Source organism: Hallerella porci, assembly GCF_003148885.1.
In the GTDB taxonomy this organism is placed as follows: Bacteria; Fibrobacterota; Fibrobacteria; order Fibrobacterales; family Fibrobacteraceae; genus Hallerella; species Hallerella porci.
The window spans coordinates 57672-115342 of record NZ_QGHD01000005.1 but is presented as its reverse complement, the minus strand read 5'-3'; the positions used below and the strand labels follow the sequence as shown (position 1 = coordinate 115342).

General features: G+C 45.3%; 48 protein-coding genes and 1 tRNA gene (2 of these 49 cut by a window edge). 16 read left to right on the top strand and 33 right to left on the bottom strand.

Annotated features, from left to right (window positions below; all coding sequences use genetic code 11):
• Both B0H50_RS04290 and argH read left to right on the top strand, forming a co-directional pair.
• Positions 1–849, top strand: the 3' portion of a protein-coding gene (locus tag B0H50_RS04290) for a glycoside hydrolase family 16 protein (protein ID WP_106197965.1). 126 nt of this gene lie to the left of the window's left edge; 849 of the gene's 975 nt are visible here — the last part of the coding sequence; the start codon falls outside the window, past its left edge; it ends in the stop codon at positions 847–849.
• 81 nt (positions 850–930) lie between these two features.
• The gene (gene argH / locus B0H50_RS04285) at positions 931–2328 is read left to right on the top strand and encodes an argininosuccinate lyase (RefSeq protein WP_106197966.1); all 1398 of its coding nucleotides are present in this window, start codon (positions 931–933) and stop codon (positions 2326–2328) included.
• On the opposite strand, the gene B0H50_RS04280 is transcribed toward argH, so the two are convergent.
• From B0H50_RS04280 to B0H50_RS04270, 3 genes are read right to left on the bottom strand one after another with little or no spacing between them, the layout of a single operon-like run.
• The gene (locus B0H50_RS04280) at positions 2325–4475 is read right to left on the bottom strand and encodes a heavy metal translocating P-type ATPase (protein ID WP_106197967.1); all 2151 of its coding nucleotides are present in this window, start codon (positions 4473–4475) and stop codon (positions 2325–2327) included. The genes argH and B0H50_RS04280 overlap by 4 nt on opposite strands.
• A 41-nt stretch (positions 4476–4516) precedes the next feature.
• A complete protein-coding gene (locus B0H50_RS04275; RefSeq protein WP_106197968.1) occupies positions 4517–4861 on the bottom strand; it encodes a heavy-metal-associated domain-containing protein in 345 nt (114 codons plus the stop codon).
• Positions 4862–4872: 11 nt separating this feature from the next.
• On the bottom strand, positions 4873–5181 hold the full coding sequence (locus tag B0H50_RS04270) for a metal-sensing transcriptional repressor (protein ID WP_106197969.1): 309 nt from the start codon (positions 5179–5181) through the stop codon (positions 4873–4875).
• Positions 5182–5501: 320 nt separating this feature from the next.
• On the opposite strand from B0H50_RS04270, the gene B0H50_RS04260 reads away from it, so the two are divergent.
• Both B0H50_RS04260 and B0H50_RS04255 read left to right on the top strand, forming a co-directional pair.
• Positions 5502–6710 carry an ATP-binding protein gene (locus B0H50_RS04260; protein WP_109587297.1) on the top strand — a complete coding sequence of 403 codons (1209 nt, stop codon included), beginning with the start codon at positions 5502–5504 and terminating at the stop codon, positions 6708–6710.
• Positions 6711–6751: 41 nt separating this feature from the next.
• A complete protein-coding gene (locus tag B0H50_RS04255) occupies positions 6752–7621 on the top strand; it encodes a LamG domain-containing protein (protein ID WP_109587296.1) in 870 nt (289 codons plus the stop codon).
• A 26-nt stretch (positions 7622–7647) separates the two neighbouring features.
• On the opposite strand, the gene ribF is transcribed toward B0H50_RS04255, so the two are convergent.
• Genes ribF through B0H50_RS04225 form a run of 6 tightly spaced genes read right to left on the bottom strand, consistent with a single transcriptional unit; the run spans position 7648 to position 14720 of the window.
• Entirely contained in the window at positions 7648–8529 is an 882-nt protein-coding gene (gene ribF / locus B0H50_RS04250; protein WP_106197972.1) for a riboflavin biosynthesis protein RibF, read from the bottom strand.
• The gene (truB, locus tag B0H50_RS04245; protein ID WP_106197973.1) at positions 8522–9448 is read right to left on the bottom strand and encodes a tRNA pseudouridine(55) synthase TruB; all 927 of its coding nucleotides are present in this window, start codon (positions 9446–9448) and stop codon (positions 8522–8524) included. Before truB ends, ribF begins: the two co-directional genes overlap by 8 nt.
• Complete coding sequence (rbfA, locus tag B0H50_RS04240) at positions 9438–9821, bottom strand: 30S ribosome-binding factor RbfA (RefSeq protein WP_106197974.1); 384 nt, start codon at positions 9819–9821, stop codon at positions 9438–9440. The genes truB and rbfA overlap by 11 nt, the downstream gene beginning before the upstream one ends.
• Positions 9821–12946 (bottom strand): translation initiation factor IF-2, encoded by a 3126-nt coding sequence (infB, locus tag B0H50_RS04235; RefSeq protein WP_106197975.1) that lies wholly within the window; start codon positions 12944–12946, stop codon positions 9821–9823. Before infB ends, rbfA begins: the two co-directional genes overlap by 1 nt.
• A 30-nt stretch (positions 12947–12976) precedes the next feature.
• Positions 12977–14257 (bottom strand): transcription termination factor NusA, encoded by a 1281-nt coding sequence (nusA, locus tag B0H50_RS04230; RefSeq protein ID WP_109587295.1) that lies wholly within the window; start codon positions 14255–14257, stop codon positions 12977–12979.
• A gap of 13 nt (positions 14258–14270) precedes the next feature.
• Entirely contained in the window at positions 14271–14720 is a 450-nt protein-coding gene (locus B0H50_RS04225) for a ribosome maturation factor RimP (RefSeq protein WP_106197977.1), read from the bottom strand.
• A gap of 124 nt (positions 14721–14844) precedes the next feature.
• On the opposite strand from B0H50_RS04225, the gene B0H50_RS04220 reads away from it, so the two are divergent.
• Positions 14845–15060 carry a hypothetical protein gene (locus B0H50_RS04220; RefSeq protein WP_106197978.1) on the top strand — a complete coding sequence of 72 codons (216 nt, stop codon included), beginning with the start codon at positions 14845–14847 and terminating at the stop codon, positions 15058–15060.
• Here the strand turns inward: B0H50_RS04220 and mazG are convergent.
• Positions 15047–15859: a nucleoside triphosphate pyrophosphohydrolase gene (gene mazG, locus B0H50_RS04215; RefSeq protein WP_106197979.1), complete on the bottom strand. Its 813-nt coding sequence runs from the start codon at positions 15857–15859 to the stop codon at positions 15047–15049. The two genes, B0H50_RS04220 and mazG, sit on opposite strands and share 14 nt — an antisense overlap.
• On the opposite strand from mazG, the gene dprA reads away from it, so the two are divergent.
• Positions 15858–16757, top strand: coding sequence for a DNA-processing protein DprA (gene dprA, locus B0H50_RS04210; protein WP_106197980.1), 900 nt, complete (start codon positions 15858–15860; stop codon positions 16755–16757). The two genes, mazG and dprA, sit on opposite strands and share 2 nt — an antisense overlap.
• Before the next feature lie 3 nt (positions 16758–16760).
• Positions 16761–17051 carry an FtsB family cell division protein gene (locus B0H50_RS04205; RefSeq protein ID WP_106197981.1) on the top strand — a complete coding sequence of 97 codons (291 nt, stop codon included), beginning with the start codon at positions 16761–16763 and terminating at the stop codon, positions 17049–17051.
• 28 nt (positions 17052–17079) lie between these two features.
• Here the strand turns inward: B0H50_RS04205 and B0H50_RS04200 are convergent, their stop codons facing one another.
• Entirely contained in the window at positions 17080–18603 is a 1524-nt protein-coding gene (locus B0H50_RS04200) for a hypothetical protein (RefSeq protein ID WP_146193673.1), read from the bottom strand.
• Positions 18604–18854: 251 nt separating this feature from the next.
• Positions 18855–20171 (bottom strand): hypothetical protein, encoded by a 1317-nt coding sequence (locus B0H50_RS04195; RefSeq protein WP_106197983.1) that lies wholly within the window; start codon positions 20169–20171, stop codon positions 18855–18857.
• A gap of 96 nt (positions 20172–20267) precedes the next feature.
• On the opposite strand from B0H50_RS04195, the gene mutL reads away from it, so the two are divergent.
• Positions 20268–22226 carry a DNA mismatch repair endonuclease MutL gene (mutL, locus tag B0H50_RS04190; RefSeq protein WP_109587306.1) on the top strand — a complete coding sequence of 653 codons (1959 nt, stop codon included), beginning with the start codon at positions 20268–20270 and terminating at the stop codon, positions 22224–22226.
• A 393-nt stretch (positions 22227–22619) separates the two neighbouring features.
• Positions 22620–26192 (top strand): PD40 domain-containing protein, encoded by a 3573-nt coding sequence (locus B0H50_RS04180; RefSeq protein WP_106197986.1) that lies wholly within the window; start codon positions 22620–22622, stop codon positions 26190–26192.
• A 75-nt stretch (positions 26193–26267) separates the two neighbouring features.
• Here the strand turns inward: B0H50_RS04180 and B0H50_RS04175 are convergent, their stop codons facing one another.
• The 13 genes from B0H50_RS04175 to B0H50_RS04115 form a co-directional block, all read right to left on the bottom strand.
• Positions 26268–27434 carry an FprA family A-type flavoprotein gene (locus B0H50_RS04175; RefSeq protein WP_109587292.1) on the bottom strand — a complete coding sequence of 389 codons (1167 nt, stop codon included), beginning with the start codon at positions 27432–27434 and terminating at the stop codon, positions 26268–26270.
• Between the two features lie 127 nt (positions 27435–27561).
• On the bottom strand, positions 27562–29253 hold the full coding sequence (locus B0H50_RS04170) for an HD domain-containing phosphohydrolase (protein WP_109587291.1): 1692 nt from the start codon (positions 29251–29253) through the stop codon (positions 27562–27564).
• Between the two features lie 105 nt (positions 29254–29358).
• A complete protein-coding gene (locus B0H50_RS04165; protein WP_106197989.1) occupies positions 29359–30039 on the bottom strand; it encodes a hypothetical protein in 681 nt (226 codons plus the stop codon).
• On the bottom strand, positions 30036–30677 hold the full coding sequence (locus tag B0H50_RS04160) for an OmpA family protein (RefSeq protein WP_106197990.1): 642 nt from the start codon (positions 30675–30677) through the stop codon (positions 30036–30038). Before B0H50_RS04160 ends, B0H50_RS04165 begins: the two co-directional genes overlap by 4 nt.
• Positions 30678–30680: 3 nt before the next feature.
• Positions 30681–32522 (bottom strand): hypothetical protein, encoded by a 1842-nt coding sequence (locus B0H50_RS04155; protein WP_146129133.1) that lies wholly within the window; start codon positions 32520–32522, stop codon positions 30681–30683.
• Positions 32523–32524: 2 nt separating this feature from the next.
• Entirely contained in the window at positions 32525–33418 is an 894-nt protein-coding gene (locus tag B0H50_RS04150; RefSeq protein WP_109587290.1) for a hypothetical protein, read from the bottom strand.
• A gap of 8 nt (positions 33419–33426) precedes the next feature.
• On the bottom strand, positions 33427–34128 hold the full coding sequence (locus tag B0H50_RS04145; RefSeq protein ID WP_106197993.1) for a right-handed parallel beta-helix repeat-containing protein: 702 nt from the start codon (positions 34126–34128) through the stop codon (positions 33427–33429).
• A complete protein-coding gene (locus tag B0H50_RS04140; RefSeq protein ID WP_109587289.1) occupies positions 34125–34961 on the bottom strand; it encodes a hypothetical protein in 837 nt (278 codons plus the stop codon). The genes B0H50_RS04145 and B0H50_RS04140 overlap by 4 nt, the downstream gene beginning before the upstream one ends.
• Before the next feature lie 14 nt (positions 34962–34975).
• A complete protein-coding gene (tadA, locus tag B0H50_RS04135; protein WP_233244499.1) occupies positions 34976–35479 on the bottom strand; it encodes a tRNA adenosine(34) deaminase TadA in 504 nt (167 codons plus the stop codon).
• 12 nt (positions 35480–35491) lie between these two features.
• Positions 35492–36964, bottom strand: coding sequence for a sodium:solute symporter family transporter (locus tag B0H50_RS04130; RefSeq protein ID WP_106197995.1), 1473 nt, complete (start codon positions 36962–36964; stop codon positions 35492–35494).
• Positions 36948–38843 carry a sensor domain-containing diguanylate cyclase gene (locus tag B0H50_RS04125; protein ID WP_109587288.1) on the bottom strand — a complete coding sequence of 632 codons (1896 nt, stop codon included), beginning with the start codon at positions 38841–38843 and terminating at the stop codon, positions 36948–36950. The genes B0H50_RS04130 and B0H50_RS04125 overlap by 17 nt, the downstream gene beginning before the upstream one ends.
• Before the next feature lie 16 nt (positions 38844–38859).
• A complete protein-coding gene (locus B0H50_RS04120) occupies positions 38860–40188 on the bottom strand; it encodes an LptF/LptG family permease (RefSeq protein WP_106197997.1) in 1329 nt (442 codons plus the stop codon).
• Positions 40185–41600: an LptF/LptG family permease gene (locus B0H50_RS04115; protein WP_106198064.1), complete on the bottom strand. Its 1416-nt coding sequence runs from the start codon at positions 41598–41600 to the stop codon at positions 40185–40187. The genes B0H50_RS04120 and B0H50_RS04115 overlap by 4 nt, the downstream gene beginning before the upstream one ends.
• A gap of 69 nt (positions 41601–41669) precedes the next feature.
• On the opposite strand from B0H50_RS04115, the gene B0H50_RS04110 reads away from it, so the two are divergent.
• The 3 genes from B0H50_RS04110 to B0H50_RS04100 are packed head-to-tail and all read left to right on the top strand — an operon-like array spanning position 41670 to position 44878.
• Entirely contained in the window at positions 41670–42569 is a 900-nt protein-coding gene (locus B0H50_RS04110) for an outer membrane protein assembly factor BamD (RefSeq protein WP_106197998.1), read from the top strand.
• Positions 42566–43369, top strand: coding sequence for a hypothetical protein (locus B0H50_RS04105; RefSeq protein ID WP_109587287.1), 804 nt, complete (start codon positions 42566–42568; stop codon positions 43367–43369). The genes B0H50_RS04110 and B0H50_RS04105 overlap by 4 nt, the downstream gene beginning before the upstream one ends.
• Positions 43370–43375: 6 nt before the next feature.
• Positions 43376–44878: a PHP domain-containing protein gene (locus B0H50_RS04100; protein WP_106198000.1), complete on the top strand. Its 1503-nt coding sequence runs from the start codon at positions 43376–43378 to the stop codon at positions 44876–44878.
• Here the strand turns inward: B0H50_RS04100 and B0H50_RS04095 are convergent.
• The 5 genes from B0H50_RS04095 to B0H50_RS04075 are packed head-to-tail and all read right to left on the bottom strand — an operon-like array spanning position 44835 to position 49438.
• Positions 44835–45569, bottom strand: coding sequence for an NUDIX domain-containing protein (locus B0H50_RS04095; RefSeq protein ID WP_106198001.1), 735 nt, complete (start codon positions 45567–45569; stop codon positions 44835–44837). The genes B0H50_RS04100 and B0H50_RS04095 overlap by 44 nt on opposite strands.
• Positions 45550–46701: a hypothetical protein gene (locus tag B0H50_RS04090; protein WP_106198002.1), complete on the bottom strand. Its 1152-nt coding sequence runs from the start codon at positions 46699–46701 to the stop codon at positions 45550–45552. The genes B0H50_RS04095 and B0H50_RS04090 overlap by 20 nt, the downstream gene beginning before the upstream one ends.
• Entirely contained in the window at positions 46702–47640 is a 939-nt protein-coding gene (locus B0H50_RS04085; protein ID WP_106198003.1) for a hypothetical protein, read from the bottom strand.
• Complete coding sequence (locus B0H50_RS04080; protein ID WP_106198004.1) at positions 47640–48254, bottom strand: STAS domain-containing protein; 615 nt, start codon at positions 48252–48254, stop codon at positions 47640–47642. The genes B0H50_RS04085 and B0H50_RS04080 overlap by 1 nt, the downstream gene beginning before the upstream one ends.
• A gap of 14 nt (positions 48255–48268) precedes the next feature.
• On the bottom strand, positions 48269–49438 hold the full coding sequence (locus tag B0H50_RS04075; protein WP_106198005.1) for a PorV/PorQ family protein: 1170 nt from the start codon (positions 49436–49438) through the stop codon (positions 48269–48271).
• A gap of 61 nt (positions 49439–49499) precedes the next feature.
• Between B0H50_RS04075 and B0H50_RS04070 the strand changes: the two genes are divergently transcribed.
• Positions 49500–50396: a tyrosine-type recombinase/integrase gene (locus B0H50_RS04070; protein WP_106198006.1), complete on the top strand. Its 897-nt coding sequence runs from the start codon at positions 49500–49502 to the stop codon at positions 50394–50396.
• Between the two features lie 81 nt (positions 50397–50477).
• On the opposite strand, the gene guaB is transcribed toward B0H50_RS04070, so the two are convergent.
• Positions 50478–51929, bottom strand: coding sequence for an IMP dehydrogenase (guaB, locus tag B0H50_RS04065; protein ID WP_106198007.1), 1452 nt, complete (start codon positions 51927–51929; stop codon positions 50478–50480).
• Positions 51930–52295: 366 nt separating this feature from the next.
• Positions 52296–55073, bottom strand: a complete 2778-nt coding sequence (locus B0H50_RS04060) for a glycoside hydrolase family 43 protein (protein ID WP_109587285.1) — start codon at positions 55071–55073, stop codon at positions 52296–52298.
• Positions 55074–55214: 141 nt separating this feature from the next.
• Here B0H50_RS04060 and hemG point away from each other — a divergent pair, with 141 nt between their 5' ends.
• The 3 genes from hemG to B0H50_RS04045 all read left to right on the top strand — a co-directional run bounded on the left by hemG (position 55215) and on the right by B0H50_RS04045 (position 57184).
• Positions 55215–56552 carry a protoporphyrinogen oxidase gene (gene hemG, locus B0H50_RS04055; RefSeq protein WP_106198010.1) on the top strand — a complete coding sequence of 446 codons (1338 nt, stop codon included), beginning with the start codon at positions 55215–55217 and terminating at the stop codon, positions 56550–56552.
• A gap of 93 nt (positions 56553–56645) precedes the next feature.
• Positions 56646–56728 (top strand) — tRNA-Leu (locus tag B0H50_RS04050).
• 114 nt (positions 56729–56842) lie between these two features.
• Positions 56843–57184 (top strand): hypothetical protein, encoded by a 342-nt coding sequence (locus tag B0H50_RS04045; RefSeq protein WP_233244498.1) that lies wholly within the window; start codon positions 56843–56845, stop codon positions 57182–57184.
• A 55-nt stretch (positions 57185–57239) separates the two neighbouring features.
• On the opposite strand, the gene recJ is transcribed toward B0H50_RS04045, so the two are convergent.
• A protein-coding gene (gene recJ / locus B0H50_RS04040) for a single-stranded-DNA-specific exonuclease RecJ (RefSeq protein WP_109587284.1) crosses the window boundary here: on the bottom strand, positions 57240–57671 show its final stretch. It continues 1260 nt past the right edge of the window; the window shows 432 of its 1692 coding nt (coding positions 1261–1692); the start codon falls outside the window, past its right edge; the stop codon is at positions 57240–57242.

Genomic DNA, 57671 nt, shown 5'->3' with positions numbered 1-57671 from the left:
CCAACTCAGCCGATTGAATCATCTTCTTCGACAATTCCCGATCAACCGATTGTGGAATCGTCTTCATCGGTTTCCATCGTAGATCCGAACGAAACTTATGATCAAAAAAAATATTCGTATTATGGCGCAGAACTTTCTGGCGTTGATCAATTCAAATACGGACGTTTCGAAGCCCGCATGAAAATGGTTTCCATTCCGGGTTCTGTCAGTTCGATGTTCCTTTACTACGATGATTCTTACAAGAAAGAAGATGTTCCTTGGAACGAAATCGACATCGAAGTTCTCGGAAAATCTAAAACTTCTTGGCAGTCGAATATCATTACCCGCGAAGGCTTGCCGGAAATTAAAAAGAATACATCGTCCGAAAAAATTCACCAAACCGAATACGATGCGACCGAAGATTTTCATTTGTACGCAATGATTTGGACGCCGGAATATGTCGCTTGGGAAATCGATAGCGTTGAAGTGCGCAGAGATACTCTCGGCATCTCTCGCGGCACTCACGCTGACTCCGACCAAGTTGCATTCCTCACCGAAACGGAAACTCTTCGCTTTAATCTGTGGGCATCGCAGAGCGCAGGCTGGGTCGGCAAATTTACCGGCGCAGAACTTGCCGCCGGTCCGCAAGAACAGCTCATCGATTATGTCCGCGTTTACACATACGATGAAGCGACGAAGACTTTTGCGCTCGATTGGCAAGATGATTTCGAAGGCACAACTCTTTCGGAACATTGGGCTACAGGCAACTGGCAAATGGAACGCGTCAATTTGAATCCGGATAATGTAATCGTTCGCGATGGCATGTGCGTGCTGCAACTTTCCCGCGAAGCAAATCCAGAAGCTCTTTAAACTTCCAATACTCCTGAAAAGTGATGGGCTGCAGCTCGTCACTTTTTTTATTTTTGGAAAAAATTAAAACGAGGATTTTTCATGGCCACGAAAGGCAAAAAAATGATGTGGGATGGTCGCTTTGATTGCGGCATGGCTCAAAGTATGATCGATCTCAGCTTTAGTCTGGATTTTGACAAAGAACTTTTGGAAGAAGATATTCAAGGTTCTCTCGGACACGGAAAAGGCCTCGTCGAATCCGGCGTTTTAAGCAAATCGGATTACGCAAAAATCAGTAAAGGTCTGCAAAGTATTCTTGCCGATGTTCACGCAGGAAAAAATCTTTGGCTTCCGACCGATGAAGATGTGCACATGGCTGTGGAACGCGTTCTCACCGATCGCATCGGTGATCTCGGCAAAAAAATTCACACCGGACGCAGTCGTAACGACCAAGTTTCTACCGACTTCAAACTTTATATGCGCCACCGCGCGGCAGAAATTCGCACATTAACCGTCGAATTAGAAAAAGCAGTTCTCGCCGTCGCCAAAGAAAATTTTGGAAAAATTATGCCCGGCTACACGCACTTGCAACAAGCGCAGCCGATTCTTTTCAGCCATTATTTGATGAGCCTTTTCTTTGCGCTGACCCGCGATGTGAAACGCTTGGAAAATTTCTTGGAATTGCATGTTGAGCTTCCTCTCGGCAGCGGCGCCATCGCCGGTTCTGCATTCCCGTATCACAGAAGTCTCGTCGCCAAAGAACTCGGCTTTGAACGTCCGAGCGCAAATAGCATTGACGCAGTCAGCCATCGCGATATGGCTCTCGAATTTTTGAGCGATCTCGCGATTATCGCGAATACACTCAGCCGTTACGCCGAAGATTTCGTCATTTGGAGTTCGAGCGAATTCGGTTACTTAACTCTTTCCGATGCATTCTCTAGCGGTTCTTCGATGATGCCGCAGAAAAAAAATCCCGATTCGATGGAACTCATCCGCGGAAAATCCGGTCGGATGCTCGGAAACTTTACAGCGATGTTTACTCTCGTCAAAGGCGCTCCGCTTTCATACAGCCGCGATTTGCAAGAAGATAAGCAGCCCGTTTTCGATAGCGTTCACACGATCAAAGTGATTTTGCGCGTGATGAAAGAAGCGATTGAATCCGCCAAGTGGAATTTTGATAAAATGGAAAATCGAATGCTTCCGGCGCTTCTTGCAACCGACCTCGCGGACATTCTCGTCGAAGACGGCGTTCCTTTCCGCGATGCGCACCGAATCGTCGGAAGTCTCGTCGGCGAAGCAGCAAGAATTGGCGAACAATTTACGGATCTTTCGGACGAAGAATGGGCGAACAAAGGCGTTCCCAATCCGCAGAGCGTGAAGAAGCGTTTGACTTTCGCTTATTCCGTAAGCCGTCGCAATATCGAAGGCGGAACCGGATTAAATTCCGTCAAAGAAGAATTCAAAAAAGCTGCGGCAATTTTGAAAAAGCAAAAAGCTTAACGCAGACGTAACGCATTCATCACCACACAAAAACTCGAGAGGCTCATCGCAGCCGCTCCGAGAATTGGGTGCATGGACCAACCGCCAAAAGCATAATAAGCTCCCGCCGCAAGCGGCATCAAGGCGACGTTGTAAAAGAATGCCCAAAATAAATTTTGATGAATGATTCGAAGAGTTCTGCGACTTAAGCAAATCGCTTCGACGATTCCTTTTAAACTGCCTTGCACAAGGACAACATCTGCAGCATCAATAGCGACATCTGCGCCTGCACCGATTGCAATTCCCACATTCGCCCGCGTTAACGCGGGCGAATCGTTTATTCCGTCGCCAACCATGGCGACGCTTCCCCAATTTTGTAATCGACGAATTTCTGCGTCTTTTTCGCTAGGCAAAATTTCGGCGACAAATTGATCCACATTTACTTTTTTCGCAATCGCTTCGGCGGTTTTCGTATGATCGCCCGTTAACATTACCGTTTGAACACCGAGCTTTTTCAATTCAGCAATCGCTTCGGCACTGTCCGATTTGAGAGAATCGGCAAGCGCAATCATTCCGAGAAATTTTTCTCCTGTCGCAAAAAATGTCGGCGATTTTCCTTCGCAAGCAAGTGCCTGCGCCCGCTGAGTCCATTCCTTCGAAATCGCTATTTTCGATTCTACAAATTTTTCTTTTCCCGCAAAAATTTTCTGCCCCGCAATTTTTCCCGCAAGACCATTTCCGGGAAACGCTTCAAATTCCGTCACCGACAAAAGCGAAATATTTTCTTCTTTTGCTTTGGCGAGAATCGCTTGCGAAAGCGGATGTTCACTTTTCGATTCTAACGATGCCGCTAGTTGTAAAAATTCTGCCGTTGAAATTTCCGCCGGAAAAATTTCGGTAACCGCAGGACGCCCTTCTGTAATCGTTCCGGTTTTATCTAAAGCGACAATTTTAATGCGTCCCATTTCTTCGATGCTCGCGCTCGTTTTAAAAAGAATTCCTTTCTTCGCAGCCTTTCCATTCGAAACCATCATCGCTACCGGTGTCGCAAGCCCTAACGCACAAGGGCAACTCATAACCAAAACCGCAATCGCATGAGAAAGCGCAATCGAAATTTCCTTTCCAAGAATAATCCAAACCGCTGCCGTTACCATTGCAATTAAAATCACAGCCGGCACAAAAACGCCCGAAACTTTATCCGCAATTTTTGCAATCGGAGCTTTCGTCGCCGACGCATCGCTAACAAGTTGAATGATTTGCGAAAGAGTCGTATTCTCGCCCACTCGCGTTGCGCGACATTTTAAAAATCCACTTTGATTTAGAGTCGCTGCGCTGACCGATGCATTTTTCATTTTATCCACGGGAATACTTTCGCCCGTTAATGCAGCTTCATTCACCGCCGAATTTCCTTCTAACACAATTCCATCGACCGGAATTTTTTCACCCGGTTTGACCACAAAAATATCGCCGACTTTTACTTCTTCCACGCGAACAGAAATTTCTTTTTCATCTTTCCAAAGCGTCGCTTTCTTCGGCGCTAAATCCAATAAACTTTTTAACGCTGTCGTCGTGCGCCCTTTTGAAATCGATTCCAAAAGTTTCCCAACGGTAATGAGAGTCACAATCATCGCGGCGGTTTCAAAATAAAGATTTCCTGCGCCCGCAGAATTAAAAAGCACTAGAACGCTGTAAAGAAAAGAAACTCCCGAGCCCATGGCGACAAGCGTATCCATATTCGGTCCACCGTGCAATAAACTCGTAAAACCGCTAATGAAAAATTTGCGATTGATAAACATCACGATGAACGCGAGAAGCATTTGCAAAATGCCTGCGACAAAAGGAGAAAGCGGCAACGGAAATCCGAAAATCGGATGCGCCATACTTCCGTATAACAGAACGATTAAAAAGAAAAGCGAAAAGATTAAACGTTTTTTTAAAACAGGAGTTTCTGTATCTTGCAAAGTCGGCGTTTCCCAAAGGCGCGCGCCGTAGCCCGCTTTTTCCACCGCAGAAATAATTGCATTTGCCGAAGCATTTCCTTCTACGCGAAGTGAATTTGTAAGTAAACTCACCGCACACGAAGAAACTCCCGGAATTTGCTTCACCGTTTTTTCAACGCGGGCGCTGCACGCAGCACAACTCATTCCCGATACAGAAAATTTTTGCATAAACTCTCCGCAAAAAAGGCGGAAAAATCCCGCCGATTTTTTTAGACAACTGTATAATTTCCCGCACTTTCCACTGCACTTTTAATTTCGGCATCGCTGACTTCTCGCGACGCTTCAATCACCGCTTCCGCTTTTTTCAAATTGACTTTAGCCGAAACGCCTTCGAGTGCATTCAACGCTTCGGTAACATGAGCAGCGCAATGTTCGCACATCATTCCTTGAATTTTCACCGTTTTCTGAAATGTCACCGCATCTAATTTTTTCTTTTTGCAACTACAGCTCCCGCCGCCGCAACACGAGCCTTCGCCTTTTAAATGTTTCAGCGCGCCGGCAAAAGCAAAAATAACGGCAACCGCTAACACGAAAATGATAATTCCATTCACCATTTTTGACTCCTTTATTTCATCAATTTTTGAAGGGTTAAAACCAATTCATCGACGACAGATTCATCGCCCGCGCGTAAATGTTTCACCACACAAGTTTGAATATGCGAAGCGAGCAGTTCTTTGTTAAAAGAATTGAGCGCAGCATTTACCGCCGAAACTTGAATCAAAATATTCGGGCAATACGCATCCTTTTCAAGCATTCCTTTGATGCCTTTAATTTGTCCTTCAATGCGATTCAGCCGACTCATCAGCTTTTTCTTTTCTGCCGCATCGCGATGCTTCACTTTGCATTTCATGCATTCTAAAACATTTTTAGTCATCTCTAACTTCCTTTGTCAAGAATATAGTAAAATATACCCCTATGGGGTATATAATTCAAAAAAAAATTCAATTTTTCTTTTTTAGACTTTTTCCCAAAACATCTCGATTTTCTGCGGAATCTGCCTATTTTCACCCACTTTCCGCTGAATATCGCAATATTTTCATAAGATTTCCCGCGGAATCTCATTTTTAATCATTTTCGTAAAATATAAAAGTTTCCATTATACTAGAAACTTTTATAAAAAATCATAAAGTTTTCTATTATAACCGAAAGTTTTGATTATATTTAATATTGTTTCGACTATAGTGGAATCTTTTTATGAAAAAAAATCCTGTTTTTAGAGATTATGCAAAAAAAATCCTTGAATCTTACAAGGATACTCCTGTCATCAAAGTGATTACAGGAATTCGTCGTGCAGGCAAGTCATTTGTGCTAGAGCTTTTGCAAGAGTCGCTTTTGAAAACAGCAAATGCAGATTGCGTGATAAAAATTGATTTTGAAGACTTTGACAATCAAGAATTTTTGGATTTGCAATTTTTATATTCCTTTATTAAGAAGCGTGCTGAAAAGACACAAAAAAAATTGTACTTGCTTTTTGACGAAATTCAGGAACTAGAGGGTTGGGAAAAATGCATCAACAGCTTGTATTCTTCGCAGGTGATTGATTGCGATATTTATATTACGGGTAGTAACGCCAAACTTTTATCGTCAGAACTTGCGACTTACATTTCAGGGCGTTATGTCAATATTCAAATTCAGCCGCTTTCGTATCAAGAATTTTTGCGATTCCATAAAACTAAAGATTCGAAAAATGTTTTTAACAAATTTCTGTCCATCGGAGGCTTCCCTGGCTTAAAGGATATGAAGTCAAAAGATTCCATAGAGTCGTATCTTGAAGGAATTTATTCGACGGTTTTATTGAAAGATATTATTCAGAGAAATAATATTCGCGATACTAATTTTTTAGAAAAAGTGATTCTCTATGTCTGTGATAACATTGGCAATATTTTTTCGGCAAATACGATAGCAAAATTTATGAAATCACAGCGACGCTCCATGAGTGTTGAAACGATTTATAACAACTTAAAATTTTTAGAAGAAGCCTTTGTCATTTACAAAGTACCGCGCTTTGACTTAAAAGGAAAAAAAATTTTAGAGACTCTTGAAAAGTATTATTTGGCTGATCAAGGCATCAAATATTTTTTGCAAGGTTTTAAAGATTCACACATCAATGGAATTTTAGAAAATATTGTGTTTGTTGAACTCTTTCGTCGAGGCTATAAAGTCTATGTAGGAAAATTTGGTGAATTAGAAATTGATTTTATTGCACAAAAAAATGAGGAGCGAATTTACATTCAAGTTTGTTATTTGATGGCTGATGAAAATACAAAGGCAAGAGAATACTTACCCTTAACTCAAATCAAAGACAATTACCCTAAACTCATTTTATCACTGGATGATTTGCCGAAGTCAAATGAAGGCGGAATTATTCGCATGAATTTGCGTGAATGGTTATTGAAAAATTAAATTTTGAATTGAGACGAGTGTTTTTCAGCAAGAGGTAATTGATGCGTAAAAAATTTTTCTCCGTCATAGCTGTATTTGCTGCCATTGCCACTGCAGCCGAAATTCCTTCGGATGGACTCGTCGCCGATTTTACCTTTAACAAAAATTTTGAAAATGCTGCCGACGATGGCAACGTTTCTGCAGAAAATCACGGTGCAACTTTTGCAAGCGATCGATTTGGAAACGAAAATTCCGCAGCGTATTTTGATGGCGACAGCGCTTACCTTGAAATTCCCGATAACGATGCGCTTAGCATTTCGACGACGGGAGCGCTCACCATTTCGGTGTGGATGAGTCCCGAAGTTTTGGATTTTAAAAATGCAGAAAGCGGTGGCTACGTTCATTGGATGGGAAAAGGCGAGCCGCATCAACACGAATGGGTTTTTCGTATGTACAACAAAAATATTGCGCAGGGCGAAAATCGACCGAACCGAATTTCAGCATACGCATTCAATTTAGACGGCGGACTTGGCGCTGGAAGTTATGTGCAAGAAACCGTTACCGAAAACGAGTGGATTCATCTCGTCGCCCGATTTGATACGCTCACAAATAAAATTTCGCTTTACAAAAACGGCGTCAAAAAAGACGAAGACGAGTTGAATGATGCGACTTACAATGTTCATGTTCAAAATGGAAGCGCTCCGTTACGACTTGGCACGCGCTCAAAGTGGAGCTTTTTTCAAGGTCGCATCGATGATTTAAGAATTTATTCGCGCGCATTAAACGATGACGAAATCCTTGCGCTCTACAATGAACCCGACAACAAAATTCCGCTTTCAATTCGCAAAATAAAGAAAAATCATTCTGCAAAAACGCAGAAAAAATCGGGAAAATTTTATGATTTAAACGGTCGCGAAGTGCGTGTGCCGTAATGGAAAAGCGATTCCCAATTTTTTAGTTAGCAATTGCGCGCAAAATCGGCGTCCATTCCGATTTGACGTTTTAAATCTTCGACGCTTGCAAATTTTTGTTCGGGGCGAATAAAAGTGAGCAAATCCACATCGATTGATTGCCCATAAATGTCGTCATGAAAATCTAAAATATGCGCTTCAATCGCAAGCGGTAAATCGCCGATGGACGGCTGCAGCCCAATATTTACAACGGCTTTGTGCGCCGACGCATCTTGCAAGCGCACGACCGCAGCATAAGAACCGTATTTGGGAATCAATTTAAATTTTCCGGTTTGCACATTTGCCGTAGGAAATCCAATCGTTCTGCCGAGATGTTTTCCGTTGACGACGATGCCGTGCATACGATACGGCCTGCCGAGAAAAGTCGTCGCTCTTTCGACCGCACCATTTTCTAGCGCATTGCGAATCCGCGAAGAACTTAAAATTTCGCCGTCTTTATATTTTGCAGAAACTTGAATCGCAGAAAGTTCGGGAAACGCTGAAATAATCGCGTCGAAATTTCCTTTGCCCGCTGCGCCAAAACGATGATCGTGTCCGAGAACTAAAAATTTGGCATTCAATTCGTCCAATAATTTTTCTTGGATGAATTTTTGAAAAGGCTGCTCCGCCACTTCCCGCGAAAAAGGTAACGCAACAAAATCAAGCCCGAGAGATTTGACAAAAAATTCTTTTTCTTCGGTCGTCGTTAAAAGCGCCGGATGCCCGGGAACTCCTAAAACATGACGCGTATGCGGTTCAAAAGAAACGACCGTCGGAATCAAGCCGTGCGCTTTCGCTTCGTTGCGGAGGATTTGAAAAACTTCTTGATGCCCCAAATGACAACCATCAAAATTGCCAACGGTAATTGCGCGCGCTTTCGAATTATTCATCGTCAATTCCCAAGAAAAATTTGGGGGAAATTTTTCCGTCTTCAAAAGAACAACCCGCTTTGAGTTCACCGTCTTTGCCGACCGCTAAAATGAGATTCGGCGCATCTTCTTCAATTTGAATTGCTTCGCCATTCCACGAAATAGAGCGACCATTCCGCACCGCTTCCACTTGGCGGTCTGTAAATTCGACGACAGGAAAATGCATACATTCCTGCGGTTTTAAAAGCGAATTTTCATTTAATTCTTCGGGACGCACGGCGTCAGTAACCAACATGTGTCCGATGCGCGTTCTGCGAATTCCCGAGACAGCGCCGATTGTGCCGAGCGCTTTCGCCATATCGCGGACAAGGGAACGGATATAAGTGCCTTTAGAACAGTCGCAACGAAATTGATACGAAGAACGAATTCGCCCCGAAATTTCTGCGGGCGCATCCGCTTTGCCCAGGCATTCCAACTGGCGAATGTAAATTCGGCGGGCTTTTAACTCCACTTCGCGGCCTTTGCGTTTCAAATCCGAAGCGCGTTTGCCGTTGAGTTTTACCGCGCTATAATCGGGCGGAATTTGGTCAATTTCACCGATGAACTGCGGCAAAATTTTTTGCACTTCTTCTTCGGAAATCGGAGCTGTTTCCGAATCTTCTGCAACGAGAGCGCCGTCCCATTCATCCGTTTCTGTGGAATAGCCAAAGTGCGCTGTAAATGTATACGATTTTTCGCCCGCTTCAACAAACGGGAGAAGGCGCGTTGCGCGCCCAACTGCTGCGACGATGAGTCCCGAAGCCCGCATATCGAGAGAGCCCGCATGTCCAACTCGCCGCGTTTTAAAAATTTTCCGAAGAGGAAAAAGGGCGTTACACGAGGTAACACCCGCTGGTTTATCAAGCAAAATCAGTCCAGAAACCGAAGCTTTAGAGCTCACCCGAATCCTTTAATTCTGCGAGAATTTCTTCAATGTGCATCGCGTGATCTAGACTTTCGTCGAGGACAAAAGTTAAGAGCGGAATTTTGCGAATCTTCAGCGCTTTGCCTAAATAAGTGCGAATAAATCCCGCCGAATTGCGCAGCCCGATGAGAGAAGAAGCCTTTTCCCGATCCGAGCCGAGCACCGACACGAAAACCTTCGCATAGCTTAAATCATTCGTAATTTCCACACGGCTAATGGTGACGAAACCGACCCGCGGATCTTTCAGCCCTTTCATCAAAAGCTTGCTGATTTCTTCGCGGAACTGTTCGTCAAGTCGCACGGTACGCGGCACGCGCCGATTGCTGTGACTGTGAGAATTACGCGGCATTAAGCATCCTTCTGTTCGTTAGCCTTTTTTGCTTCGGCGGCAGCCTTTGCTGCAGCTTCATCGCGAGCGACATCTGCCAAAGTACGCGCCACAGTGACTTCTTTGAAGAACATAAGCGTATCGCCTTCGTGCAAATTATCGTAGCCCTTCAGACCGATACCGCATTCAAATCCGCGAGAAACCGACTTGACATCGTCCTTCACGCGTTTGAGCGATTGCACAACGGTCTGACCCAATTCCACGCCGGCACGGTAAACGTGAACGCGGCTGTTGCGGTCCACTTCACCATCGGTAACCATACAGCCCGCGATAATGCCGACCTTCGGAATGCGGAAGATTTGACGAATTTCCGCTTCGCCGGTAAGTTCTTCGCGAGTCGTCGGCTTGAGAAGACCTTCGACCGTATTCTTGATATCGTCGATGATTTCGTAAATGATGCGGTAATTCTTGATTTGGACGCCTTCTTTCTGCGCCATTTCACGGATGGAGAACGACGGCATTAAATGGAAGGCAACGATCACAGCCTGAGAAGTCGATGCCAAGAGAATATCGGAATCGGTAATCGCACCGACGCCTTTGCGAATAATGTTGACTTTGACTTCGCTGTTCGAAAGTTTTTCGAGACTTGCGGCAATTGCTTCGGAAGATCCGCCCACGTCCGCCTTGATAATCAAGTTGAGTTCGGAAATGGTTCCGTTCTTCACGCCTTCATAAGTCGATTCGAGCGAAATGGACTTACGCGCACGCAAATCGCGTTCACGAGCAGCCATACGACGCTTTGATGCAATTTCACGTGCTGCCTTTTCGTCTTCAACCACCGTGAGTTCATCACCCGCTTGCGGAGTTCCGTCAAAGCCGAGAACTTGACACGGAGCCGAAGGACCTGCGCTCTTCATCTGTTTACCGCGATCGTCAAACATCGCGCGGACACGTCCCGCATAAACACCGCACACAAACGGATCACCGATGTGGAGAGTTCCGTTCTGCACGAGGATTGTCGCCATTGAACCTTTACCCGCATCGAGTTTGGATTCGACGACAGCACCGCGAGCGCGTGCGCTCTTCGAAGCCTTGAGTTCAAGAACTTCTGCTTCGAGGGCGAGAGTTTCCAAAAGTTGCTGCATGCCTGCACCCGTACGCGCCGAGACTTCGATACAGCTGACGTTACCGCCCCACTGTTCCACTTCGACGCCGCGTTCTGCGAGCTGCGCACGAATTTTATCCGGATTCGCCGTCGGAAGATCCATCTTGGTGATGGCAACGACCAGAGGCACTTTTTCACGCTTTGCAAGTTCGATCGATTCGACCGTCTGCGGCATCACCATCGAGTCTGCTGCGACCACAAGGACAATCACGTCCGTCACTTGAGATCCGCGAGCGCGCATTGCGCTAAACGCTTCGTGACCCGGCGTATCGAGGAAGGTAACTTTACCCACCGATGTGGTAACTTCGTAAGCGCCGATGTGCTGCGTAATGCCACCCGATTCGCCCGAAACCACATGCGTTTTACGAATCCAGTCGAGAAGAGAAGTTTTACCATGGTCCACGTGACCCATCACAGTAACCACCGGATGACGCGGTTCCAAGTCTTCGTTTTGTTCGTCATCGACACCCAAAGCTTCTTCTTCGTATTCTTCCATCAACTGCGCTTCGTAACCAAATTCGTCTGCGAGCACTTGAATCGTTTCAAAGTCCAAGCGGGCATTGATGGTAACCATCATTCCCATTTCCATGCACTTTGCAATGACACGTGCCGGCATCTGATCCATCATACCAGCGAGTTCGCCGACTGTGATGAAGTCCGAAGTCTTCAAAATTTTGCGCTGTTCGCCATCAGCGGCAGCCGCTTTATCTTTGTGATAAACTTTCTTGACAGGATTCTTCGAGAGCGAAGCCATCACGCGGGAAACATTCTGACGAATCGAATCCTGCTGTTCGCTCTGTTCAAAGCGACTGTCCTTATTATCGCGGCCATTTTTACCGCGTTTATTTTTGTCGTTACGGCTTTGATTTCCTTTACCATTTCCGCCAAAACGATTTCCGCTGCCCGCACCATTTTGTGCATTAGCAAAAACATCTTGCATATTTTGGCCGGAGAAATGTCCGCCGCGGGATTGTCCCTGCAATTGACCGCCGAAAGAACGGTTGCCGCCTTGACCATTCCCGTTTCTGTAATGGGAATTGCCACCTTGACCATTGCCGCTGCGATATCCGTTACCGCCGCCCGGTCCAAAGTGACCTGTATAACCTTGTCCCGAAGAATTGTTGTTTCCGCGATAACGATGCTGTGCTGCAGCCTGTTGACGCGACTTTTCGATACGCGCAAGAATCGCTGCATCCGGTTTGAAGACTTGCGCCTTCATTTCGACTTGGCGAAGTTCGCCGACCGGTGTTGCATTAACGCGAGGCGGAACAGTTCCCGCTGGACGTGCTGCCGCAGGACGATTCACCGGAGCTTGCGCAGGCTTTGCCACATTTTGCGCAGGCTTTACAGCAGCCGGAGCCGGCTTCACTGCCGGTTGAGCCGGTTTCACCACAGGATTAGCGGGCTTTGCCGGCTGAGTTGGAGCAGGCTTCACCGCCGGAGTTTGCGCAACCGGTTTTACCGCGGGCTTGGCGACCGCTGGTTGTGCAGGCTTTGCAGTGACTGGCGTAGCGGCGGGCTTTGCAGGTTGAACCGGTTTTACACCGGACGTTAACGGCTTTCCCGTCGAAGTCACTTTAACACCTAATGTCACAGGCTTTGCTGCGGGCTTATTATCCTTCGCATTCGCGTCACGAGTTAAGCGGACATTGCCACCTTTAAAAGTTCCCGTAATCGTGCGACGACCTGTCGGCTGTGCAGCCGGAGTCGTTGTTGCCGGAGCGGCTTCTTTTTCGTTTGCCGCAGGCTTCTTTGCATTTTTGTTCTTAAAAAGGCTGCTGGCTTTTGCACGGCGTGCATCGGCCTTCGCTTTCTCTTCTAGAACTTGAGCTTCGATCGAAGCAAAAGCCATTTGGGGAACAGGGCTATACGGAGTTAACACCTGCACGCCATTTTCATGCAACAATGTGACAACTCGGCTGGCATCTACGCCATGTTTTTTTGCCCATTCACCCGGGGTGATTTTGATTTCATTACTCATCTATGCTTTTGCTCCAATAAGCTTAAATCCTTAGACTTGAGAACCTTCTTGCGCAGGAGTTTCTTCTGCCGGTGCAGCTTCTGCGGTTTCAGCCGTTGCTGCTGCGCTTGCATTATCCTTGAACAACGCTTCGTTTGCGCGGAATTCTTCGGCAGCAGCGATTTCATTCGGACGCGGTGCCAAAACTTTCTGCTTGTCTTCGTCGCTCTTTTCGGACCATTCTTTTTCACCAAAGACGTCCAAATCGTGTTCGACCAACTGCGAAGCGAGCTTCACATTCTGACCGCTGCGACCAATCGCCTGCGCCAAATCTTCGTCAGCGATAACAATGACCAAACGACGCGTACCCGGCACTTCAAAATACTTGACAATATTTGCCGGAGAAAGTGCGTGGCGAACAAACGTAATCAGATCCGGATCCCAATGCACAATGTCAATGCGTTCGTTGCCGAGTTCGCGGACAATTGCCTGCACTCGCGCACCCTTCATGCCAACGCAAGCGCCGACCGGGTCAATGCGTCCGTCATGCGCGTAAACGGAAATTTTTGCGCGGTAGCCCGGATCACGGACAACGCCTTTAATTTCAACGGTTCCGTCAAAGATTTCAGGAACTTCTTGGCGGAAGAGTTCGTACAAGAACATTTCGTTTGTACGAGAAAGAATCACTTGTGCGCCATTCTTAGCCGAATCTGCGACATCTTTAATCACAGCCTTCACCGAGCTTCCCTGTTGGAAACGTTCCTTCGGGAGTTGTTCCTTCATCGGGAGAACGGCTTCTGTCTGACGGCCAATCGAAACGATTGCATTGCGACCTTCGACGCGGAGAACTTCGCCATTCACAATCTGACCGATACGGCTACGATAAGTGTCCACAATCTTGCTGCGTTCTGCATCGCGGATGCGCTGAATCAAGAATTGCTTTGCCGTTTGAATCGCTTGGCGACCAAAGGCTTCCACCGGCAGTTCCATTTCCAAATGGTCGCCCGGTTGCACATCGGGGTTCCATTCGCGGGCTTGTTCCACCAGCATGTAATGTTCGTCCATTTCTTGGACTGCTTCCGGAGAAAGCGATTCATCGTAATCCGGATAATCATCCACGATATCGACAACGAGCGCGATTGAAATCGCAGAAGTTTCTTCGTCGATTTTCACTTCAAAGTGCTTTTCAATATTCAAATATTTGCGAGCCGCTGTTATCAAAGCGTCTTTCAAAGCGCCTTCTACAATAGAATTGTCGATGTTCTTGGTGTCTACGACCGACTTGAAGGCATCGATCAAATTGATTTTGGGTTCCTTGTTCTTCGTTGTCATAAGAGCCTTTGTTTTAGAATTGAACTTCTACTTTGGCAGAGAGGATCTCGGACCTAGGAACCAAGACCGCGTCTGTCACGCCTTTTACAGACAGGGTTAAATTTTCTTCGTCCACCGCCGTCAGTGTGCCCGTTAACGGCTTCCCCGTTTCACGAGTAATCCGAAGCAAACGGTTTAAATTCCGCTCAAAATCCCGAGTGGACTTGAGGGGACGGTCGATTCCGGGAGACGAAACTTCCAGAGTGTATGCGCCATCGATTAAAGATTCATCTTGATCCAACGCATCGGAAAGACTGCGACTTACCGTTGCGCAATCTTCTACGTCAATGCCTGTGGGTTTATCGATGTAAATGCGGAGCACTTTGCGATTGCCCGCTTTGAATTGGTCAAATTCGACAAGTTCCACTTGAGCGCTTTCACACGCCCGAGCGATCAGCGAATTCAATTTTTCTTGTGTATCCAAATACACCTCATGAAAGAAAGGTTCGTTTACATAAACGAGCCATAATCGTCAACAAATAGAGAAATTTTCACGATACTAGGCAACTCACTTTGCGCAAATCGGCTGCGTTTTTTATCTTTATCACATGCTTTCTGTTTTACTGCTCATTCTTGTAAGCCTTATCGGCACCGCTGGAACCGTCTTTTATCTGCGACGGAATCTGCTCCGCATCGCCGAAAAGAATAAAACAATCGAAAGCAAATCGAAACGGATTTTGAATTATCCGCTCACCATTCTTTGGTACGGCTATTTGCTCGTATTTTTCGTAGGTCTAGTGGTCAATAATCTCATCTTTGACTAGTCTCGTTTTTGGCTTTCTGCCAAAGAGCGAGAAGTTCTTCGGGGGAATTTTCTCCGAGGGATTTTTCGGGCTGTTTTTCTTTCGCCAATTTTTCCAAAGAACGGAATCGTTTATCAAATTTATTGTTCGCACGGATCAATGCGGTTTCGGCATTCAATCCGAGATGACGCGCCAAATGGCAAAGGGTAAAAAGCACGTCGCCCAATTCATCTTCCATGCGGTCCAAATTCGGCGACTTCTCCGAATGCTTTTCGTATTCCGCCAAAAATTCATTCCATTCTTCGCGGACTTTTTGCAGAACCGATTCATTATCCTTCCAATCAAATCCGCATTTTGCGGCACGGCGTCCCATATCTTGCGCCCGCGAAAGAGTCGGCATGCTGTGCGCAACTTTATCCATCGCCGACATTCCTTGAAGCTTCAAATTATTCGCTTCTTTCGCTTTAATTTCTTCCCAACGCTTCGAAACTTCGCCCGCATTTTTCACATGCGCATCGCCGAATACATGCGGATGTCTTCGAATCATTTTGCGGCAAATTCCATCGGTCACATCGTCGATTGTAAAGTCGCCATTTTCTGCGGTTACCTGCGAATGAAACACCACTTGAAAAAGGACATCGCCCAATTCTTCGCACATGTGCGCCGTATCGTGATCTTGCGCCGCATCGATAAATTCCGAACTTTCTTCGACCAAATACGGCAAAAGAGTTTGCGTCGTCTGTTTGCGATCCCACGGGCAACCGTTTTCCGAACGCAGCTGTTTCATAATCCGAATCAAATCTTCAAAGGAGTATTTCATGATTTCCAAAACTAACATTTTTCCCATTCAAATTTTAGCCGCTGAAAATTTTCCGCGGGCACTGAAAAGCATTCCAAATGCACCGAAGCAGTTGTATTACCGCGGCACTCTTCCCGATTTTAAACATTCTTGGATTGCGATGGTCGGGACGCGGCGCCCGAGCATTCACGCCGAAGAAATCTGTCGCGCACTCGTCAAAAATCTCATCGACACCGATGCGATTGTCGTCTCCGGACTTGCTCAAGGAATTGACAGTTTTTGTCATAGCGCAGCGCTTGAATTTCATATTCCCACCGTCGCTGTTATCGCCCAAGGATTAGATGCACCTCTCGGCGGTTCCCGAAAAATGATTGCCGATAAAATTCTCGAAAACGGCGGAACCATTCTTTCGGAATATCCAGGCTCGATGATTTCTCGGAATTTTATGTTTCCGCAGCGGAATCGTATTATCGCAGGACTTTCTCGAAGCATCACCTTAGTCGAAAGTAAACTGCAAGGCGGCGGCATGATTACCGTCGATTATGCCGAAAAATTTCAGCGGCGAATTCTCGCCCTTCCCGGAAATATTCTCGCCGAAACCGCACAAGGCCCGAATTTTCTCATTGCAAAAGGCAAAGCGCATCCGATTTGGAATGCGAGCGATTTCTCGGATCTCTGCGGCGCAAAACGCCTTTCGGATCAAACTCCCGCCGATCTGCTCGCCGCGGGAATTGAACTTTCCGAAAATGCAAAAAACCTCTTTTCAAAAAATGCGGGCTTTACGCATTCTCTCGACGAGTTATGCACAAGTTCTTCTATTCCAGTTTCTTCGCTTTTAGCTATATTAACAGAACTGGAAATTGCAGGCCTCGTCCATTCCAAAGATGGCGATGCGTTTCACTTTTCCTCGATGGAGTAAAATTTGAAAATCCAAAAAATCGTTCTTCAAATCGTCATCGTGTTGCTGCTCGTTTTTGTAGCAACATCCTTATGGGCGTTTACTTTTGGAGAAAATGGTTTATGGAAACAGCACAAATTGCAAGTGCAAATCGATCGGATGGAATTGGAAATCGATTCGCTCAAAAATGAATTAGAGCATCGCAAAAACGAAGAAGAGCGATTGCTCAAAGATTCTTTTTACATCGAATCCATCGCCCGCACCAAATACGGTATGTCCAAAAAAGGCGAAGCCGTTTATCAATTCATTCCATAAAAAAACGCCCGCAATCGGGCGCATTTTTTTACCAAATAAAGAAGCCTAAGCCCGCTAAAACTTTATGCGAAACGCCTTCCATTTTGGCGTAGCCGAAATCGTGATCCAAGTAACTCGCCATATATTTTACACGGAGAGAAATCGAATTAAGCGGAGCATTCGGATTGCGATGGCAAACGGTTAAAAGACGCACTTCGCCCGAAACTCCTGCTAAATAAGCGATGGAATTATTGGATTCGACATGATGACGTAAACGGCGATAATCATTATTCGGTCTGCTCGTATAATAGTAATAGTCGCTGCTATTATCCGGAAGCTCTGCGCTCGCCGATGCGATTCCTGCAAATGGTTCAATTTTCACATAACGACTGTCAAAGGCGACAAAGCCGAGAGTGATACCGCCTTCATAAACTAAAAGCTCGCTGTTCTTTTCCCAAAGGACATCGGAGAATGCGCGATTATTCCGCGTTTCAATCCAACCAAAAGAAATGAACGGCGTAAAGACGATACGATAAAGTTGAATCGGAACGGCAACATAATAATTCCAATATTTATGATGGAATTCGTCTTTCAAATCATTCGTCAAAAATCCAATTCCCGATAGAAATTCAAAGCCGACGCTTTTTCCATAAAGATGATTTTCAACGGGATCTTCGGATGCAGCCACTTGATTTTCCAATCTCTTTTGGAAAGGCTTTAAGAAATTGCGTTCGAGCCAAATGCCGTCTTCGTGCATCGGATATTTTTGCACAAATACCGATCCCGAAACGAAGACTTGACGCACCGTCGATTCTTCGGTAGCACCCCACGATGTTGTAAAAATCACCGGCAAAAATGCGGGCGCAGCCTCTTTATAAAAATCATTCACCGCAGAATTTTGCACCGCCGCATTTACCGCATTCAAATCGGACGCAACTTGTTTCTGATAAGCGTCCAAATACATCAAAAGTTCATCGCGGATTACGCGCGACGTTCTCCAATTATCATTTTGAATTTCGGCAATGCAGCGATCTTCATTCGAAACGATGCGGCGCGCTTCCGGCGCAAAAAGACGGCGTTCGTGCAACAAATTCGTGAGCGCAGAATCGTAAAGTCCCGCATTCAAAAAAGCAAGTCCCTTTTCCATTCCCGAAAACGAGCAAGTATATTCCGAATTTTCACGGCTTAAAAATTCAATCGTCTGCAAAGCGCGTTCGCGGTCGCCAGATTGCAAAGCCCGCAAAAGCAAATGCCGCGCACGACGAATCATTTCATCATTCGGAATCGGTTCCGCTAAAATCGCTTGTTCAATACTCTGCGGAGCATTTTCCGCAACCGTTTTTGCGGTATCTGTCGACGGAATTTTCGCCACCAACGAATCGGATTTTGGAGAATCCTTTGCCACAGAATCCACCACGATAGAATCCGCAGCGGTCAATTCCATCGAAACTTTTGCCGAATCCGCAACGACTGCATTCAAATTAGAATCCGCCGGTGTTACCGTCGAAAGAGAATCGGTTGCAGCCATCGCCGCGACCGCAAAAAATAAAAGCAAAAAAAGGGAACGACGCATAGCCATAAATTAGCAATTCAAAAAAAGAAGAGAAAAAAGAATTCGCGGCAAGTGCTACGAGAAAATGCCCGCAGAAAATTTTGAAAAATAAAATACAAAAAGTCCTGCGAAATTTCGCAGGACCTTAAAAAAGTGGCGGATCGAACCCCGAACTTACCAGGAGGGGAGCAATGATAGAGTTGTTAGAGGATTTACCTTTCCGCCTAATTTCACTATCAAATATAGAAGAAATCCCAAAAAATCCGCGTTATTTATTGCTTATTTTTCGGTTTGCGAATCGCAGCCGGTTCTTCGTGGAAGTCGATGTGACAATGCGGTTCGAAGCGGAAACCTCCGCGGCGGTGACGATTCAAATTCATCACTTCCGAAACCTTTGCCAAGTGATCGACGACGCGGTTCAAACGGCTTTCGAAGTTCGGGTTCACCGGATCAATGCAAATTTCCGGATCACGCTTAAATTCGCGGTTTTCGAATTCTTCACGACCGGTCTTCGTGTATTCGCGAAGAACATTGCGAAGAATGCGAGCCGGCACATTGCGCATCAAATGCTTGCCGTTGACCGAAATCGAATCATCCGCTTCGTAGTAAATGATTTCTGCAACGTGATTGATCTTGTGCAAAAGTTCATCGTGCGCTTTTTGCACTGGCGGCCATACGTTGTATTCTTCTTGAACAAGAGAAGAAATCAAATTTGCAAACGGATCCTTTGTGCTGATGTCCTTCGCGTAAACGAATTCAGCCATCGCAACCGGAGCTCCGTAATAGCGATCCTTATAAAGCAAATGCGTTCCGGTGAATGTATCGATCACATCGGTATCCAAACGCACGCAGAGCTTATCGGCAAACTGCGAAAGGTCATGCTTCATCGGATGCTTTTCGATGCATTCGGCAAACTTGACCAATTTACCCACTGCGATACCGCTGACATAGAATGTCTCACCGTCCAAGTTGCCAGCCAAGCGACCGAGCAAAGCTTCTTCGGCGGTATGTTCGCAAGCGTAAATGCTGAGATTTTCAAAAGCAGGAAGATCCAGCAGGCACGGTCCGGTTTGAATAAAGCGGAGAAGCCAGTTGGAATAAATCGCCATCGGATGATTGATTTGATTTCCGCTGCCGACCAAGAAATCGTGATGGCGATCGTTTTCGATTTCGCCTTCGACGTAGATCAAATTTTCGCGGAACATATTGCGCTTTTCAATCAAGCGGAGAATGCCCTGGCGCTGATCTTTCATCTCGTAAAAGTCACGGATATACGGCAAATAAGAACGGAGCAGTGCGCGTTTCGGCACAGAATTTAAGTGGCCGACCTTTTCAAACATGCGATTGGCAAATTCGTCCAAATTAACGCCCTTTGAAAGGAGCCAATTCGAAAAGCCTGCGATAATCAATGCGTTATCTTCGGCATTGACCATTTCATCTTCTTGCCACGCATTTTCAATCAATTTGCGGCTCGAGATGCTCGCATTTTGAACTAGTGGCACCAATTCTTCTGTCCGGAAGGAGAGAAGCAGTTCGCTATAAGCCAATTTCAAAAAGACATTAGGAATTTTGTTGTCAGTAGCTTGCATATGCCTAATTTACTTGTTTAAGGTTCTTTTGTCTATCAATATACCAAACTTTTGGCAAAATTTGTACTGTTTTTTGACTTTTCTATATTGTTTTGTATGGAAAATTCCCGAATTCATGCCCTTCCCGAGGATGTTGTCAATCAAATTGCTGCTGGAGAGGTGGTGGAACGCCCTGCTTCGGTCGTCAAAGAGCTGATGGAAAACGCCTTGGACGCAGGAGCTTCTCGGATTGAAATTCAAATTTTAGAGGGTGGGAAGAAGTCAATTCTCATTCGCGATAACGGCTGCGGAATGTCCGAAGCCGATTTAAATCTCTGCTATCTGCCGCATACGACGTCAAAGCTCACCTCGGCAGAAGACTTATTTCACTTGGCGACAAACGGATTCCGCGGCGAAGCCGTTGCCTCCATTGCTGCGGTTTCGAAGCTCACGATTACGAGCCGCACCGAAGACGCAAGCGAAGCAAACGCCATTCGTTTAAGTGGCGGAACGGTGGAAAAAAAATTCCAAGACGCTTCACCCCGCGGCACGACTTTTCTCATCGAAGATCTCTTTTTTAATGCGCCGGTTCGCAAGACTTTTCTCGGGAGCGAAACTCTCGAAGCTTCCCGCATTTTGGATACGGTGACGCGCCTTGCGATTGCTAATCCGAATGTGCGCATCGATTACAAATCCAACGGTCGCGATACATTTACCGCGGTCGATGGAAACGATTTGCGGAGCCGCATTGCAGAAGCCCTCGGCGCAGGAATTGCGCGTTCGATGATTCCCGTCGATTACGAAGAAGCGGGCATCCGCGTTTCGGGATTTGTCGTCCCGCCCGGCGAACAAAAAAATAAACGCAGCAAGCTTTATTTTTATGTGCAGAAACGTCCGATTTGGAATCCGGTGATGACGAAAGCGGTGAACCGCGCCTACGAACCTTACGGCAATAGCAGCGCACCGATTGCGGTTTTATTCTTAGAAATGTCCGATGTCGCAGTCGATGTCAACGTGCACCCGACGAAGCGCGAAGTCCGATTTGCCAATGAAAACGATGTGTTCTTAGCGGTGCATCACGCTGTCCGCGACGCATTCCAAAAGCCCGACGAAAATCATCCGACGATTCGCCTCGAAGATATTTCTTCGGCTTCGGTGAATTCGTTTAGCACAAATTCATCGGCAAATGATTCGGGTATCGGCATTAAAAATTTTGAACCGATGCGGAGTTTTCCGATTTCAAATCAAGCTTCCGCAGAACCGGAAGAAAATTTTTCTGCGCCAAATTATTCGGCGAAGTCGCAATCGTTTTCAAATTCATTCGGGAGCAATTCTCCCGCTCTGAGCGCAACAAAAAATGCTTCAAAAGAAGTGGAAGAGCCGCGCAAAAAATTTCGCAACGACGATCCCGACGACATTATTCAAGATTTATTTTCTCTCCCCGAAAACGGAAACATTATTCCGCTTACGCCGCAGAATTTGCGTCCGCCCACTCGGATGGACAAGACGACGCCTCCGCAATTTTTCCAGCTCGCAAACACTTACCTCGTCTGCGAAGACAGCGAAGGACTTTTGCTCATCGACCAAAATGCAGCGCACCAACGCATCCTTTTTGAGCAAGCGATGAATTCACTCGCCCAAGAATCTGCGCTCGAAAGCCAAGAACTTTTATTCCCCGAAATCGTCGATTTTACCGCAGCCGAAGCGAGCTTTATTCCGCAGTTACTGCCGACTCTCGACATTTTAGGTTTTCATTTGGAATTATTCGGAAAGAATACTTATCAGCTGCGCGGAACTCCCCGCGATCTTCCGTTCTCCCGTTCTGTCGAAGCGCTCCGCGGGCTCGTTTCTGCGGCAATCGAAGGCGAAACTTTGGAAAATCCTTCGCACGAAATTTTAGCGAAAGCGTGGGCAAAAAATAATGCGATTCAAGCGGGCGATAAACTTTCGACCGAAGAAATGACGCATTTGATGGCATCGCTTCTCACGACTCAAGATCCGATGAGTTCGCCAAGCGGCCGCCCCACGCTGATGCGTTTACCGCTCTCCGAGATTCACAAAAAATTTAAGAAGTGAGAAATTTGGAGCGCAGGGTTTTTAGAACTTAGAGCTTAGAACTTAGATCTTAGAAATCTCTAAGCTCTAAGATCATTTGTGCGAAGTTTTGAATTCAAAATTTGTCCGTTTGAAAATTTGGGGCATTATTTTGATGCAAAATTTGACCGTCGGGATTCCGGAGATAACATTTTGCACGCAAAATTTGTCCGTCGGGATTCCGGAGATAACATTTTACATGAAAAATTATTCCATCAAAACTCCGGAGATAAAATTTTGCAAATTTCCGACCTCTGAGCACTGCGCACTGACCACTAACCACTATTTCTGTCGCATTCCCCGCGCAGCGAAGCCGCGCCATCATCTCCATTTCTCATTCCTAACTCCTCATTCCTAATTTTCTAAATTGTTTTCGTGAAATTTCATCTTTTCTTATTCTTGTGTTTTTTTTGCGGAATTTCTGCGGCGGCGGAAATTTCTTTTTCGGGAAATAACAGCGATATTCGTTGGAAAACTTCGGCGTCGGAGCATTTCAATTACATTTATCCTGCAGAATATAGCACCCACGCAGGGCGCGTTGCCTCGGCTGCGGAAGCGGTTTACGATTCCATCGTTTCGCGGTATCATATTGAAATGCCTTTGCGCATCGATGTCTCGATTCAAAATGCGTTATACGCAAACGGTTCCGCGGTTCCCAATGAAAATGCGGTCAATTTATTTCTTTCGAATTGGGATTTTAAAATCCGCAGTACGCATCCTTGGGTAACCGATGTTGTGACCCATGAATTTTCGCATTTGGTGAGCATCGAAAGCGGAAGCAAACTTCCCCACTTCCTTTACGGTTTACAAGTTTCCTACATCGATTATTATAACGAACGAAATAATCAAAATGCTTCGGTCGTTTTGCCTTTTACATTACAACCGCTTTGGCTTGCCGAAGGAACGGCGCAATTTGAATCGGCTCGTATGGGATTTGATAGTTGGGATAGTCATCGCGATATGCTGCTCCGTATCGCAGCGCTCAACGATAATTTACTCGAGCTCAATTACATGCACGATTTCGCGGACAATTCTCTCGATGCAGAACTCGGCCCTTACACGCAAGGATTTTCCCTTGTGCGCTACATTCACGAAAAATATGGAGAGCAAGCTGTTCCCGATATTTGGTTTGAACTTTCAAAGCCTTACCGCGTGACCCTTTCGGGAGCGCTTCAAAAAGTCATCGGCATCGATGAAGATTCGCTTTACGCCGAATGGAAAAATGAAATTACAGCGCATTATAAAAAACAAGAAGAAAGTTTAGGCGTTCTCGTCAACGGGAAAAAATGGACGGAAGAAGCCTTCTACAATGATTTTCCTGTCGTCGCGGGCGGAAACATTTACGGCGTTTCCAATTTTGGCGGTCCTTGGTTCGACGGCAATTTGTTTAAGATTCCCACTCACGCCGAAGATTCGGTGGCTGTGACCGATTCGGCTTCGGGCATTTCCATTACCGTTCAAGATTCTGTTTTGGATATTTCGCAATATGCGAAGAGCGGTTTCAAAACCGAGAAGCCTTGGTTTGACAAAGGCATTTCTGTCCGCGATATTCCAGAACGCGGACCAGTTCTCGCTTACACGACTTTTCAAAAGCGCGACCGCAACGGACACGCTCATTTTGATATCGCAATCTCCGATACGAATGGAAATAAGCAACTCGCGACGCGCCTTGCCGATGCCGTTTACCCCGACATTTCTCCCGATGGAAAAGAAATTGTCTTCGTGCGACGCGAAATCAATTCGACCCGATTCGTGTTGAGCAAAACAACTCTTCCCGAAGTCGGCGCAAAAAGCCCCGATGAATTGATCGACCTTTTCGTTCCCGATGCAAAATTCTTGTATTACAATATTTACACGCCGAAGTTCAGCCCCGATGGAAAGAAAATCGCTTTCAGCTATTTTGACGATCACGATCGCGGTATCGCTATTATCAACAGCGATGGTTCAAATCTCATCGATTTAAAACAAGCGGGAATTGATTTGCGCGACCCGAACTGGGTAGACAATGAAACTCTCATTTATTCGAGCAATCGCACGGGAATTTTTAACCTTTACACGAAAAAAATAAACGGAAGCGCGGAACATCCGATTACAAATGTTCTCGGCGGCGCATTCACTCCTGTCGTCGATTCGGGAATTGTCTATTACACCAATTACGATAAAGATGGATTTTCTCTGTATTCGATTCCTTTGACCGATTACGATGCGACAAAAGATTCTGTCATCGTTCTCTACGATACGACTTACACGACTTGCCCCGAACCTGTTTCCGATTCATCGCTTTTACAAGCTGCAATTGATTCTTCGGCAGCAAATTCAACAGCTGATTCAACAGCAATCGATTCGGCAAAAATTTTAAGCGTCTCGGATTCAGCGGAAATGGACTTCCTCGCAAAAGATTCTTTGGCTATCGATTCTCTTCTCACGGATTCGTTAAAAAATTCCGCTCCGGATTCGTCAAAAAGTTATCTCGTTTTAAGTCCTTGTAAAATAGATACCCTCATCACTCGCCGCGATTCCATTCTCAAAAAGCCCGCAAATCCACCGCTGATTTTAGCCGGTGAAAAACTCGCCAAAGAAGAAAAGCATTTGGAATTTGCCGAAATCGAATATGCGGGAAGCGAGCGCAATTACAAGCCGATTCCGACGACTCTTCTTCTCGCACCGTTATTTGTTATCCAAGAACGTTCCCCCGATTTCACCGTGAAAGGCGATGGCCAAGCGACGCCAAAAATCGGTTTAGCGATGACTCTTTCCGATCCGTTAAAGAAGAATATTCTTTCGGCGGGGCTGCTTTTAGAAGTCGGCAACGGATTTGATTACATTAACAGCGACGGAATCAATCCCGAAATCGAACGCGAATTTACCGTTTCTTTAGAAAATCATTCGACGCCGGTTACCTTGGGAATTTCGTTTACCAATGTGAATTACCGCTCCAAAGATACGGTCCGCTACGAAGATCCGCGAAGCCACGAAGATTCGGTGGGAACATCGCAATATTCGATTCCGATGAGTGCAGTGGAAGCGTCGGCGGCTTACAGCATTTTCAAATCGGGCGATAGCATCTTTGTGAATGCGGGATATGATTGGGCGAATTTTAATTTATACGAAGATAATTTGGAATGGACTTATCAGAAACGTTTATCCGCATCGATTGGCGTTTCTCTCGACGGCGGAACAAGCGAAGCGACGGCGACAAATACCGCGGGCGTGGGGAACGGAGTTTCTGCGGTTTATCAAATTGCCAATTCGGATTTGTATCGTCCGGGCACATTTGCAGAAAGTTTCACCGTAAGCCCGAGCGGAAAAATCGAACCGATTTATCGCACTTATACTTTGCACAATTTCTATTTCAATATGCATGGCAGTTTAGCGTCGCCGATTTTTAGCGGTTCCCGATTTGCTGCGGGCATTACCGTTGCAGGGCTCGCCGCTTGGAGCGCCGAAGATTCCAAGGATACTTTGGACAGTTATTATCTTTCGCCACTTCTCCTCGAAGGTTATCCGTATTTGATTACGACGGAAGATTATAACCGCAGCGGACGGAAAACAGCAAAAGCCGAATTGCATTATCTCTTCCCCATTTTCGAAGATTTCCGCAAACAATTTTGGATTTTCACGACCCGCGATTTCTTTGTGAATTTATATGCGCAAGTGGGCGCTGCGTGGAATGATCACGGCGTTCCGATGTCAAAATTCAAAAAGCGCGATTTCTGGGATCGAAGCGTCGGCTTAGAATTCCGCATGGCGAACCGCATTTTCTACACGTTACCGTTTAACATTTCGCTTAACTTAGCCCGCGGACTAGACCGCATCGGCGAAGATGAATACGGTGAAGGCGGGCGCAAAATGGAACCGATTGGAATTTCCATTTTACCAAAATCCATTCGCCCGACGAAGATTAAATTCTCCATCGGATTTGATTTTGAAAATACGTGGATGAATTAAAAAAGCACGGCAAAGCCGTGCTTCTCTGAAACTGAAAAAACGAGACTGCACGCGCCGCTTCGCGGCGCGTTTTCATTAGACAAGTTCTGCAGCGAGAGCTTCTAACTGAGCGACATTGGCATCGGTCATCGCAATTTTAATGCTGACTTTTGTCGATGCAAATGTGATACTCTTTGCGCCTTCTAATAATTTTTCCATCGCTTTATTTGCTGCGGGTGCCCACGCACCGTTTTCGATAAACGCAATCGTCCGATTCTGATAATTGCGTTCGTTCAAAAGTTCGATGAATTCGCGCATCGTCGGGAAAACGCCTGCGTTATAAGTCGTACTTGCCAGAACCAATTTACCATAGCGGAAAGCTTCTTCGACGCATTCGTAAATATCGTCGCGGGCAAGATCGACGACCACGACTTTTTTAGCGCCTTTTGCGTTCAAAATTTCAGCGAGTTTTTCTACCGCCTTTTTCGTGTTGCCGTAAACCGAAGTGTAAGCGATGACGATACCTTCGGATTCGACGCTATAGCTCGACCATGTCCGATAATAATTCAAATATTTTTCGATGTCTGCGTCCAAAACCGGACCGTGCAACGAGCAAATTTTTTCAATCGATTTGCCTTCTAATTTTTTGAACACGTTCTGCACATTCGCACCAAACTTACCGACGATTCCAAAATAATAACGTCTCGCTTCGCAAGCCCAACCTTCGGAATCTTCGACATCGAGCGCGCCGAATTTTCCAAAAGCATCCGCGCTAAACAAAACTTTTTCTGCGGTCTCGTAAGAGAACATCACTTCGGGCCAATGCACATTGGACGCTGCGATGAATTGCAACTGATGCGTTCCGAGTTCTAAAGTAGCGCCGTCTGCGACGACGATTTGCTTTGCCGTAATATCGCCGATCGCATTTCCAAATAAACTTTTGAGCATGACAAAAGCCATTTTCGAAGCGACGATTTTTGCGTCCGGATACACTTCCAAAAATTTCTGAATATTCGCCGAATGATCCATTTCCATGTGATGCACGACGAGATAATCCGGCTTGCGGCCTCCGGTCGCTTCTTGAATTTTTGAAAGCCATTCTTCGCCAAAGCCTTCGCCAACGCTATCCATCACGGCGATTTTTTCATCGACGATGACGTAAGAATTGTAAGCCATTCCGTTCGGCACATCAAAGATGCCTTCGAACAAATCAAGTTGATGTTCGTTAACGCCCACATAGCGGATCGAGTCAGAAATTTTCATTTTTATTTTTCCTTTTTTCCCTAAACTAACAAATTATAAAAGGAATTGTCTCGGAATAAGCGCACAAACTCTGCTGCAATCGCAAAAAAATTGCGCAGAAAATGAACGCTGCATTTCCCTTATTTTTTTAAGCGGAACGCTTCAAATATTTTTCGACATTTTTGCGAAGATTTAAGAAAATCACGACAATTTCGGGATCAAAATGTTTGCCGGAATCTTGAATTAAAATGGAGAATGCTTTGTCGAGAGGCATCGCATCTTTGTAAACGCGCTTCGAAACGAGAGCGTCGAAAACGTCGGCGACCGCCATAATTCTTGCGCTCAGCGGAATTTCGTTTCCTTTTAATCCTTCGGGATAACCCGAGCCGTCCCACTTTTCATGATGATAATGCGCGACATCGCAAGAAAGTTGGATCAAGCGTTCGTTGCCACTGCCCGCGAGAATATTTTCCACAATTTCTGCGCCGACTTTGGAATGCGTTTTCATCACTTCAAATTCTTCGGGAGTAAAGCGCCCGGGTTTATTCAAAATGTTATCGGCGATCATAATTTTGCCGACATCGTGAAGCGGCGCCGCATTCGTCAGCGAACGTACAAATTCTTCGTTCACTTCTTCGGGATGCAACTGATGATCCAACATATACGAAGCAATCATGCCGACGTACTTTTTCGTGCTGCGGACGTGTTCGCCTGTGTTGCCGTCGCGGCTTTCGATGAGAGTCGCCATACCTTCGATGACATTTTCTTGCAGGTTCATAATTTGATCGGTTTGCTCTTTGATTTTATTCGTCTGTTCAACGACTCGCGCTTCCAATGTTTGCTGCGATTTTTGAAGTTCATTCGCATAATGCGCTGCTTTAATGCGGTTCCTGTGACTGAGAGTGCAATAATACAAGACGACGATGAAAATCAAAAGCGAAAGAATTATATTCCGGAATAAATTCATTTGGACGCGGTGCAATAAATCTTCGGTGTTGATGACCATAACAACGCTCCAATCATCTTGCACTTTCTTCGAGAAGACGCGGCAATTTTTCCCATTGATTTCGGTATCGATTGTTTCTCCATTTGACTGCAAAATTTTTTGAATCAATTCTTTTCGTTCGCTGCTGACCGTGCTATCTTGCAAATAATTTTTCCCTTTTTCGCGTTCATCGGAATGGGCGACAATTAATCCGGACTGATCGATGATGAAACCGTAGCCGTGACCGTTTAAGCGAATTCCTTGCGCAATTCTTTGCATATCATCCATGACAATGTCAAGAGAAACCACGCTTTTCTTATCCGAAAGAAGTTGACTCACCGAAATCATTACGCTATGCGTTTGCGCGTCCAAATACGGCGGCACAATCACCGGTTTTCCATTTCCTTTTTTCGCCGCAGTATACCACGGACGTTCTTCGGGAACGTAACCTGCTTCTGGCTCCCAACCGATTCCGTCGAGATATTTGCCATTAAAAACGCCGTAAATTCCCGTGAAACTCGAATCGATTTGCGCGGTATATTCTGCGGATTCTTTTAATAAATACGCGAGAATTTTTTCCGGAGTTTCTCCCGATTGCATCATGTGATCGATCGTTAATCCCGTTACTTGGAGAACGTCCATTCCCATGAGCAAGAAATTATTCAACTTTTCGGATTCTTCGGAAACGGCGCGCGCCCCAATTTCAACCGCATCGCTTTTCGCTAATTTATAAAAGGAGCCAAAGCTATAAACGACGATGAAAATCAACGCAAGTAATGTTACCGCAAGCGTTACGATATACTGAATTCGGTCTTTGCGATCTTCGGTATAAGATTCTTTTTCTTTTTTCGTCATTTAAGTTTTATTTCCTTACAATTTTTGCCAAATATAATTATCTTTCCAAAAAATCGCAAATTTTTTTGGCATTTTTTCAATTTTCTTATCTTAAAAAATTTTGATTTAATTTTTTGCTTTTTTCGGCGCTAATTTTTCGGTAATTTTTGAAATCGAATCGTAAAGTTCGAGGAAATCTTCGACCCAAATCGCATCGCGTTCACCGACGAGGGAAAGCGCATTTTCCAAAGTGTGCTCGGCGTTATAGGGGCCGACAACCGCTCCCGAAAGCGAATGCCCAAATCCCGTTGCGTGTTTGCTGTAAAGAATCATCACAGCGCGAGCGCGGTAAGAGCGATGTAAACGCGAAATTAAAAGAGTTCGCAAAGAGAATAATTCCGCATAAGCAGCGTCAAATTTTCCGGCGGCGAGTTTCTGTTTCGCTTGCTCCATATTTTTGGAAAACGAAATGCGTTCGGCGACAGGAATCAAATAATTTTTGGCGTTGAGTTTTGCTTGGAGCGCATCCATTTCTTGTTCAATCGTCGAAGCATTCCAAAGCGGAACTTTTGCGGGCGCCGATTTCGCCGTGCGAGCGAGTTCTTTTTCGTGAGAATCCACCCAACGGTTTAAACGCAAAATCATTTCGTGCGCTTCCTCTTCTTCGCCTACGGTAATGTATTCTTCGATGCGGACGATGGAAAATTCTGCGTAAGAAAGACGCCAATACGGCAGACGATCCTTTTTGCGGAGTTCGTCTACTTTGGTTTTTAATGCGGTAAATTCTGCGTTTAAAGCTTCGTTCATTCCGGAGCGACCTCGGCTAAATTAGAACGACGAATCGGCGTAACGCCAATTTCAACGCGGCGATTTAAACTGCGATTTTTTTCACTCGTATTCGGGACGCGCGGATGATTTTCGCCAAAGCCTGCGGCAAAAACGCGTTCTGGCGGGAATCCTTGATTGATCAAAGTTTTCACCACATTGACAGCGCGTTCTGTCGAAAGATTCCAGTTCGTATAAGTCGGCGAATTGGTCGGCGTGTCATCGGTAAAACCCGAAACCATAATGGCATCGCCCGTATCCAAAACGTCTTGCAATCCTTTGCCAATCGATTTAATAATGTTCACGCCTTCGCTTGTCAAATCCGCACCGTTTCGCGGAAACAAAAACGATGCTTGAATTTGAATGTTTCCGTTTTCTAGTGCGATGATTCCTTTTTCGAGCGGGGCGCGCAGACTCTGCGAAAGTAAAGCGTTTCTTTCTTTGGCAACGCGGCGCATTTCTTCTTGGCAGCTGACGACTTCTTGTTCGGTACGCGTCAGCGCTTCGGCTTTCTTTTCTTTCATCGTCGTCATCGCTACAAAAGCGAGAATGAAAAGCGCAAGCAAACCGGCGGTTAAGTCGGTAAAAATGAGCCAGTGATTTTCTTCACGACGCTTCATAAATTATTCAGCCTTCTTCGGAGTTTTCTGCACTTGGTCAAGAATTTCAAGGAGAATTTCTTGCGTCTTCAATGCATTTTCCAGAAGCACTTCACCCGAGCGTTCTTGGAAGGACTGCAAAGCGGTATTCAGCTGATCCATAAAGTTCTGTTCATTTTCACGTTCCGGAACATCGCCCGAAAGTTTCGAGAGAACGGCTTCAATTCCCTTGCCGAACATTTCCAAGTTCGCCGCAAATTCGGATTGATTGACGCGCATGAGTTTCGCGGCTTCGGTAATTCCCGAGCCGAGCGCTTCCGTCGATTCATTTTCTTTGACGACGCGATTTTCAATTCCCGCAATAAGTTCACGCTGCGACGAAACCAAAAGTTCCGAAGACTTGGCGAGTTCTGCAAACGAAGACTGCACCTTTTGCGAAAGATTTTCGATTTCGCCGGTAACCGTATTCGAAAGTCCGACAGTTGAATCGTTCGCTTTCGAAGCCACTTCTTCGGCAACGCTGCGCAGAACTTCCAAGCCTTTTTGTTCTGCGGCGGCAACTTGTTCCGTCGACGTTTTTAACGATTCCATTAACGCATTCCACTGTTCGCTCGAATTTGAAATTTGCTTATCCAAATGCAACGAAATCGAATCCGCAACACTTGCCGAGAGATTTGAAATTTCTTTTTCGAGTCCCTCGACAACGCCCGATTCGATAGAGCGCACACTCGTCGAAAGTTTTTGCATTTCTTCGGAAAGGCCTGCAGTCACTTGCGAAAGCGAATCGCGAAGTTCTGCGGTTGCATTCTTGCCGGATTCCGAAATGCCTTCGGCTGCATTTTTCTGCACCGACACAAAATCCGCGGCGAGTTTTTGCACCGCAGTTTGCATCGAATCGAGTGCCACTTTCTGCGCATTTTCCAAATCGGCGACGGCTTTTTCGCCCGCTTTCAAAATGCCATCGGCAAACATTTTTTGAAGTTCCAAAAGATTTTGCTGTTGAGCATTTGATAAATTCGTCAAAGTTTTTTCTTCGGCAGATTGCAAGCCCGCGATACTTTGGGCGAGGGATTCTGTCCGAGAAATTTCGGCAGATTTCGAAGCTTCGATCATTCCGCGGAAATCGGCAGCGCGCGCCGCATCCGAAGCTTTCACCGTATCGATGAGTTTTCGAATTTCAACGGTGGCTTCATCTTTTTCGGATACCGTTTTCGGAATCAAATAGAAAAGTGTAAACGCATCTAATTCGGCGATAAGTTTTTCGTGATCCGATTCATAGGTCGCATAAATCGCATTTAAAATCAGCGCGGCAAAAAGTCCGCAAAGCGAAGAGCCGAAAATTCCCTTCATGCTCGCAAAAATATTTTGAATAATGCCGAGAGTCGTTTCGGAAGTTGCATTCGAATCAATTGCTCCGCCCGCCGCATTGATCGAAAGCATTAAGCCAAAAAATGTTCCCATGAGACCGAGCAAAACCACGACGCCGCTATGACTTTTAATCGGCAATTCTTCTTTCGAAGCCCACATCGATTTTAACATCGGCAAATCTTGAGCCGAAAGTGCGATATGACGTGACGCGAAGCGCTTCAAAAATTGCACGCGGTCTTGAAAAATTCCCGCAGGCAATTCTTCTGCGATAATTTCATTTCCCGCATCGCAAGCTTCCGCTGATTTTTTCAACAGATTCCGTTCTGCATCAGCTGTACGAACGCTGCTAAAAATTTGCATCGCCGACATCAAATAGATGACGAAAATCGCCACCATAATCACCCAGCCAAAAAGCGGAGCGCCAAAGTAAAAAGCTCCCAACGCAAGAATTGCTGCGCCGATTAACGAAACCATTAAAATCCGAAGAGATTTTGTCATTTTCATCCCATGTTTTTATGAGTAAAAAGATCCAACTGCCCGCGAGAAAATCCGCGGAGATATAAAAGCCATTTGTCGCGGTACCATTTGCCGACGAAAAGCGTGATTCCTTGTGCGTAATCGCAAAAGTCATCGGTAAAAGCGAGGAAGGCATTTTCGTATGCGATGTTAGCGTTATTTGCGCCGACATTTTTTGCGCAAGAACGCGCGGTTTGAAAATGCTTTGGCTTTTCGCGCGGCGGTTTAAATTCTGCCATGAAACGCGTCCGCGAAATGTTCGCAAGCGAAGCGCGCAAGCGAGCGGTCAACGCATATTCGCTAGAACGCAGCGCAGCTTCTAAAGACGGTAAAATTTTTGAAGCGGCGTCCACGGCACTTTCGCGATACCACAAACGAGAAAGTTTATCTTGCATGTGTTCTACGCGACCCGATAAATTGACGAGGAGTTTTTCCGCATCGCCCACCATCAAGTGAATCGTCGAAAAATAAAGATTGCGAAGTTTTTCTGCGGTGACGGAAAAATACCAACCGTGATCATCTTGAATAATGTACTGATTTTGCGAAAGCATCCGCGTGATTTCTTCTGTCGCAAAACGCTGCATCCACTTTGCCCGAAATTCTTCAAACTTTTGACGATATTCTTCGAGGATAATCGGAAAATCTTCGGCAGCTAATTTCCACGCAGCGGTTCCATTCGAAATCATTTCGCTGCCCGCCATCATTTCTTCGGGATTGGATTCGGCAGCGTCTAAATGTTCGTAAAGCGCAATAGACCAGCGGACATCCATCGACTGCGAAAGATTTGCCAGTTCCGAGGCACGATCCAAACGAAAGCCCAAGCCGAGTAAGCTTGTGCCCGTCATCCGTCGAATCGCTCTGCGAAATTTTTCGTCCACGCTTTACCTCAAAATTCCGCTTCAATTCTTTGCCAAACGCTTTTGGAAATGCGGCTGCTTTTTCCGGTATGCTCATCCAATTCGCGACGAATATCCGCTTCTAAATTATTCGCCACCGATTTTGCATCGCCGTCAAAAGAAGTGCCTTTATACAGATAAAGTCCAAAAACATTTTCTTGAATTTTTGTGTTGCGGAATCGCACGGAGCCGACGCCGACCGAAAGCGCAAAACGATTGCGTTTAAAATCGCAGCCGACGAGTTCGAAATGCGGCGAATTTTCAACCCAAAGTCCGTAGTAATTATTCACGAATTTAACGTTTTCAAATAATCCTTGCGAACGAATAATCGTATTGCGGAATGCATTTTCGATGCGCAAATTTTTTACGTGAAAATAATTTTCGCCCGTCGATAAATAAATGCCATTCCACGATTCTGCGGAATCCGCATTGAGAAATGCAATCGGTTTTTGCACAGAGCCTTCGATGCGAACGGTCCCGCGCAAATACAATTTAGCGTAGCCGCTAAAAAAAACTTCAACACCGGGTTCAATTTCTAACGTATCATTTTCTGCAAGAACAAAACTCGTTTCCAAAAGATACGGCGAAGAAATCGCAGGCAAAAAAACTTTGTGATGTTTGACGGAGGGAAACGGCGTCACCGCAAAAACGCTAGCGCTTAAAAGCGCAAAGAAAATCAAAATTTTTTTCATCCGCGAAGACTCCTCAACGTGATTTTCTGGCGGACGCGTAAATCAGGAATCGTATCGCCCAATTTCTTTTCGATGATGCGAACTTTTCCTTCGATTAAAAGTTCACCTTCGACAACTTTTCCCGCGTCGATGTCAAAGAGAATTGTGCCCGAGCCCAAAATAAAATCGGGGCTTTCCATAATTTGCGCATCGTCTTCGCTGTTCTGTTTATAGCGCACATTCATTTTTAATTTGGCGAGTTTTACGCCGCTGCGTTCAAAAACTTCTTCGAGTTTAAACCATTTATAAACAACGCTTTGTTTTCCATTTTCGTCAGCGATCACTTGCTGCCGTTCCCACGAATCGCCCACAGCGATTTTCCCAGCAGGAAGTACGGGCTGCACTTTGAGAAATACACGACGAATGTCCACATCGCCTACATCGGGAAGCGCAACCATTTCGTCTAAGCGGACAGAACTCATTTCACCGTCGCCGCCCATTTTATATTGCACAGCTTGCGTCTGCAAATAACGCTGAATGTGATCCGCTTCTTCGACAGAGCGATTGTCCGAAGAATACGACGCCGAATCAACGCGTAAAAGGAAACGTCCCGTGCCATCATCATAAGCCGAAAGAAGTTCCGAATGCACGCGCACATTAACATTCGCCGACATCGATTGCGATTCCGCAGCAGAATCTGCCACATTCAAAAGAATGCAAAGCGAACTTTGCAATTCATAATCTTCGGAAGTCGGATTTTGCGTATTAAAGCCGAGAGAAATTTTTTTCTCATCGCAAGCGATAAGCGCAAAAGAATAAAGCAGTAAAAGAAACGAGAGCGCAAAACGAATCATGCTATAAAAATAATTTATGAGAGCATTTCTTTTGGAGGCTTTGCTCCAGAATCGCCCTTCTTTAAGCGCATTTCCATGAAAAAAGCTTTGATAAGCCCGAGGCATTCTTCGGCTTTGACGCCGCCTGTGACTTGCACATTCAAATGCAATGCATTATTTTGAATGACTTCAATTGTGCTGCCGCAACCGCCGAAACGCGAATCGGGCGAACCGTAAACAATCCGCGAAATGCGACTATTTAAAATTGCGCCGGCACACATCGGGCACGGTTCCAAAGTCACATAAAGTGTAGCACCCGAAAGCCGCCAATTTTCGAGTGACGACGAAGCCGCTCCGATTGCGATAATTTCGGCATGCGCTGTCGCATCTTTGAGAGTTTCCACTTGATTATAGCCGCGGGCAATGCAACGTCCATCTTTGACGATAACGCAACCGATGGGAACTTCTCCCAAATCATAAGCTTTTTCGGCTTCGCGAATTGCGGCATCCATCCAGCGGATATCTTCGGAATCGGTCATTAAAATCTCCGTTTAATTTGCGTTCCGTTTTGGGAAAATGAAACGGAAAATATTCGCCATGAGAATTGTCATCACACAAGAAATCGCGGGATTCCAAAAGAAGCTAAACATACCGCCAAACGGTGGCACATAAGCAGGAATAATCGGAATGCGATTGAAGAGAAGTATCGAAGCCATTCCGCAGAAAACGCCAGCGAGCACCGCAGGAGAAGTTAATTTATGCGAAAAGAATGCGAGCAAGAAAAGGGCGAGAAGCGGACCCGTAAAAAGTCCTGTAAAGAAAAGCGCATTGGACAAAAGTGAACTTTGCATATCGGCAGCGATGAAAGCGCAAACCGTACTGAGAATCGCCCATAAAACGGTCCACTTTTTTGCCTTCGCCAGCGCGGACGCATTTTCCGAACGCACGAGTAAAATATCTTTCACCGTCGTATTGCCAAGCGCATTGATTGCACTCGAAAGACTGCTCATCGCCGCAGCGTAAATGGCAGCGACGACAAGTCCAGTTGCGCCTGCGGGCATTACATGCACAATAAAATGCGGGAAAACTTGATTGATGGGACATTCTGCCGGGAGAATGGAAACGCCTTTGACTTGATAATAAACAAAAAGACCTGCGCCAACCCAGAAGAAAAGAATCGAAACGAAAATGCCGAGAACCATGCTGAGCACACTCGATGCATTCGCCGATTTGACCGAATCACAGCTGAGATAACGCTGCACAAATTGCTGATCACAACCGCGAATTGAAATTTCGATGACCGCATAAACCAAGCCTGCAGACAATAAATTGCGCGCATTCGCCGGATCCCAATTTGCCGCATCAAAAAATTTCGTTTTGCCGGCTTCGGAAGCGAGCTGGAACATTTCGGAAAATCCGCCGATGCCTTTGGCCAAAATGAAAAGCGCAATGACGCCACCGCCAAAGAGCACGACAAATTGCAAAACATCCGTCCAAATGACCGCTTTAAATCCGCCGTACCATGTGTAAAGAGTTGCGACGACAGCGGTCACAAGAATCGCCACGTGAATATCAATTCCTAAAATCGGAGCGAGAACAAGAGAAGGCGCGTAAAGCAAAATTCCCATGCGCAAAAGCAAATGCAGACTATAAAAAACAGCTGCAATGCGGCGCACTTTCGAAGAAAATTTTACTTCAAAAAGTTCGTATGCGCTTGAAATTTTTGCGCTGCGAATCCGCGGAATAAAAATGAACCCGACGACGATAATCGCAATTAACGCGCCGATATTGTTCATGAGATAACTCATATCCGCCGAATAACTTTCTGCGGGATTTCCGAGGAAAGTGGTTGCGCTGACCGATGTCGCAATTAAACTAATCCCGATTGCAACCCACGGCATCGCTCCGCCGCCGCGCATATATTCGCTAAATCCGCAATTGCTTTTACGAGAAGCACAGATCCCGATTCCTACCGAGATGAGAATGTAAAGAACTAGAACAAGCCAATCAAGAGTTGTGAACATCTGAAGTTCCTTCTAAATTTTCTTTCGCTTTATCTGTTGCAAAGGTGCGTTCTTGATATTCAACAACGCGATTTCTTCCGGTTTCTTTTGCGTTATAAAGTGCAGCATCGGCATAGCTCACCGCACGTTTCATTTCGCCGTGGAATTCTCTGGTCGCTAAATAGCAGCCAATACTTACCGTCACTGCAATCGGTGCGCCTTGATGAATATCAAACGGAGCCGACGCCACCGCTTCGCGGATTTTTTCTGCAGTTCCCGTCAAAATTTCTTGAGTGGCACCAGGAATCGAAACGAAAAATTCTTCGCCGCCGTAACGCGCAAGCAAATTATCATCTTTATCCGCAACCGATGCGATTCGCGAAGCGATTCCTTTGAGAATGGTATCGCCCGCTTGGTGACCGTAAGTGTCATTGATATGCTTAAAGTGGTCGATGTCCATCATCATCACGCCGACATCTTTTTCTTGATGCACTTTGTTGAGTTCAACAATGCGTTCATCAATCGTGCGGCGGTTTAAAAGTCCGGTGAGAGCGTCGTGATAAATTTCAAATTGTTCGCGCTCCACTTGAGAGCCACGCTGATACGCAAAGTAAGCGATGTTCACCATAAAGCGGAGCAAATCTTTTTCTACTTGTTCAAGCTTTACGTCTTCGCGACGTTCTAAGCAAATCGCAAATTCCGACGGTTCATTTTTCACCACATTGCGCATCGTCATCGAACTCGGCTGCACAAAAAGATATTGCAATGCGTGATTCCGCGGTTCGCCTTCTTTCAAACGATAAACATATTCACGCCCGTGCAAACTGCGTTCCATCATAACATGCGAATTCATCGCAAGTTGGAAAATTCCTTTGTCCGAAAAAGAGAAGCGCATTCCTTCAAAAACTTTTTCATCTTCACCGCGGCAAAATGCCACCGTTCCTTCTTCGCTTTCGGGATGATCGTAAACGAGAATCATCATGCGATCCGAAATGAAATTCTGATTGACATATTCAAAAATTTCTTTGTAAGTATCTTTCAGCAAATTCGATTTGAAAAAATTCTGCTGATATTTTGCGAGTTCGTAGTATTTATTTTTTTCGATAAAATTCAACGCCGACAAACAACTCTTCCGCGTTAACATAAAGAACATCGACGCGAAACTTTCTAAAATCGAAATGATTGAAGAATTAAACGCATTCGTTTCTAAAGAATCGACGACCAAAGCGCCGACACATTGTTTTTCGGCGTGATAACACGGAACCGCTGCCACCGAATGAATTTGCGGCACCGATTTATAATAACCGAGACTTTTTCCATTTGGCAAATCGCCTTCTAAAATGCGCGACACATCGCGGTTTGCGAGCTGCCCAATAATTCCTGCGCCATCGGGAATATAAAAAGTGGGATCATCGTTAATTTCATTTTCTCCCGCCGACGAAAATTGGCGAATCGAAAAAAAGTGCCCTTCAACATTGCGGAAAAAGAAAACGACAGAATGCGACTTGGGCAAAAGTGCGCGCAGCGCAGATAATACCGGGCGATAAATTAAACTCAATTCTTGATCTAATTTTTCCCAAATTTCTTTACCTTTTAATTTGGCTAAAGACGATTCGTCTTCGGTCGAATTGGCAGAGACCATATCCCGCGTAGAAATAATCGGATCGGTTTGAGTCATCGCAGGGCGAAGAATGCGTCCAACAGCCGTCGCATCCGTTGTCCGCGTTGCCCGCAAAATCGGAACCGTTGCCGTCGGATTTTTTGCCGCCGTTAAACTCGGGCGATTTAACCACGCAAGCACAAGCGAAACAAGCGCAAACGGAATTGCAAAAAGAAATAATCCGCCTTGAAAAGCAAGGCCGATAAGCAATCCAGAAACGACGTATAAAATATCAGACATATTCCACCCACTTCAGCTAAAGACGGAACGATCGGTAAAGCATCCACACCGCCACCATCGCAAAAATCAAATGTCCAATCCAAGCACCCAGCATTGGATAAAGCGCACCGTTTTCTCCCATCTTCAGGCCGATTCGAATAACCACATAATAGCTAAACACAAGCAAAATCCCAACCCCGAATTTTTGAGAAAGCCCACCATTCCGACTAAATCGATGCGCAAGCGCTGCGCCGATAAGAAGAACGATAAAATTCATCATCGAGCCAGAGAATTTGAAATAGTAAGCGGTTTCCAATTTATTCGTGTTTTCGCCCGAACGTTTTTGCACTTCAATTTTTCGAAGAATTGTTTTCGCATCCATTTCATCGCCGCGTTGACGCTCATCCAAAAAATCTTCGGGAAGTAATGTCGTTTTGCCTTTTAAACTTTCCCGCACAAAATGACGAATTTGCACAGTTCCATCTTTTAAAAAGGTGCGATCATAACCTTCTTCTAAGCGCCAATAACCCGGTGCAATTTCTGCAGCCGAAGAATCTTTCGGCGCTAATTTTAAGAAGGCGAGCGCTTGATTTTTCCACGCAGAAATTTTCTGCAAAAGCGAAATATTTTCCGCCGAATTTTGGGCGAGAGAATCCTGCGATGGCGTTAATGAATCCGCAGAAACATCCGCCGTTTGAATAATTTCTCCGCGGCGATTTGCTTTTTTCCGTTCCACCGATTCTCCAATTTTCTTTTCTTCCACTTTTAAAGTTTCGGGTTCTACCCAACGTAAACGCCTTGCGTCAAAGCGTTCATAAAGTTCACCGTCGCGGTAAATGAGTAGCACGACATCGCGCCCGACTTTGGATGTGCCGCCGTAAGAGCGCATAAACCAACTCGTTTTATCGCCCGAAATGTAAACGAAATCCCGCTTATCTTTTATTCGCGGGTCGCGTCTTTGCTGCGATGCGGGCTCCATAATTTTATAACGCTCATGATTCGCATCGGGGAGAACTTTTGCATCTAAATAAAAAGAGAAAAGAGTCATCCCTGCGCCCGCAAAAAAGATGGGAACGAGAGCGCGGAAAGGACTGCGTCCCGATTGCTGAATCGCAGTCATTTCCAAATGCCGCGACATATTTCCCACCGAAGCGACGACGCCGATGAAAAGCGCCACAGGACTCACCAAATAAATGATATACGGCAAATACGCCAAATAATAACCGCGAGCATCCATCACATCGCGGGCAAGCCAAGTGCGAATATTTCCCACGAAGTCGATGACGATGAACATGAAAACAGCGCCCAAAAGGACGAGCAAAAACATCTTCAAAAAATTGCCGAGAAGATACCGCGAAAATTTCATTTCGAGACCTCTTGCGATTTTTTACGCTGCAATTTTTGCCAAATTCGGCGGAAGAAATTTTTCACATGACCAAGCGGAGAAGTTCCCGAATAACGGTCGCGATACATTTTCCACATAAAGAGAACGCCGCAACTTCCGATAATCACATTCGAAATCCACATCGCAAGAATCGGAGAAACGATTAAGCGGTCCGCTAAATTTTCGCCGCCGATTAAGCACACCCAATACAACACAAAAAATGCGATGCTGTAAATAATTCCCGTTCCGATGCCACCTTTCCGCGCCATAATGCCGAGAGGCGCTCCGATTAAAACAAAAATGAAACAAGCGACTCCGGTGCTGAATTTTTTGTGCACTTCGACCCAATATTGCGCTTGGCGTTTTTGTTCGTTAAGCACGCGTTCTGTCGTCCGACGAATTAAACGCAAACGAGTCTTTTCGGAAATGGAAACATCGCGCAGAGCCCGCAAATGTTTGAGCGAATCCGGAGTCAATTTCCAATCGCCTTCTTTCGGGAGAATGGAATCGCCGAGAGCAGCTTTCCGCAGACGCACTAAATCAGGGAATAAAGTTTCGTGCGATTCTTGGACGATTGCCGCTTCATTTTTTTTTGCTTCGCGGATAACGTCGAGCATCATATTCACCGGCATTTCACGGTCGCTTCGATGTTTTCTATCTCGTCTTTCCAAGCGATCGTTGACATTTTTCACAGCGAAATCTTCGGACGAAAAACGAATGCGAAAATATTGTGCGGGATCATCTTTGTCGGCGATGTGATTTTCTCCGCTTTTTAAACGCAACATTAAAGTCGCTCCATGATCTGCGTAATCCATTGTCGCACTGTCTGCGATGACGACGCGAGGCGGGCCTTTTCCATCGGTTTCAAAAATTTGAATTCCGTAAAGAGTTCCTGTCGAAGGATCGATGCGATCGACCCAAAGTTGCACGCCGGGAAACTGCGTAATCAATTTTCCGGCATCGATAAACGCATGCGGTTTTTTCCGCGAAACAGCGCTCATGAGTTCTACCGATTTATGATTCGCTTCGGGAAGAATCCAATTATTAAATAAGATGAGAAGTTCCGAAATGAGAACGCCCACGAGTAAAACCGGGCGCATCATCGCAAGCGGAGAAACTCCCGCCGCTTTCATCGCTGTAATTTCTTGGTCCCCCGAAAGGCGTCCAAACGCCATCAAGCACGCGACAAGAACCGCCATCGGAATAGAAAGCGAAAGCATCCACGCAATATTCAGCGCAAAAATTTCAAGCACCGTTGAAATGGGAAGTCCTTTCGAAAGTACATTATCGAGAATCGTCACCAAAAAATCAACGACAAAAAGGAATGTGATGACAAACAGCGCGAGCAAAAACGGCGCTATATGTTCCTTCAGCACATACCGTACAAGAATCATAAAATTTCTATTCTCATTTTTTGCTAATTTAGAAACTTGAAAACGTTCCATCCTTTTCTAGACGGACCAATGCGCAAAAAAAATTACATCTCGCTCATCGCGTTATCTGGACTTTTCACCGCGATTATTCTCACCTTCTCCGCTTGCGCTTCCGAAGGCGGCGGCGATCGCACTCAAATGTGCCGGAAACGTTTTGAAGAAGCGGACAAAGATTTTAAAGAAGGCCGTTACGGCAGAGTGAAAGAACCTCTCGAAGAAATTTTAAATCTCTGCATCGGCACCGGCTACATGGAACAATCGCAGTTCCTTCTCGCCGAAAGTTACTTCAATTTGGAAGAATGGCTTGAAGCCCGCGGAGAATACGGCAGTTTCATCAATAATTTCCCGAGTTCTCCATTCATCGAAACCGCAGAATTTCGCAAAGCGGTTTCCGCATTCAACATCGAATATAACATTGACCGCGACGAAACCAATACGACTTTAGCGATGAAAGATTTCGAAAAATTCATGTCGAATTATCCGGAATCTCCGCTGATTGATTCGGTCAGCTATTATATGAATTTACTTTTGGAACGCCGCGCCGAACGCGATTATCGCACCGCTCGCCTTTATCATAAATTAGGACATCCGCAGTCGACTGTCATTTATATGAAGGAATTTTTGGATTTGTATCCGAAGAGCAAGCGCCGCCCCGAAGCCTTATATCTTTTAATCGAAAGTTATGCGGAACTCGATCAATTTGAAACTGCTCGCTATTACTTGGACAATTACCGCACAACCGTTCCCGATAGCATTCAGAAACGCATCGAATCGGTAGAAGACCAAGAAAAGTATATTGCGAAATTGGAAAAGAAATTCCAGAAACGCATTCTCAAAGAGCAAGCCGAAAAATTGCAAGAAAAAGAAGAGGCAAAAGAAGAAGCCGAAGCGCATCCCGAAGAAGATGAAGAAGAGGACGAATACGAGTGAAAAATTTTTTGCTCGCCATCGTGATTTTCTGCGCGGCAATTTCTGCGGCGTCTGATTCTTCTATCGGATTTGATTCCCGCGAAGCATCTTCCGAAAAGTCAGAAGATCGCAGCATTCTTTCCTTTTTCATTCAGCCGTCCATTTCATTTATCGGATTTGATTCCCGCGATAAATTCCAAGCGCAAATCGATACGATTTACAAAGATTTTCGTGCGCAAGCATTGACCGAAGCGGAATCGGCTTACGTCGCCAAGCAAGATTTTCAAAATGTGAATTTCTGTTTTCCGATTACAGCGGGTTTGCAATATCAAATTCGCGATGGACATTTTATGAGTCTCGGATTCGGTTACATTTACGATAATGAATCCGTCGTCGTCACCGACCGCAAAGACAAAATTCATAATTACAGTTACACGTTGCAAGGATTTCCGCTGTATTTAGAATATCGCATCGCATTTCCGACAAGTCTTATTTCTATTTCGAACGCAAGCCTTTTTAGCATTTCTGTTCGTTGGTATTGGATGCTTCCCGGGACCGAAATTTATTCGAGCTGGGGACACATCGAAGCAGAAACGAAACCTTACGGCAACGGCTTCGGCGTAAGCTTAGGCTATCTCGTAACGTCGTGGAAGAACATCAACATTTACGGAGACATCGGTTATTCTCGCATTATCGTGCGCTCCGATGAACCATTTTCTGGAGTCGTTCCCGACACCGATACAGACAAAGCCAAATGGGATTTAGGCGGTTTAATGCTTCAATTCCGCTTTAGTTTAGGCGTCATCAACAAGAAAAAATAATCCGCTATGTTCAAGCCGGAATACGCCGAAATTCATTACAAATTCAAACTTCCTTGGTCGCTGCTTTACAAAAAAGAGCCCGAAATTATTGTTGATGCGCCCTTTCAAATCGTCCCCGGAAAATCGGTAAAACTTTTTCTCATTATCCGCGAAGGCAATCGCTTTCCCGTTTTTCTCAAAAATTTTTCGGCGGATTTTATCTGCGGAAAAACGCGCATTCGCAAATGGCAACCGTTAAACGAATTGGTCAATTCTGCATTTCGTTTTATCGAAATCGATTGCGGGAAAATGCCCGCGGGAAATTATACTGTCGAAACTCAAGTTCAAATAAAAATCAACGGCAAAGAAAAATGCATTCACCGATTTAATTTAAGCGGACTTACGACGACTCCGCTCCGCATTTGCGTTTTACAAAATCCGATTCCAAAACCCGCAGGATTTATCGCAGGCGAAACGCATGCGCACACTTACATTTCGGCTGACCCCGTTGAATTTGGCGCATCGCCCGCCGTTCTACAAAAAGCCGCAAAATCCGTCGGCTTGGATTTTGTTTTTTGCACCGATCATTCTTACGATTTTGCCTTTGACGAAAACGATTATATGATTCGCGCCGATGCGAATGTGCGCTTTGAAAAATTGCGAAAAGAAATCGCTGCACTTGCGCCATCGCCAAGCCTCATTGCGGGCGAAGAAATTTCTGCGGGAAATTCACAAAACAAAAATGTGCATTTGCTTTTTCCCGGAAATCCATTTTATGTTCCCGGCGAAGGCGACTGCGGCAGAAAATGGTTAAACAATAAGCCGACTCTTTCAATTGCAGAAATCGTAAACAAAACAAATTTGCCATGCATCGCTGCCCATCCAAAAGAAACGATGAGCCGTTTAGAACGCTTTATTTTTCGACGCGGCGATTGGAGCGCGAACGATTTACAAAAGAATTCGAAAAATCCGATTGTCGCTTTAGAATTTTGGAACGGTTCTCGCGACGCGGGATTTTACCGCGGAAAAAATTTTTGGATTTCGGAACTTGAAAAAGGAAATTTCATTTTACCCTTTGGCGGAAACGACGCACACGGCGATTTGAATGAATTCACCGGCGTTCAAATTCCGCTTTTCCGATTAAAACGTTCGCACGCACACATTTTTGGCAAAGTGCGCACAGTCCTTTTTGGCGAAAATCCGCTGAAACTTTTCTGCGGAATGAATTTATATGTAACCGATGGACCTGCGCTCTGGTGGACTACTTCTCAATCCGAAGTTACTTTCCATTTTTTAAGCAACTCGGACTTCGGAAGTCAAAAATCGATTCGCATTTTTGGGAAAAAATTTTCCGACGAAAAAGAAAAGGAAATCGAAAAAATCGATTTCCAAAAAATTTCTGAATTTGAATTAACGATTTCTCTTGCGCGAAAAGATTTTCAATATCTACGCGCTGAAGCCGAAACCGAAAACGGAAATTTTGCGCTTACAAGTGCCTGCCCTGCGAACGCAGATAACGTTCATACATAAACATCGCTAACAAATTTTTGTGATCGATGAATTGTTTTCCCGCTTCTTCGTAAGGAAGCACGACTGTTTTAATCCATTCATTTTCATCGGTATATTCTTGACGCCGACCATCTAAACGTTTCAATTCTTCGGGAGAAACTTCGCGTTCAATTGCATACAAACGAATGCGTTCATCCAAAAGGCCGCAGCTTCCTGCGTGACCATCTAATTTTCCGTCGGTATAAAAGCCGGTGAGGTCGATCAATTCTTCGTCTTTCGCATCGATCATCGCTTCTTCTTTTAATTCCGAAAGCGCCACTTTGCGATAATCCAAAGACCAATCGAGAATGCCCGCGGGAATTTCTAACGATTCCGTTTCGGAAATCGCAAAACGAGGCTGCCGCACCAAAAGCAAATACGGTTTTCCTTCGCAGCGAAGCACGACCAAAACGCCCACAGCATTGCCGCGAACAAGAACAATTCCGTGCACCGGTTTTCCATCGGGAAGTGTCGCCATCGCCGTCAATTTAATGAAAAGCGGCGAATGATCTTTAAACCGAAAATCCACAGAAGAAAAATGAATTTTTGAAACGATGAATTTTTCTTGAGAATTTTTCAGCCATGTTTGAAAAAGTTGACTGTTCACAACCGCATCGCGATCGCTTTCTAAAACTTCATCGGAAAAAGTAAATTCAACGTCTTTTTGTTCCATTTGATTTTTCCTTTTCAATTCCCACCGAAGCTTTTTTCCATGCAGAAAGTAATGTATCAGCCTTCGCGGAATCGAGAATTTCTTTTTTCGTTTTTAAATCGAAAATCATCCAATCGGCATGCGCCGCAGGCCCGCAAGATTTTTCATCGGATGCGGGAACGAATACAAAATGTTTCGTCGTGAAGTAACGTCCAAACGAAACCATTCCCGAAAAATCGCCGTGATCTAAACTCGCGCAATGCGGAATTTTTTCGACGAAATAATTTGTGTTAAACCAATTCGTGTCCAAGTAATTGTAAACGGAATCGCTGAAACTTGTCGAATCAATTTTCCAGTTTGAACTTTTGCAATAAACGAGAGAATCCCCTGCGGTATCGGCTGCGCAAACCGCGCGAATTTGCACCGTATTCGTGTCCAAGCGCCGCCACGATGTATTCCAAATCGTATCGGGAATGACTTCGCAAGTATCGTGAATGACTTTGCATTTTGCATTCACATAGCGAAATTCAAAAGTATCGACGCGAATTGAATCCGTCACCGTTAAAACGCCTGCGGTATCGTTAAATGTGCGACGCGGAAATTTATACGGATTTTTAAACGAAGAATCGAGATAAACCGAAATGCTTTCGGCGCGAAGTTCGCCTTTTCGAATGAGAATGGAATCTTTAAAAGTCGCATTCGCAGCCACCGAAGTGTCTTCGCTGCCGACAAAAAAATCATTGTGCGAATTTCCTTCGATGCGAAGTTCCCGAATATTTCGCGATTTCCACGATTCTGGGAATGCGATGAGAAGAGTCGTATCGGGGCGGAAAATCGGGCTCGGGCAATCGGTAATTCCCGTATTTCCGAGGGCGAGTTTTACCGTGACAACGGCGATTGTATCTTCTTGAAAATTCAAATGCAATTCGATATTGCGCAAAAAACAATTTCCAAAAGTCCACATGCTATCGAGAGTTAGTCGAATCGTATCGCCTTGCACATGAAAGCGAAATCCCGAATCAATTTCTGCAGAAAGCACATAGCCGTAGCCATCTAAATCAAATCCATCGGGATAAATATCGATGGGACCATCGTCGGATTGCGAACAAGCGAAAAACATTCCCACGAGAAAAAGAAGAATGCTGCGCTTCATTTAAAACCCCGCATCCATTCGGAAACGCGTCACATAATTTGCTTCGGCGACATGCGTTTCGCGGTAAAAATCATCCCAACGAACAAAGCGACCGTTGCGCAAAACTTCTAAGAAAAATGCAGAACTATCGCTCGGCGAAAGGCGTCCCAAAACATCGTCCGCTTGAATTTTTGCGCCCGCTTGAATCCCCGGAGAAATTAAAGAAATTCCCGAGACGCGAGAAAATAAATTGCCTCCGTGATTGAGAAAAATTTTATAACCGAGAGAATCTTTTTCGACGGAAACAATTTCCGCAGCGAGAATCGGAAAGACCGGCGCTTCGCCGATGCCGATAAAAAGATCTTTCAACAAAAGTTCTTCGCGTCCGCCAAAATCGAAATTGGAAAAAATCGGAATTGCTCCGCCCGAAAGCGGATTCCGCGGACAAACTCCCGGATAACGGCAACCGTCTGCGCGCACCCACGCATACGAAGAATCCGCCATCATCCAATAAAAATACCAGTTCACCGTTGAATCGCTTTGCACGCCGATGATTTTCGGTTTCCAAAAATTCGCGGTATCCGACATCCAATGCACTTTCTGCGGATACGAACTTCCGGGAATATTCGCAACATAACGCACAAAGGAATTTTCAGGAAGCATTGAAATATCTGCCGCAGATTTTAAAGTCCACGAACAACCGCCCCAAAATTTTTTCTTCATCGTAAACGGCGAACCGTGAGAAAATTCACAGCCTTCGCGCCATTCCGTTTCAAAATCCGCATAAGTCAATTCTTTTTGCGGATGACGATTTTTTTCTTCGATAAATTGATACGCTTTCTGAACGGCTCCGCTCGAATAAACTCCATAAAGCAAAAATAAACCGAGCAAAGTCCGAATAATCGGAATTCGCTTTTTCCTTTTCGGCTTCAAATTTTTGTATTCGCGAAACGAATCCATTAGACCAAAGTCATATAAGCAATAACGCCAGCGACGACGAGAAGAGCGAGAACAATCCAAATGCCCGCAGACGATTTTTGCTTTTCTTCTTTGAAAGGATTATCCATTCCCTTGATGGAATTATCTTTATGAATCGCATTAAAACTTTTGGTAAAGCGTCCCGTGACACGGCGACGAATTGATTGCATCGATCCCGACGGGCGGCGATTTTCGCTTTTCACTTCGGCAGAAAGTTCCGGAGCCGGTTCTTCATTTTTGAGCGAATCTTCTTTGATAGAGAACGAAAGCATGTCCGCTTCTTTGCGGAAAATGAGAAGACTTTTATCAAGTCCCGCTTTGTGCAAACAATCGACAACGATATCGTGATCCGTGAGAACGCCAAATGCGCCGTTCTTTTCGGCAAGTTCTTGCCGCACTATTTTAAATGCGCTGCAAGCATCGCTATAAAGGAAATCAATTCCTGTCAAATCGATTGCGATAAAACTCGAGCCTTTATCCAAAAGAGGCTGCACATCTTTTTTGAATTGTTCTGCATCGAATGCTCCAATCGGAGTAATCGGCGCCGAGACCAAATCAAATAATCCAACTGCTCGAAAATTATTGAGTTCGCTCATAATTCTAATATACCTTATTCTTCCCAGTAAATGCCACCCGAAGAATCCTCGTCCAAAGTTTCTTCCGAAGTCGGTTCCATTTCCGAAACCGCAGATTTTTCTTCTGCTTCTTCCGATTTTTCCATCGCTTGCGATTGCATCGCTGACGGTTTGGGTTCCGATTTTTTCTTCGGGAACAGGAATAATCCCGGTGAAAATTCAAGGCTTACGCGGTGCACAGCCGAAAGAGTCGGATGCGATTCAAATGCATAATCGACCCGCAGCCAATTCGAAAGCGCAATGCCCGCGCCCGCAGTCCAGCTTTCCATTTCCGAAAGACTTGCAAGACCCGCGCGCAGAGAAAGTCCAAAATCAAATGCAAATTCTACGCCCGCTCGACCGCCGCCAAACCAATCGCCCGGATGTTCCCAAAATCTGCCGCCGCGCGGTTCACCGTCCCAATCTTCATCGCGGTTTTCGCGGTGCAAAATTCCCGCGCTTTGCCAATAGGCGCCGAGCTTTCCGTAGAAATAAGAAATCGGCTGTTCAAAATGCAACGCCAAATACCATTCGGGAGAACTGTATTCAAAAGTTCCTTCTTCCCAAGTCGTCGCGGACGAAGTCCAACCTTTGAGAAATGTCGAAACCGTAAACTGCGGATGCACATGATAATTGGCGCCGATGTCTCCGCGAAATCCCCAACCGGTCTGATCGAGTTCGCGGTAAAGTCCGTGAAAACTCACGCCCACATCCAAGCGATCATCCAAGAATCGACGACCCCAAGCAAGGGTGAACACATAGTCCGCAATCGAAAGAGTTCGATAATCCGAGCCTTCGGGCAGCGGATCTCCTTCGGCAATCCACGGAATATCGTCTGCACCGAAACGCGAAAAAGCAATTCCGAGTCCGCCTAATTCGCCGAGTGGAAATTGAACCGCACCATAATCGTAACGCGTATCTTCGTAGTAAGCGACATGGCTAAATGCGACCCAAGAATTTTCAACATTCGCTAATTGCTGCGGATTAGAAGTAAGTTCCAAAAGGTCGTGATCCACAGCAAGAGAGGCTCCGCCGAGAGAAGCAGAACGCGCGCCCGCATGAATATCAAGCGAAGCGTTTGCGCCCACCACACGATCCATCGCCCACGCTTGCCAAGCGGCAAACGCCAGAAGAATCGACAGCGATTTTACCATTCTGCGGAACATTTTTCACAAGATAAAATTTTCCGCGAAATCTTGCCCGAAAAAACTTGTAAATTTAAGAGGAATGGCATTCCTTTCGGAACATGTTGAAAAATTTTTGAAGTACATCTCGCTAGAGCGGCGATTTTCTCCGCGTACCGTCAAAACTTATCAAGAATCCCTCGAAAAATTTCAACATTTTCTTCCCGAAAACGCAGAGCTTTCAGCCTTCACCACCGAAGCGATTCGACGCTTTATTTGGGAAATGCGCCAAGACGAAAATCTCAAAATTTCGAGCATCGATTTGCACATCGCTTGCTTAAAAAGTTTTGGAAAATATCTTGTCCGAAGCCACGCCTTAGAAAATAATCCCGCCGAAATTATTCCGATGCCAAAGCAGCCGAAGCGACTTGTATCTTTCCTTTCGCAAAAAGATCTCGCCGACGAAAAATTTTTGCAAATTGAAAATCCAACGCTTCCGATGTTACGCGCCCGCGTCCTTTTGGAACTCATTTATGGTTCGGGTCTTCGTATTTCGGAATGTCAAAGTTTGACATGGCTCCGTTTAGATTTTCCCAATCGCACCGTAAAAGTTTTCGGCAAAGGTGGCAAAGAACGCATCGTTCCACTCACCCACGAAGCGATTCATTGGTTTCATTTGTATCAAGGAAAATTAAGCGAAGCCGGGAGAAATTCCTCGGGGAAAAATCCCGTTTTCTTAAACGAGCACGGCAACGCTCACGATGTCCGCACACTCCGCCGCGACATTCACGATTTACTGCGCAGCATCGGTTGGGAAGGCAAAGCGAGTCCGCATGTTCTGCGGCATAGTTTTGCAACGCATCTTTTGGAAAATGGCGCCGACTTAATGAGCGTCAAAGAAATGCTCGGGCATTCGAGTCTAGCAACCACTCAAGTCTACACGCACGTTTCCGCAGAACGTCTCCGCGAAAGTTTTAAGAAAGCGCATCCGCGCGGTTAAAAGCAAAACTGTCGCAATTCAATTTTGATTTTCCATGAAAAAAGCTCCGCCGTGGCGGAGCTTTTTTTTGAATTGGTTTATTTAAGCGTGATAGTTCGGCGCTTCTTTTGTAATCGTCACATCGTGCGGATGCGATTCGCGAAGTCCTGCGCCCGTAATGCGAACAAACGTCGATTTCTTATAAAGTTCTTCGAGGTTTGCTGCCCCAGCGTAACCCATCGCCGAATGAATGCCGCCGACCAACTGATAAATCGTATCGCGGAGCGGTCCCTTGTACGGAACGCGGCCTTCAATGCCTTCGGGGACGAATTTCTTTTCTTCGGTGACGCTACCTTGGAAGTAACGGTCCGCAGAACCAGCCTTCATCGCGCCGAGAGAACCCATGCCGCGGTAGCTCTTGTAGCTACGACCATCCGCGAGAATCACTTCGCCCGGGCTTTCTTCAGTTCCAGCAAAAAGGCTTCCGAGCATCACCGCGTTTCCGCCAGCCGCGAGCGCCTTCACGATATCGCCCGAATACTTAATACCACCATCAGCGATAATTTTTACGCCCACTTTGCGAGCCGCTTTACCGCATTCGACAACCGCCGAAAATTGCGGATAACCGACGCCCGCGATAATGCGAGTCGTGCAAATTGAACCCGGACCAATTCCCACTTTCACCACATTCGCGCCGCACTTAGCAAGTTCCATCACCGCTTCCGGCGTGCAAACGTTACCCGCGCAAATCGTGAGCTTCGGATATTTCTTGCGGACGGTCTTCACCATATTCCGCACACCGATATGATGACCGTGAGCAGTATCGATAACAACCATATCCACGCCGGCTTCGACCAACGCATGAATGCGTTCGAGAGTATTTGCCGAAGTGCTCACCGCAGCCGCGACCAAAAGCTGACCGTTTTTGTCTAAGCTTGCGTTCGGATTGCTTTCGCGTTTCAAAATATCCGTCATCGTCACAAGGCCTTTCAAAGCGCCATTTGCATCGACGAGCGGTAATTTTTCAATGCGATTTTCGTTCAAAATTTCTTTTGCCTTTGCGAGGCTAATTTTCGGAGAAGCCGTAATCGGATTCTTCGTCATCACATCCTTAATCTTCGCATTGCGGTCCGAAATCATCCGCAAATCGCGACTCGTTAACATCCCGACGAGTTTTCCCTTCGAAAGAATCGGAAATCCGCTCACCTTCGTTTCAAAGCGAGTCTTATACGCATCGCTTAACGGCTGATCCGCATCCAAAGTCACGGGATTTAAAACGATTCCCGACTGCCAACGCTTCACCTTGCGCACTTCTTCGGCTTGCGCTTCGATCGACATATTCTTGTGAATCACGCCGAGACCGCCTTGAAGAGCAATCGAAATGGCGAGAGGCGCCGTCGTCACAGTGTCCATCGCGGCACTGATAATAGGAATATTCAATTTGATATTCGGTGCAAGTTGAGTCTTGATTTCCGTCTGAGCGGGCAAGACCGAGGATTCCCCTGGGACGAGCAAAACATCGTCAAAAGTCAGGGCTTCGGGAAGTAGTTTCATAAGTACCTCTTTTTGCGCAAATAAAATAGAAAAATTTTTGTGCGGGCGTTCCGGCGCAACGCGCCGGCGCTCCTTAGCGGTATAATTTTTGGCGCAACAAGCGCCAAAAATTTCCGTTCAGCTTTTGCGCCACTTCGTGCCGCAAAATCCGAACCCTTCGGGCGTCAGTCGCTAACGCAAATAAAAATGAATTTTCCTTTTGAACTGACTATGCAGAGTTGCACGAAGTCTCAAAACCCTTTTGAACTGTCCGTGCAGAGTTGCATGAATACCTCAAAACCCTTTTGAACTGTCCGTGCAGAGTTACATGAAGAATTCAAAAGTAATTTGAATACTTCCCGCAGCGTTGCACGGCTACGCCATTTCTTACATTCTTTTTCCGTTAATTCTAAAGCTTTTCCCTTTCATTTTCACTTCGGCATTTCCATTTTTGCGCACTAACCAAACCGAAGATTTTTTTGCTTGCGCATTCTTTGAAATTTCTAAAATCGAAGAGGGCTTTTCAATTTCCGACGTATCTTTTTTCGTCGTATCGCTGGGGATAATTTTTCCAACCGATTTGAAAGACGAAACTTCGAACAAATCTACAGCACTTTTTTCGACGCTTAGACTAAACGAAATTTCATCGGTCGATGCACCCGTTTGAATTGCGCCATAATGATACACGTCGCCATTTTCCGCAGAAATAATTCCTGCAAAATGAATCGTATCTTTCAAACGTTCAATCGATAAATCGACATTTGCATTGCGCATAATTTCCGAGAAATTATCCCAGTCCCAATCGCTTGAAAATTTCACATTTCCTAAAGCATCGAGAGCGTAAACATCCGCGCGCAAAATCATCGTTTTGCCATTTACATTTTCACGGATCAAGAAATTATCCCAGTTGCTTGCGCCTTCGCCATTTCCGTAATTCGCGAATTTTAAATTCATTTTAAAGTTCCCCGCCGGCGCCTTAAATTCTTGCGAAACCTTTGCGTTAAATGCCGAAGTATAATTTCCCGCATCGTCGATTTCGCCGACTAAAATGCGCTCTAAATTTTCGCCGATAGAAACTTTTGAAATTTTAAGTTCTGCGTTATCCGCGCCTAAATAAATTTCGTAATCGCTGTCGGGTGTATTCGTCGCAGACGCTGCATAAACCAAAGAATCCTTTGCGTAAACAAAAACGTTTATCGTCGATTCGCTTCGAACCGCTTTGATTTTCACTTTTGCATTTTTGAAAATCGCTTTGAATTTTTCCCAATCATTATTCCACGATTTATAATAGCCGACACTTGACCCGCTAAAAGATTCCACGCTATATGCATCGGCGCGCAGATACCATAAACCTGAACTCGTTTTAAAAGCTAAAATCCAATGATTCCAATTTTCATTTCCGAGCGAATTATTTTCAAATTCAAATTCGGCTGCAAAATTTTTTACACCATTGACTTTTTCAAATTTTTCATAATCATTCCAAGCGATGTCTTTTCCGCCAATCGTTTTAACGCTATCGCCCACAAAATTTTTCACTTCTAAATTTTTCGTTTCGGGAACTTTATAACCCCACAAAGCGCGCTCGCCTTTTGCGTTCATCGCAGTAAATGTCGTCGTTTTTTTCGAGACATCGTTCATCAGCTGCACCGCTAAAACGCCGGTGAAATTTTCGCCAGTCGTTTTAAAATCAATGAAATTTTTTCCTTTTTGAAAATCATAATTCCACGTGCCCGAATAATTTCCCGATAAAGTGCCGTCTGCATTTAAGTACAAATCCTTTTCCAAATTCACCGGGCGCGAACCATCTTTTTGCGCAAACGGTTCGTGCAAAATCATTTTATAATGCCCCGCGATTTCTTCTAAATTGACCGCCGTTTTTGAAACGCCATAACCTAAGCGATGCTCAAATGGCAACGCCTCAACCCAATCATTTTTATCCATCACCAATTCATGCACTTCGACATTATGCCACGCTGTATTGTTCGTCATTTTACGATGATACACCACAAAATTTCTGCCGTCGTCATCGGTTAAAAGAGAATTGTGACCATCGGCAATTTCGCCGTGATTTTCATCCCAAAAACTCCAACGATAACTTTGAATAATCGGAAATCCGTATGTGGTATTCAAACCATAATTGTAAATGTATTTTGAAAAAATCGCCGGGTCGCCCGTAACATCGGTATAAGGGCCTGTCACTTTATCGGATCGAAAAACGCGCATGGTGTAGCCGCCATCAGGAGAATAAAATCCGTAGCTCACAAACATAAAGTAATAGCCTTTGCCTTCTTGATTTTTCATGTATTTAATGTAAGAGCCTTCGCCGCTTACATAATAACCGCCGCCCACATGAATTCCCATGTAAGGGTCGGATTGCAAAGCGGTTCCACTCCAAACGGCTTCGCCATTTTTTCCATAAGTTTGCGTGTAATCGCGAAGGCCCGTTTTTTTGTCAAGCTTTAACATAAAAAGTCCGCCCGACCATGAACCATACAAAAGCCACAAATTGCCGTCTTCATCGTAAAAGACATTCGGGTCGATGCAGCTTACGCCATATTCGCCAATCCACGAACCGTTTTTCATATAGCGGCTTGCAATCGTCGAAGTGCCCATGACTTTTTTATAATCTTCATTTCCTGTGCCCGAAGATTTTTCGTCCATACCGCCGTAGACAACTGTGCCCGCGTATTCGTAAGGGCCTTCAATTTTATCCGATGTTAAAAGCCCAATTGATGACAACCAATCATCGCCATTTTCCGAATAATAAAGGCACCACTTTTTCAAATTTTTATTGTAAATAATATCGGGCGCCCAATAATTTCCAAGCACATCATCTGAAGTATTATGTTTTGACCACTTGGCAGCCACACTTAAAATTTGAGCGTAATCGGTAGAAAGTTTTCCGTTTACAGTAAAGGTCGGTTTAAATTCAGTCCAGTCGATTAAATCTTTTGAATACGCAGCTCCCATTTGCGTTCCAAAAATGTAATAGAACTTCGTACGCGAATTTTTTGCATCTTGTTCTGGATAAGAATTTCCCGCAGCATCTTTATAAACTAAAACGACCGACGGATCGTGCACTGCAACCGAAGTTGCATACACAGAAACCGCGCAAAAACTAAAAATTGTCAAAGCGAAAAACGCTTGTTTTAAAACAGAATCCATCACCAAATCCTTTAAAAAAAATTCCCATTTTAAAAGTAATTTTATTTTGAAATTTTTCCGATTTTTCTTCGCCCGCCGAAAATTTTTCGTTGTCCAAAGACAACTTGAATTTTACTTTTCAAAATTTTCTAATTTTGCGATATGAAAAAAATTGCGATTATCGGTGCTGGAATTACTGGACTTTCGACTGCGTTTTATGCAAAAAAAGCCGGCCATGCGGTAACTGTTTTTGATAAAAATGCGGAAGTTGGCGGAGTGATGCAATCTCACTCTCAAAATGGTTTTATTTATGAATCCGGCCCGAGCACAGGCGTTGCAAGCCTTCCCGAAGTCGTAGAACTTTTTGAAGATTTGGGAATTCGTTCGAAAATGGAAGAAGCGCCGAGTCTTTCAGGAAATCGTTTCATTTTAAAAAGCGGAAAATTGCACCCGATTCCGTCGGATCCCATCAGCGGACTTTTGACGCCGCTATTTTCGTGGAAAGATAAATTCGGAATGCCTTTCGAACCTTTCCGTCCGCGCGGAACGGATCCGAACGAAACGTTAACATCTTTTGTCAAGCGCCGACTCGGAGAATCCTTTTTGAATTATGCGGTTGATCCTTTTGTTTCCGGCGTTTATGCGGGAACTCCCGACGATATGATTCCGCGATTTGCGCTCCCGAAACTTTATAATTTGGAACGCGATTACGGCAGTTTCATCCGCGGTTCCATTGCAAAAATGCGACAGCCAAAAACCGCCCGCGATAAAAAAGCTTCGAAAAAAACTTTCTCGGCAAAGGGCGGCTTAAGCACTCTCACCGAAAGTTTGAAAAACTCAATCGGCACCGAAAATTTTGTGATGAATTCAAGCCCAATTGTCACCCCGCAAGAGGGAAAATTTTCCGTTCAAGTCGGTGAAAAAAATTACGGCATTTTTGACCGCGTGATTTTTACAGCGGGAGCGAGTCACGTTTTCGAAGTCTTCCCCTTTGCAAAGGAAAATTTCGCCGATGCAAGTGCAGTTCTCTACGCAAAAGTCGCTGTCGCTGCAGTCGGTTTTAAACATTGGGAAGGTCTTCCACTCAACGGTTTTGGTGCCCTAATGCCGTCCAAAGAAAAGCGAAATATTCTCGGCATTCTTTACATGTCTTCGTTATTTCAGAACCGCGCCCCGCAGAACGGCGCATTGCTCGCGGTTTTCGTCGGTGGTTTGCGTCACCCCGAATTCGTTTCGATGTCCGATGCGGAACTCAAAAATTTAATCGGCAAAGAAGTCGCTGAAATTTTACACTTGAAGCAATTCAATCCCGATTTATTTGAAATTACTCGCCACGAAGAAGCGATTCCGCAATACGATTTGAAAACGCCTCTTCGCGAAAAAGCGTATCGAGGAATTGAAGAAGCTTTCCCCGGCATTTTGATGGGCGGAAACGGCATCGACGGCATCGGAATGGCAAAACGCATTGCACAAGGACGCGCCCTCGCCGAAAAAATTTGACTTTTGCAAAAAATTCCGACTATTTTGCAAAAATTTCAATTCTTTTACACTCTTATTGCGTCGCAATTTTCTATATTAAGAGCGTTCACACCTGCCCAGGTGGTGGAATGGTAGACACTGGGGACTTAAAATCCCTTGGCCGCAAGGTCGTGCGGGTTCAAGTCCCGCCTTGGGCATTATAACCAAAAGAACTTATGATCGAATACTATCCGGATTCAATCTACTACCCTCGCGAGACGGTCGTAGCAAAATACCAGAAAGGCGAGCTTGCTAAAATTGAAGAGCGCTTAATGGAATTTGCCCGTCGTCATCGGAATCGGATTTGGATTATTTCCAAAGAAGATAGTTCCGAGCCGAGCAATGAAATTCTTTTGGACAATCTTCGCGCTTACCTTTTGGTTCGCGGTTCTCTTCAACCCGCTGCAGAAATGGCGGATTTGATTAAAGAAATCAACAAAGAAGTTTGGTACCGCAACGAAGAACAAAAAGGCAAGGAAAATCCGCAAGAAGTAGCGATTAATTGGGAAGAGCAATACGCTAAAAAATGGCGTCAAGCTCGAATGTTCGAAGCATTTGTGCTCATCGACATTTGCAAAGACAAGTTAATTCAAATTCTTCGTTCCGAAAAGTAAATATTGCGCAGTTCATCTGCGCCTTTTTTTGTCCATTTTTTGGGGGATTTTGCGTTTACGAAATGGATTTAATCAAAAGCTGAATACTTTTTCTACCGGCGAAAACATTCCAAACCGGTTCAAATGCGATAGAAATTTTTTTGTGTTTCGCTTCGATAATTTTTTTTGCATTTGCCATGCCAAAGGCAATCGCTGCAAATTGAGGACTTCCGCTTTGCGAAAGTTTAAGCTGTAAATGCCCGCCGCGCAATTCCCGTAATTTTTCGACCTGAACATTTTCGGTAAAGAGAATCGGATACGGATTTTTCCCGCCAAACGGTTCTAAGTTTTGTAACGCATTCATCAAGTCGGGAGTAATTTCGTTGAGCGCCGCCGGAATCCGTTCGGAATTTTCTTCAACAGGTTCGCCGAAAGCTGCCGCATTTTGATCTTCGGCCCAACGCTGCAAACGTTCGCGAAGAACGGGAATGTCTTCTTCTTTGAGGCT

What these genes read in the sequence shown, in the direction of transcription:
- argH (WP_106197966.1), top strand. Translation starts at nt 931, where the DNA reads ATGGCCACGAAAGGCAAAAAAATGATGTGGGATGGTCGCTTTGATTGC.
- B0H50_RS04280 (WP_106197967.1), bottom strand. Translation starts at nt 4,475, where the DNA reads ATGCAAAAATTTTCTGTATCGGGAATGAGTTGTGCTGCGTGCAGCGCC.
- B0H50_RS04275 (WP_106197968.1), bottom strand. Translation starts at nt 4,861, where the DNA reads ATGGTGAATGGAATTATCATTTTCGTGTTAGCGGTTGCCGTTATTTTT.
- B0H50_RS04270 (WP_106197969.1), bottom strand. Translation starts at nt 5,181, where the DNA reads ATGACTAAAAATGTTTTAGAATGCATGAAATGCAAAGTGAAGCATCGC.
- B0H50_RS04260 (WP_109587297.1), top strand. Translation starts at nt 5,502, where the DNA reads ATGAAAAAAAATCCTGTTTTTAGAGATTATGCAAAAAAAATCCTTGAA.
- B0H50_RS04255 (WP_109587296.1), top strand. Translation starts at nt 6,752, where the DNA reads ATGCGTAAAAAATTTTTCTCCGTCATAGCTGTATTTGCTGCCATTGCC.
- ribF (WP_106197972.1), bottom strand. Translation starts at nt 8,529, where the DNA reads ATGAATAATTCGAAAGCGCGCGCAATTACCGTTGGCAATTTTGATGGT.
- rbfA (WP_106197974.1), bottom strand. Translation starts at nt 9,821, where the DNA reads ATGCCGCGTAATTCTCACAGTCACAGCAATCGGCGCGTGCCGCGTACC.
- infB (WP_106197975.1), bottom strand. Translation starts at nt 12,946, where the DNA reads ATGAGTAATGAAATCAAAATCACCCCGGGTGAATGGGCAAAAAAACAT.
- nusA (WP_109587295.1), bottom strand. Translation starts at nt 14,257, where the DNA reads ATGACAACGAAGAACAAGGAACCCAAAATCAATTTGATCGATGCCTTC.
- B0H50_RS04220 (WP_106197978.1), top strand. Translation starts at nt 14,845, where the DNA reads ATGCTTTCTGTTTTACTGCTCATTCTTGTAAGCCTTATCGGCACCGCT.
- dprA (WP_106197980.1), top strand. Translation starts at nt 15,858, where the DNA reads ATGATTTCCAAAACTAACATTTTTCCCATTCAAATTTTAGCCGCTGAA.
- mazG (WP_106197979.1), bottom strand. Translation starts at nt 15,859, where the DNA reads ATGAAATACTCCTTTGAAGATTTGATTCGGATTATGAAACAGCTGCGT.
- B0H50_RS04200 (WP_146193673.1), bottom strand. Translation starts at nt 18,603, where the DNA reads ATGCGTCGTTCCCTTTTTTTGCTTTTATTTTTTGCGGTCGCGGCGATG.
- B0H50_RS04195 (WP_106197983.1), bottom strand. Translation starts at nt 20,171, where the DNA reads ATGCAAGCTACTGACAACAAAATTCCTAATGTCTTTTTGAAATTGGCT.
- mutL (WP_109587306.1), top strand. Translation starts at nt 20,268, where the DNA reads ATGGAAAATTCCCGAATTCATGCCCTTCCCGAGGATGTTGTCAATCAA.
- B0H50_RS04175 (WP_109587292.1), bottom strand. Translation starts at nt 27,434, where the DNA reads ATGAAAATTTCTGACTCGATCCGCTATGTGGGCGTTAACGAACATCAA.
- B0H50_RS04170 (WP_109587291.1), bottom strand. Translation starts at nt 29,253, where the DNA reads ATGACGAAAAAAGAAAAAGAATCTTATACCGAAGATCGCAAAGACCGA.
- B0H50_RS04165 (WP_106197989.1), bottom strand. Translation starts at nt 30,039, where the DNA reads ATGAACGAAGCTTTAAACGCAGAATTTACCGCATTAAAAACCAAAGTA.
- B0H50_RS04160 (WP_106197990.1), bottom strand. Translation starts at nt 30,677, where the DNA reads ATGAAGCGTCGTGAAGAAAATCACTGGCTCATTTTTACCGACTTAACC.
- B0H50_RS04155 (WP_146129133.1), bottom strand. Translation starts at nt 32,522, where the DNA reads ATGACAAAATCTCTTCGGATTTTAATGGTTTCGTTAATCGGCGCAGCA.
- B0H50_RS04145 (WP_106197993.1), bottom strand. Translation starts at nt 34,128, where the DNA reads ATGAAAAAAATTTTGATTTTCTTTGCGCTTTTAAGCGCTAGCGTTTTT.
- B0H50_RS04140 (WP_109587289.1), bottom strand. Translation starts at nt 34,961, where the DNA reads ATGATTCGTTTTGCGCTCTCGTTTCTTTTACTGCTTTATTCTTTTGCG.
- tadA (WP_233244499.1), bottom strand. Translation starts at nt 35,479, where the DNA reads ATGACCGATTCCGAAGATATCCGCTGGATGGATGCCGCAATTCGCGAA.
- B0H50_RS04130 (WP_106197995.1), bottom strand. Translation starts at nt 36,964, where the DNA reads ATGTTCACAACTCTTGATTGGCTTGTTCTAGTTCTTTACATTCTCATC.
- B0H50_RS04125 (WP_109587288.1), bottom strand. Translation starts at nt 38,843, where the DNA reads ATGTCTGATATTTTATACGTCGTTTCTGGATTGCTTATCGGCCTTGCT.
- B0H50_RS04120 (WP_106197997.1), bottom strand. Translation starts at nt 40,188, where the DNA reads ATGAAATTTTCGCGGTATCTTCTCGGCAATTTTTTGAAGATGTTTTTG.
- B0H50_RS04115 (WP_106198064.1), bottom strand. Translation starts at nt 41,600, where the DNA reads ATGATTCTTGTACGGTATGTGCTGAAGGAACATATAGCGCCGTTTTTG.
- B0H50_RS04110 (WP_106197998.1), top strand. Translation starts at nt 41,670, where the DNA reads ATGCGCAAAAAAAATTACATCTCGCTCATCGCGTTATCTGGACTTTTC.
- B0H50_RS04100 (WP_106198000.1), top strand. Translation starts at nt 43,376, where the DNA reads ATGTTCAAGCCGGAATACGCCGAAATTCATTACAAATTCAAACTTCCT.
- B0H50_RS04095 (WP_106198001.1), bottom strand. Translation starts at nt 45,569, where the DNA reads ATGGAACAAAAAGACGTTGAATTTACTTTTTCCGATGAAGTTTTAGAA.
- B0H50_RS04090 (WP_106198002.1), bottom strand. Translation starts at nt 46,701, where the DNA reads ATGAAGCGCAGCATTCTTCTTTTTCTCGTGGGAATGTTTTTCGCTTGT.
- B0H50_RS04085 (WP_106198003.1), bottom strand. Translation starts at nt 47,640, where the DNA reads ATGGATTCGTTTCGCGAATACAAAAATTTGAAGCCGAAAAGGAAAAAG.
- B0H50_RS04080 (WP_106198004.1), bottom strand. Translation starts at nt 48,254, where the DNA reads ATGAGCGAACTCAATAATTTTCGAGCAGTTGGATTATTTGATTTGGTC.
- B0H50_RS04075 (WP_106198005.1), bottom strand. Translation starts at nt 49,438, where the DNA reads ATGTTCCGCAGAATGGTAAAATCGCTGTCGATTCTTCTGGCGTTTGCC.
- B0H50_RS04070 (WP_106198006.1), top strand. Translation starts at nt 49,500, where the DNA reads ATGGCATTCCTTTCGGAACATGTTGAAAAATTTTTGAAGTACATCTCG.
- guaB (WP_106198007.1), bottom strand. Translation starts at nt 51,929, where the DNA reads ATGAAACTACTTCCCGAAGCCCTGACTTTTGACGATGTTTTGCTCGTC.
- B0H50_RS04060 (WP_109587285.1), bottom strand. Translation starts at nt 55,073, where the DNA reads ATGGATTCTGTTTTAAAACAAGCGTTTTTCGCTTTGACAATTTTTAGT.
- hemG (WP_106198010.1), top strand. Translation starts at nt 55,215, where the DNA reads ATGAAAAAAATTGCGATTATCGGTGCTGGAATTACTGGACTTTCGACT.
- B0H50_RS04045 (WP_233244498.1), top strand. Translation starts at nt 56,843, where the DNA reads ATGGAATTTGCCCGTCGTCATCGGAATCGGATTTGGATTATTTCCAAA.